Consider the following 54,690-nt stretch of genomic DNA (forward strand, 5'->3'; position numbering starts at 1 on the left):
GCCCGCGAGCGCGACGGCGACGCGGTGGTGCGCAACCTCACCGAACTGACCGAGGGCGCCCCGGTGGTCCACGAGGAGCACGGCGTCGGGCGCTACCTGGGGCTGCAGACGCTCGAGGTCGGCGGCAGCAGCACCGAGTTCCTCACCCTCGGCTATGCCAAGGGTGACAAGCTCTATGTCCCGGTCAGCTCGCTGCACCTGATCTCGCGCTATACCGGCGCCACCCCCGAGCAGGCACCGCTGCACCGACTCGGCGGCGAGCAATGGGAGCGGATCAAGCGCAAGGCGGCGCAGAAGGCCTGCGACGTCGCCGCCGAACTGCTCGACGTCTACGCCCGACGCGCCGCCCGTCAGGGCGTGGCCAGTCCCGCGCCCGATACCGACTATGGCGCCTTCGCCGCCGCCTTCCCCTTCGAGGAGACCCCGGACCAGCTGCGCGCGATCGACAGCGTGCTCGCCGACATGGCCGACACCAAGCCGATGGACCGGGTGGTGTGTGGCGACGTCGGTTTCGGCAAGACCGAGGTGGCGATGCGCGCGGCCTTCGTCGCCGCCAACGGCGGGCGACAGGTGGTGGTGCTGGTGCCCACCACCCTGCTCGCCCAGCAGCACTTCGAGAACTTCTCCGACCGCTTCGCCGACTGGCCGATCAAGGTCGAGAGCCTGTCGCGCTTTCGCACCGCGCGCGAGCAGAAGCAGGTATTCGCCGGGCTGGCCGATGGCACCATCGACATCGTCGTCGGTACCCACAAGCTGCTCCAACCGGGCATCGACTTCCACGACCTGGGGCTGGTGATCGTCGACGAGGAGCATCGCTTCGGGGTGCGTCACAAGGAGCGGCTCAAACAGCTGCGTAGCGAGGTCGACATCCTCACCCTCACCGCCACGCCGATCCCGCGCACCCTCAACATGGCGATGTCGGGACTGCGCGATCTGTCGATCATCGCCACCGCGCCGGTCGAGCGCCACCCGATCAAGACCTTCGTCAGCCCGTGGAACGACGGTCTGGTGCAGGAGGCGGTACAGCGCGAGCTCAAGCGCGGCGGTCAGGTCTACTTCCTCCACAACGAGGTCGAGACCATCGAGAACCAGGCACAGAAGCTCGAGGCGCTGATCCCGAGCGCGCGCGTCCAGGTCGCCCACGGTCAGATGCGCGAGCGCGAGCTCGAACGGATCATGCGCGACTTCTACCACCAGCGCTTCAACCTGCTGGTGTGCACCACCATCGTCGAGAGCGGCATCGACGTGCCCAGCGCCAATACCATCATCATCAATCGCGCCGACAAGCTCGGCCTGGCCCAGCTCCATCAGCTGCGTGGCCGGGTCGGGCGCTCGCACCACCGCGCCTATGCCTATCTGATCACCCCGCCGACCAAGGCGATGACCCCGGACGCGATCAAGCGCCTCGAGGCGATCGAGTCGATGGAGGACCTCGGCGCGGGCTTCACCCTCGCGACCCACGACCTCGAGATCCGTGGCGCCGGCGAACTGCTCGGCGACGACCAGTCGGGACAGATCGCCGAGGTCGGCTTCTCGCTCTACATGGAGCTGCTCGAGCGCGCGGTCGAGGCGCTCAAGGCCGGGCGCACCCCGGAACTCGATCGACCGCTCAGCCACGGCGCCGAGATCGACCTCGGGGTCCCGGCGCTGCTGCCGAGCGACTACCTGCCCGACGTGCACGCCCGACTGGTGATGTACAAACGCATCGCCAGCGCCACCAGCAAGGAGGCATTGCGGGAACTACAGGTGGAGATGATCGACCGCTTCGGGCTGCTGCCCGAACCGGCCAAGCGTTTGCTGGAGATCACCGCGCTGAAGCTGCGGGTCCAGCCGTGGGGGATCGTCAAGATCGAGGTGGGGGCCGGCAGTGGCCGGATCTGCTTCGAGGACAACCCGCGGATCGATCCGGCCCGACTGATCGGGCTGATCCAGGAGCAACCCAAGGTCTATCGACTCGATGGCGGCGACACGCTCAGGTTCTATCGCGAGATGCCCGAACCCGAGCAGCGTCTGCGCCAGGTCGAACAGCTCGTCGAGCGGCTCACCGGCGAGGGCCGTTGAGCGGGCCTCAGTCCTGCGACTGACAGCCCGGGCAGACGCCGTAGATCACCAGCGAGTGGTCCTGGATACGGAAGCCCTTGTCCGCGGCGATCTGCGACTGACGCTCCTCGATCAGGGTATCGACGAACTCGACCACCTTGCCGCACTTGACGCACACCAGGTGGTCGTGATGGTCTCCGCTGTTGAGCTCGAACACCGACTGCCCGCCCTCGAAGTTGCGTCGGCACACCAGCCCGGCGCTCTCGAACTGGGTGAGCACCCGGTAGACGGTCGCCAGCCCGACCTCCTCGTCCTGGCTCAGCAACTGCTTGTAGACGTCCTCGGCACTGAGATGGCGCTTGCGGCTCTTCTCGAGGATGCCCAATATCTTGACCCGCGGGGCCGTGACCTTGAGGCCCGCACGTTTGATCTGTTGATTTTCCAAAACCGCTCTCCCCGTCTAGCCCGGGGGCGTCGGCGACCGCCCGGACTGCGTTGCTCACGCGCCGCCCGGTGATCGGGATCCGGCGCTGCTGTATCATGCCACGGTTATTCGCACAGTCATCGACGCAAAACAATGCGAAAGATTCTCACGTTTTCGATCCTCGGTTCTTTGTTGATTATCGTCGCGAGCGGTTGTTCGCGGGACAAGCGGCCCGACGAGTACCGATCCTCCATGCTGGAGAACCTGCCATTCGTCTACAAGATGACGGTGCAGCAAGGCAATATCATCACCGAGGAGATGATCGATCAGCTCCAGCCGGGCATGACCAGACGGCAGGTGCAGTACCTGCTCGGCACCCCGCTGCTGACCGATTTCTTCCATAACGATCGCTGGGATTACACCTATACCATCAAGCGTGGACACCAGCCGATGGAGATCCGCTATCTGACGCTGTACTTCGCGGAGGACAGCCTAGTGCGGATCGAAGGGGACATCAAACCCGACCCCGCCCGGGCCGAGTCACGCGAGCCCAGGGAGATCCTGGTCAAGGTGCCCGACCACGAGGGACGCAAGGGGCTGGTCGAACGCGGCCTCAAGGCCGTCGGACTGGATCCCGAGGAGTAGGCGCGACGGGCACTCAGCCCGCCCCCGCCGCGCGGCGCTTGCGCGCCGCCTTGGGGTCGGCGATCAGCGGTCGATAGATCTCGATCCGATCACCGTCCTCGAGCGCCTGATCGAGCTTGGCAAGCTTGCCGAAGACCCCCACCTTGTTGCGCGCCAGATCGATCTCGGGGAAACGCTCGAGCACCCCGGACTGATGCAGCGCCTCCTCGAGCCGGGTACCGCGTGCCACCTCGATGGCACGCAGCATCTGTCCCTGCTCGCCGACATAGGCCACCGAGACCTGCAGGTAATCAGTCACGATACACCTCGTCGGCACGCTTGCAGAAGGCGTCGACCAGGGTGTTCGCGATCTGGTTGAAGACGGTGCCGAAGGCCTTGTCGATCAACCGCCCGGAGAACTCGAAGTCCAGCTCCAGCTCGACCTTGGAGGCGTCCTCGCGCAATTCGGTGAAACGCCAACCACCGACGAGCTTGCGGAAGGGACCGTCGAGCAGGTTGATGCTCATGCGCGCGGGCCGCTCGTAGCGGTTGCAGGTACTGAAGGTCTGATGGATCCCCATCCGCGACACCTCGATCTGACCGCAGATCTGCTCGGCGCTCTCCGAGATCACCCGGGCGCTCTTGCACCAGGGCAGGAACTGCGGATAGGAGCCGACATCATAGACGAGATCGAACATCTGGGCCGCGGAGTACGGCACCAGGGCGCTTTTTCTGACTGTAGCCACAACTAATCAAGACCAATCAATTTGAGGATGCCCAGGGCATTGAGCATGACGAGCATCACCGCCGTCGGCGCGACATAACGGATCAGCATCCGCCACGCCCGATAGACAAGACCTTCGCCGAGGCGCAGCTCGTCGAGTGAGGAGGCGCGAGCCATCTTCCAGCCGGCGAAGATCGCGATGAGGATCCCGCCGAGCGGCAACAGGATGTTGGCCGTGAGGAAGTCGAAGAGGTCGAGGATCCCCTTACCGAAGACGGTGAAGCCGGACCACTCGTTGAGCGAGAGCAGACAGGCGATACCGAGCAGCCAGACGGTGAGCCCGGCGAGGATCGAGGCGCGCACCCGACTGAAGCTGAGGTTCTCCACCAGCCAGGCGACCAGCGGCTCGAGCAGCGAGATCGCCGAGGTCCAGGCCGCGAACACCAACAGCACGAAGAACAGCGCGCCGAACAGCTGCCCGCCCGGCATCTCGCCGAAGGCGATCGGCAGGGTCTGGAAGATCAGTCCCGGACCACTGTCGGGCGCCAGACCGTTGGCGAACACCACCGGGAAGATCGCCAGACCGGCGAGCAGGGCAACCAGGGTATCCATCGAGGCGACGATCACCGAGTTGCGGGCGATCGAGGCGTCGCGACCGAGATAGGAGCCGTAGATCATGATCGCGCCCATGCCGAGACTGAGACTGAAGAAGGCCTGGCCCATGGCGCTGAGGATGGCCTCGCCGGCATGCCCCTTGAACTTCTCGAAGTCGGGCGCGAACAGATAGTCGACCGCCCCGGCGAAGTCACCGGCGCTGGCGGCATAGATCACCATCACCACCAGCAGCACGAACAGCGCGGGCATCAGATAGCGCACCGCCTTCTCGAGTCCACTGGCGACCCCGCGCGAGACCACCAGCACCACCATCGCCATGAAGATGGTGTGCCAGGCGAGCAGACGCTCGGCATCGCCCACCAGCGACGCGAAGATCTCGCCGGCGGCGACGCCGTCGATGCCGTTGAAGGCACCGGCGGCGGCGCGGAAGACATAGGCCAGCGCCCAGCCGGCGATCACGCTGTAGAAGGACAGGATCAGGAAGGCGGTGACGATGCCCATCCAGCCGACCACCTGCCAGCTACCGGCGCGCCCCTCCTGCGCGGTCAGGGTGCGCATGGTGTTGATCGGGCTCTGGCGTCCGCGCCGACCGAGCATGATCTCGGCCATCATGATCGGGATGCCGATGGCGGCGACGCAGATCAGATAGACCAGGACGAATGCCCCGCCACCGTACTCGCCGGCGGCATAGGGGAAACGCCAGATGTTGCCCAGACCGACGGCCGAACCGCTGGCCGCAAGGATGAAGGCGAGACGTGTGGACCACATCCCATGGATGGAAGTGACGGCCATGTGTCGAAACTCCTAAACTGCGATCTGTTCGCGTACGACGTCCGCGAGCCGCTCGCACACACGGCGCACCTGCCCCTCGTCGGTTCCCTCGACCATCACTCGCACCAGCGGCTCGGTCCCCGACATCCGCAGCAGCACCCGGCCGCCGCCGTCGAGCTCGCGCTCGGCCTCGGCGACCGCTTCGCGCACCCGCGGCAGCTCACCGAGATCCCGACGTCGGTCGAGACGCACGTTGATCAGCACCTGCGGATAACGCTCGACCTCGGCACACAGCCCGTCGAGCGAGCAGTCGAGCCGGTTGAGCGCGGCCAGCACCTGCAGTGCCGAGACGATCCCATCGCCGGTGGTGGTGCGATCGCGGCAGATGATGTGGCCCGAGGGCTCGCCGCCGAGGATGCCATCGGCCTGCTTGAGCGCCTCCATGATGTAGCGATCGCCCACCTTGGTGCGGACGAACCCGGTACCGAGCCGCGCCAGCGCATGCTCCAGACCGAGGTTGCTCATCAGCGTACCGACCACCTCGCCGCGCATCGCACCGGCCGCGAGCCTGGACTTGGCAATGATGTAGAGCAGCTGGTCGCCGTCGACCAGCTCACCTCGCGAATCGACCATCAGCACCCGGTCGCCGTCACCGTCGAAGGCGATACCGAGGTCCGCACCCTCTCGCAGCACCGCCTCGCACAGCGCCTCGGGCCGGGTCGATCCAACGTCGCGATTGATATTGAACCCATTGGGCTCGACACCCAGACGTACCACGCTGGCGCCAAGCTCCTCGAAGACATGGGGGGCGGTATTATAGGTCGCCCCGTTGGCACAATCGACGACGATTTTCAGCCCGCGGAAATTGATCGACGACGGGATGGTGCCCTTGCAGAACTCGATGTAACGACCACCGGCATCCCCCACCCGCACCACCTTGCCCAGGGCGCTGGAGTCGACCGTGCGCAGCGGCTGCTCGAGTTCGGCCTCGATCGCCGCCTCCAGGGCGTCGGGGAGCTTGTCGCCCTCGGACGAGAAGAACTTGATGCCGTTGTCCTGATAGGGATTGTGCGAGGCGGTGATGACGATCCCGGCATCGGCGCGGAAGGTGCGGGTGAGATAGGCCACCGCCGGGGTGGTCATCGGCCCGAGCAGGCGGATGTCGACCCCGGCGGCCACCAGCCCGGCCTCGAGCGCCGACTCGAACATATAGCCCGAGATGCGGGTGTCCTTGCCGATCAGGATCTTGCCGCCACCGCCATTGCCGAGTACCCGCCCGGCCGCCCAGCCGAGCTTGAGCACGAAGTCGGGGGTGACGATGCCCTCGCCGACCCGCCCACGGATGCCGTCGGTTCCGAAGTATCTACGCATTCAGTGCTCACCCGCCGGTCCGCCGACGTGCCCCTCCTCGGCCTGATTCGCAGCATCCGGTCCGGTCGGACGCTGCGGCTGATCGTCCTCCCAGTCGCGCGGAGGACGCGGCGGGCGGCCGGACATGATGTCGTCGATCTGACCCGAATCGATGGTCTCGAACTTCATCAGCGCTGCGGTCATCGCCTCGAGCTTGTCGCGATGGGTCTCGAGGATCTCGCGGGCGCGCGCATAGTTGCGCTCGATGACGTCGCGGATCTCCTCGTCGATGAGATGGCTGGTCTCGTCGGAGACGTTCTTGTGCTGGGTGACCGAGTGACCGAGGAAGACCTCCTGCTCGTCCTCGCCGTAGGTCAGCGGCCCGAGACGATCGGACAGCCCCCACTTGGTGACCATGTTGCGAGCGATCTCGGTGGCGCGCTGGATGTCGTTCTGCGCGCCGGTGGTGACACTCTCGGTACCGAACACCAGCTCCTCGGCGACACGCCCGCCGAACAGGCTCGAGATACTGCTCTCGAGCCGCTGCCTGCTGTAGCTGAAGCGATCGTCCTCGGGCAGGAACAGGGTGACGCCGAGCGCGCGACCGCGCGGGATGATGCTGACCTTGTGCACCGGGTCGTGATCGGGCACCAGTCGGCCGACGATGGCATGCCCCGACTCGTGATAGGCGGTCAACCGCTTCTCGTCCTCGGTCATCACCATCGAGCGCCGCTCGGCACCCATCATGATCTTGTCCTTGGCCTGCTCCATGTCGTCCATGTCGACGAGCTTCTTGTTGCGCCGCGCGGCGAACAGCGCCGCCTCGTTGACCAGATTGGCCAGGTCGGCACCGGAGAAGCCGGGCGTGCCGCGCGCCAGCACCGAGGCCTGGACGTCCTCGGCGGCGGGGATCTTGCGCATGTGCACCTTGAGGATCTGCTCGCGCCCGCGCACATCGGGCAGCGGCACCACCACCTGACGGTCGAAGCGGCCCGGGCGCAACAACGCCGGGTCGAGCACGTCGGGACGGTTGGTGGCGGCGATCACGATCACCCCCTCGGTGCCCTCGAAGCCGTCCATCTCGACGAGCAGCTGGTTGAGGGTCTGCTCGCGCTCGTCGTGCCCGCCGCCAAGCCCGGCGCCACGATGGCGACCGACGGCGTCGATCTCGTCGATGAAGATGATGCAGGGGGCATGCTTCTTCGCCTGCTCGAACATGTCGCGCACCCGCGAGGCGCCGACACCGACGAACATCTCGACGAAGTCCGAGCCGGAGATGGTGAAGAAGGGCACCCGCGCCTCGCCGGCGATGGCACGCGCCAGCAGCGTCTTGCCGGTGCCCGGGGGGCCGACCATCAGCACGCCCTTGGGGATCTTGCCGCCGAGCTTCTGGAACTTGCCCGGATCGCGGAGGAAGTCGACCATCTCGACGACCTCTTCCTTGGCCTCCTCGGCGCCGGCGACATCCTGGAAGGTGACCTTGATCTGGTCCTCGGAGAGCATGCGCGCGCGGCTCTTGCCGAAGGACATCGCCCCACGACCACCGCCGCCGCCCTGCATCTGGCGCAGGAAGAAGATCCACAGCCCGACCAGGATCAACAGCGGGAACCAGTTGATCAGCACCTGCATCAGCACCGACTGCTGTTCGGGCGGCGCGGCCTTGATCACCACGTCATTGTTGAGCAGGTCGCCGACCAGACCGTCATCGCCCGGGCTGAAGGTGGTGAAGCGCTGCCCGGAGGCGGTCAGACCCTCGATCTGCCGACCCTGGATGGTCACCTCCTTGACGTCGCCCTGCTTGACCTGCTCGATGAAGGTCGAGTAGTCGAGCTTGCTCGAGGTCGATTGGGTGGTGGTGAAGTTGTTGAACACGGACATCAGCACGATGGCGATGACCACCCAAAGAAGTATATTTTTCGCCATGTCACTCACGGCCTGGTGCCCTTAGTCTGGTTGGTTGCCGGCGCGGCAATGTCGTCACTCAAGCCGATGAAACTAGCATCGACCGCTCAAGGATTAAAGCCTTTGGCCACCAGATAGACCTCGCGGCTCGCCGATCTGGAGGACTTCGGCTTGCGCGTGACCACCCGCGAGAAGGACTGACGCAGGGTACGCAGATAGTCGTCGAAGCCACTGCCCTGGAACACCTTGACCGCGAGCGCACCGCCGGGCTTGAGCCGGGCCCGGGCCAGTTCCAGGGCGAGTTCGACCAGATACATCACCCGCGCCTGGTCGACCACCGCGGTCCCGGTGATGTTCGGCGCCATATCCGAGAGCACCACGTCGAGCGGTGCGGCCTCGAGCGCCGCCTCGAGCTGCTCGAGCACCGCCTGCTCGCGGAAGTCGCCCTGGAGGATCTCGACGCCCGGCAACGGGTCGATCGGCAACAGGTCGAGCGCGACCACCCGCCCCTGCTTGCCGACCAGGCGCGCGGCCACCTGCGACCAGCTCCCGGGCGCGGCGCCGAGATCGACCACCCGCATCCCCGGGGCGAGCAGACGGTCGCGCTCCTGGAGTTCGAGCAGCTTGTAGGCGGCGCGCGAACGGTAACCGTCCTGCTGCGCCTGCTTGACGAAGGGGTCGCCGACGTGACGGTCGAGCCAGCGACGACTGGACTTGCTTCTTGCCATGGATCGAAAAACCGGTGGACTGGTGCGGCACGGGGGATCCGCGCGCATGGATGCGCTATTGAACCACAGCCCGGGGATGGCCGGCGCGCCCGGCCGAGCCGATCGAGGCGCGCTCAGAACTCGTGGACCCAGGGAAAACGGAAGAGTTCGAGCAGCATCCCCGCCAGCGCGCCGCCGAGTACGGCGCCCACCACCGCCTGGGCGAGATCCTGGTGCAGCGCCAGACTCGCCTGCATCCACCAACCCTGCTCGACGGCGATCAGCGGCCCGCTGATCAGCCAGACACTACCGGCCGCGACCCCGGCGAGCAGCGCCATCACCAGTGCCTCGATGAGCTGACAGGGGCGTGACTCGAGCAGCAACCGGCGCGACAGACAGACCCAGCCGCGCACCGTCGAGACATAGAGCACACCGTTGACGCTGACCAGAAACAGCAACACCGCGAACACCGCAAAACCACCAGGCTGCAGTGAATCGGCAAGGGCCACCGCGGTACCCACCAGCGCGCCGGTCATGAGACCGGCCAGGGTCTTGCCCGGCACATGGCGCGAACAGCGCGCGCGGAAGGGCACCAGCGCCCCGACCACCGCGGCCAGCACGGCGGCGAGCAGCGCCGACTCGATGAAGCCGAGCGTGCCGTTGAGCGCGATCAAGGCCCCGACCCCGACCACGCCGCCGATGGCCGTGGCCATCAGCGAGATCTCGCGCGCACCGTAGAGCACCGCGCCGATCGCGCCGGCCAGGGCCGCGGCCGGCACATAGGCCCAATGCGACCAGCCGTGCACGCGCAGCAACTCGACCAGCCCGATGAACAGCGGGGCATGGATCAGCCCGATCAGACACCAGACGATGGTGCGCAGAAACAGCAGTCGCCAGCGCACCCCATGACGACTCACCGCGGGCTCGAGGCGGTCGTGGACGCGAACATCGCAATAATGGGAGGAGAAGACTTGGGGGCGGGATAGAGACATGACCGGGTTACCGCTGTTGCTGCCTGGAGTGGATCGGGCAAGAGGCAGGAACCCGATCGCGAGCGTGCTTCCGTCAGAGAATACGGTCGCCGTCTCTAGATTAAAGCAGGGATGTCAGCGCGCCCACGTGAACCGGGACCCAGATGTCGCCGACGAGTGGCGGTCCTGAAACGACAAACGGGGCCATGCGGCCCCGTCAGTGCACCCCCGGAGGGGAACGTCAACCCGGATCAGCCTGCGCGCAGGGTCCAGGAAGCGCACCAGCCGTTGAGGTTGATCAGCTTGCCGGGGAACAGGCTGCAGCCGCGCCACTCGTCAGCACCCTGGTCGGGCAGCATGAACTGGCAGTTCTCGCAGTGCTGCTCCTCGGGCGGCAGACCCGGGCGAGCGGCGGCAACGCGCTCGGACTGAGCCGCATCACGGTGATACTTCAGCGCAACCGCGGTGGGATCGCTCTCGGTCACAGCGTTTGCAGGAACCTCGGCACGCGCGGTACCGAAGCCAACGAGGTTGATCACCGGGACTGCGGCAGCGGTACCCAGCATCACTTTGACGGCGTCACGACGGCTCTTGCAAATTGGCTTATCGGACATGGGATCAACTCCTTCAAAAAGGCACACTTGGTGATCTCGACACCCCCGGAAAACCCGGAGGCCGCCGATCATTGTGCAACATGAGTCCCTAAAAGGCGAGTGCAAGAGACCGCCGAGACGGACCGGCTCAGTCGAGATAGGTGCCGGCGCCGAGGTAGCGCGCCCGCCAATAGGGCGCGTCGAGCCGGGCCAGACGGACCTCGCGGCGCGAGGTCGAGGCGTGCACGAAGCGTTCGTCATCGACCATCAGGCCGACATGGTGCACCCCCGGCCCGGTGCGGAAGAACACCAGATCGCCGGCGCGAGCGCGCCCCTTGGCGAGCGGGCGGGCGCGGGCGAGCTGCGCCACCGAGACACGCGGGATGTCGATCCCCGCGACATGATGGGCGTAATAGGTCAGGCCGCTGCAGTCGACCCCGGTCCGCGGATCCTCGCCACCGTAACGATAAGGCGTCCCGAGCTGGGCGAGCCCGGCCTCGACCACCTGCTGGCGCGCCCCTCCCGTGGTCGCACAGCCAGCGAGCGACACGAACGCCACGAGGGCCCCGGCGAACACACCGGCAGAGATCGCTTTATTTCTCATAGTCGATTACAACAATCGCTTCTAAGATGCTGTATGACATACATCTAGAAAAGCCGGACATGCTTGTCAAGCTGGCCGGCGCGTAGCGCTCGACACGCCGCCCCGAAGGCACCGGGGCGCTCCTCGACAGCACCTCGCCGACAACCCGCGAGGCGCCGCGCAGCGCCCCCGATCACGCCCCCTGCCAGCACGCTGCTTTACGCGCCCCAAACCAGCCCTTACAGTCTACGGCGACTCATCACCGGCCTGGGGCCAGCCCCGGCCGCCACTGTTTTCGCGCCCGTTGTCGCACACCCCGCAGACACGGCGACCCATCCCCTTTGGAGTGACCATCGACATGAGCGACACCAAGCACTGCCGGCTGCTGATCCTGGGCTCCGGCCCCGCCGGCTATACCGCAGCGGTCTATGCCGCGCGCGCCAACCTCGACCCGGTGCTGGTCACCGGCCTCGAGCAGGGCGGCCAGCTGATGACCACCACCGAGGTCGACAACTGGGCCGGCGACCCGGACGGCGTCCAGGGCCCCGAGCTGATGGAGCGGATGCGCCGCCACGCCGAGCGCTTCGAGACCGAGATCATCTTCGACCACATCCACTCCGCCGACCTCGGCAACCGCCCCTTCACCCTCGAGGGCGACTCGGCGACCTACACCTGCGATGCCCTGATCATCGCCACCGGCGCCAGCGCCATGTACCTCGGCCTGCCCTCCGAACAGACCTTCCGCGGGCGCGGGGTCTCGGCCTGCGCCACCTGCGACGGCTTCTTCTACCGCAACCAGGAGGTCGCGGTGATCGGCGGTGGCAACACCGCCGTCGAGGAGGCGCTGTATCTGTCCAACATCGCCGCCAAGGTCACCCTGATCCATCGCCGCGACAGCCTGCGCGCGGAGAAGATCCTCCAGCGCCAGCTGTTCGAGAAGGCCGAGCACGGCAACATCGAGATCCTCTGGGACCACACCCTCGACGAGGTGCTCGGCGACGCCAGCGGGGTGACCGGCATCCGCGTCAAGAGCACCAAGGACGCGCGCACCCGCGAACTCGCCCTCACCGGGGTGTTCGTCGCCATTGGTCACAAGCCCAACACCGAGCTGTTCACCGGGCAGCTGGAGATGGACAACGGCTATATCCGCGTCGCCAGCGGGCTGCAGGGCAACGCCACCGCCGCCTCGGTACCCGGGGTGTTCGCCGCCGGCGACGTCATGGACCAGATCTACCGTCAGGCGATCACCTCCGCCGGCACCGGCTGCATGGCCGCGCTCGACGCCGAGAAGTATCTCGACGCCCTGGCCCTGGAGCAGGCCCAGTCCTGACCCCGGGACGGTGACCGCGCAACCGGCTTGCGCCGTCACCACCCGCCCCAACCTGAGGGGACATGCACGATGCATCTCCCCCCTTGCTCAGACTCACCACCCACGGCGCGATCGACGAGATCCCCGCCACGGACTGGAATCGACTGGTTGGCGACGACGCCCCCTTCCTCGACCACCGCTTCCTCGCCGCCCTGGAGCGACACGGCTGCGTCGGCGAAACGTTCGGCTGGATCCCGCTGCACCTGGCGCTGCGCGACGCCGACGGCGTGCTGCGCGCCGCCGCGCCCTGCTACCTCAAGACCAACGGCTATGGCGAGTTCGTCTTCGACTGGGCCTGGGCCGAGGCGCACCACCGTCGCGGACTCCACTATTACCCCAAGCTGGTGATCGCCGCCCCCTACACCCCGGCGGTCGCACCGCGCATCCTCAGCGCCGACGACGCCGAGCGCCCACGCCACGCCCGAGCGCTGATCGAGGGCGCGCGACACCTCGCCGAACGGCTCGGGGTCTCATCGATGCACTGGCTGTTCCACACCGAGCAGGAGGGCGAGGCGCTCGCGAGCCAGGGGTTGCTGCCACGACTCGGCTGTCAGTTCCACTGGCGCCGTGGCGACGAGCGCGACTTCGACGGCCTGCTCGCACGGTTCACCTCGGCCAAGCGCAAGCAGGTGCGACGCGAGCGCCGACGCGTGGCCGAGGCCGGTCTGCGCATCGCACGACTGCGCGGCGACCAGCTCAACGCCGCCGAGTGGGCCAGTCTCCACCGGCTCTACTGCGACACCTTCGAACGGCGCGGCGGCGTCCCCACCCTGTCGCTGGCGTTCTTCACCGCGCTCGGCGAGACCATGGGTGAGTCGCTGCTGGTGGTATTCTGTTATCAGGGAGCGCGGATCGTCGCCGCAGCCTTCAACCTGGTCGGCGCCCGAACCCTCTACGGCCGCCACTGGGGATGCAGCGACGCCTTCCACAGTCTCCACTTCGAGGCCTGCTACTATCAGGGCCTGGAGCACTGCATCGCCACCGGGCTGGACCACTTCCAGCCCGGCGCCCAGGGCGAGCACAAGGTCAGCCGCGGCTTCCTGCCGACACCGACCTGGTCCTCGCACTGGATCGCCGACCCCGAGTTGCGCGCGGCGATCGCCCGTGCGCTCGAGCGCGAGACCCTGGGAATGCGCGAGTATCTGCGCCGGATGCAGGACCACAGCCCGTACCGCAGGCCGTCACCGTCACCCTCGGACTAGCCCGGACATGCTCACCCTGCTCGATCCGCAAGACCGCATCCACTTCCCCGACGTCTCGCAGGCGATGCGCGAGCCCAACGGATTGCTCGCCGTCGGCGGCGACCTCAGCACCACGCGGCTGCGCCAGGCCTATCGTCACGGCATCTTCCCCTGGTACAGCGAGGGCGATCCCATCCTGTGGTGGTCGCCCGACCCGCGCAGCGTGCTCATACCCGAGCAGGTGCACGTCTCGCGCAGCCTCGCCAAGCGGCTACGGCGCGCCGATCATCGGGTCACCTTCGATCGCGACTTCGCCGCGGTCATCCGCGCCTGCGCCGCGCCACGCGCCGACGAGGCCGGCACCTGGCTGGTCCCGGAGATGATCGATGCCTACGAGCGACTGCACGCCCAGGGCCTCGCCCACTCGGTCGAGGTGTGGCGCGACGATGAGCTGATCGGCGGGCTCTACGGGGTGGCGGTGGGCAAGGCGTTCTTCGGCGAGTCCATGTTCAGCCGCGCCAGCGACGGCTCCAAGATCGCCCTGGTACAGCTGTGCCGACGCCTCGCCGAGTGGGGCTTCGGGCTGATCGACTGCCAGATGCACACCCATCATCTCCAGCGGATGGGCGCGGAGGAGATCCCCCGGCGTGACTTCATCGCTCGGCTCGAGCGGTTCTGCGCCCTGCCCGGCCATGATCACAGCTGGGACGACGAGGCGCACAACCGATGAACCAGGACGACATCACCCGGCCGGGACGCCATCTGGCGCTCTATCTCACCGGCGAGCACGACTGCTCCTATCTCGAGGACACGCGCGCGCGCACCCTGTTCGTCGACCCCAACGCCCGGATCGATACCGCCACCTATCAGCTGCTGATCGACCTTGGCTTTCGCCGCAGCGGCAGCCACATCTATCGACCGGCCTGCCGTGGCTGTACCCGCTGCGTGCCGGTCCGCATCCCGGTCGCGGACTTTCTCCCCAACCGTTCGCAACGACGCAACTGGCAGCGTAACGCCCCACGCATCACACTGCGCGAGCGCCCCGCCAGTTTCGAGCCGGCGCACTATGCGCTCTATCGCGACTATCTGCTGGGACGTCATGGCGACGGACCCATGGCCGACGATGCCAGCGAGGAGAGTTATCGGCGCTTCCTCGTCGACCCCTGGGGCGGCCCCTGTCTGTTCATCGAGTTCTGGCTCGATGAGGAGAGACTGCTCGGGGTCGCGGTGACCGACCGCCTCGAGCAGGGACTCTCGGCGGTCTACACCTTCTACGATCCGGCGCTCGCCGTACTCGGCCCCGGCACCTTCGCGATCCTCGCCCAGATCGAGCTGGCACGGCGGCTCGGACTGCCCTATCTCTATCTCGGTTACTGGGTCGAGGGCTGCGAGAAGATGACCTACAAGGCGCGCTTTCGCCCGCTCGAGGCCTGGGATGGGCGCGCCTGGAGACAGCTCGCGCGCGGCGCCGTACTACGCCAACCATGAGGCCGGCCTCGCCTGTGCGCGGGAAGGTAACACAGGATCGATGCATCGACGGTGATCGACACAATGGATATGGTATAATCCGGCGGCTTTAAAAACGGAGCTGTCTTCAGTAATTCGACTATGGCAAAAGACGACGTCATTCAAATGGAAGGCACGGTCACCGAGACCCTGCCCAATACCGTGTTTCGGGTCGAGCTCGAGAACGGCCACACCGTGACCGCCCATATCTCCGGCAAGATGCGCAAGCACTACATCCGCATCCTCACCGGCGACAAGGTCACCGTCGAGCTGACCCCTTACGACCTCACCAAGGGCCGCATCGTCTACCGCGCCCGCTGATCACGCCTGCCCGTCGGGCATGCGCGCGCCGGCTCTCGCCGAGCGCCCGGACTCATCGCGCAACCGCGCGAACCGTCACACGCGACCTCGCCGCTCGCCATCGGGCCGAGTCGGCACGGCGGGGCTGCGCGTCGCGGTTGGTCATCGCCGAGACTGACGGCGCCGCCACGGCGAGGGACCTGCTCGCCGCCACGTCACCCCATCGACCAGCACCTATAGCTCACGCCACTCGCCGTTGATCTCGAAGGCGAGCGCGTCGTCGCGCACCCCCACCCGCACCTGACCGCCATTGGCAAGCGTGCCGAACAGCAGCTCGCTGGCGAGCGGCTTCTTGATGTGGTTCTGGATCACCCGCGCCATCGGGCGTGCACCCATCTGCGGATCGTAGCCCTTGGCACCGAGCCAGCCACGGGCGTCCTGATCCACACTGAGCGCCACCTTCTTCTCCTCGAGCTGCTGCTCGAGCTCGAAGATGAACTTGTCGACCACGTTGGCGACGGTCGATTCGGCCAGCGGCGAGAACTGCACCACGGCGTCGAGACGGTTGCGGAACTCCGGCGAGAAATAGCGCTTGAGCGCCTCCAGCCCGTCGCTCGAGTGATCCTGCTCGGTGAAGCCGATCGAGCGCCGCGCCGTCTCCTCGGCGCCGGCGTTGGTGGTCATCACCAGCACCACGTTACGGAAGTCGGCCTTGCGCCCGTTGTTGTCGGTGAGGCTGCCGTGGTCCATCACCTGCAACAGCAGGTTGAAGACATCGGGGTGGGCCTTCTCGATCTCGTCGAGCAACAGCACCGCGTGCGGATGCTTGTTGACCTCCTCGGTGAGCAGCCCGCCCTGATCGAAGCCGACATAGCCCGGCGGCGCGCCGATCAGCCGCGAGACGGTGTGACGCTCCATGTACTCGGACATATCGAAGCGGATCAGCTCCATGCCGAGGATGCGTGCGAGCTGACGGGTGACCTCGGTCTTGCCGACGCCGGTCGGACCGGTGAACAGGAAGGAGCCGATCGGGCGCTCGAGACTGCCGAGCCCGGAGCGGTTCATGCGGATCGAGGAGGTCAGCACCTCGATGGCCGGATCCTGGCCATAGACCACCATCTTGAGATCGCGATCGAGGTTCTTCAGCGCCTCGGCGTCGGAGGCCGAGACCCGCTTCGGCGGGATGCGCGCGATCTTGGCGACGATCGCCTCGACATCGGCGACGTCGATGCGCTTGCGCCGCTTGGCGCCACTCTTGAGCTGGACGTTGGCCCCGGCCTCGTCGATGACGTCGATCGCCTTGTCGGGCAGATGACGATCGTTGATATGACGGTTGGCCAGTTCGGCCGCGGCGCGCAGCGCGGTACTGGTGTAGGTCACCTGGTGGTGCTGCTCGAAGCGCGACTTCAGCCCCTTGAGGATCTCCACCGTCTCCTCGACACTCGGCTCGGGCACGTCGATCTTCTGGAAGCGGCGCGCCAGCGCGCGGTCCTTCTCGAAGATGCCACGATACTCCTGATAGGTAGTCGAGCCGATGCAGCGCAGATCGCCCGAGGCGAGCACCGGCTTGATCAGGTTGGAGGCGTCCATCACCCCGCCCGAGGCCGAGCCGGCGCCGATGATGGTGTGGATCTCGTCGATGAAGAGGATCGCGTGCGGCTGACGCTTGAGCTGGGCGAGCACCGACTTGAGTCGCTTCTCGAAGTCGCCGCGATACTTGGTGCCGGCCACCAGGCCGCCGAGATCGAGGGAGTAGATCACCGCCGACTCCAGCACCTCGGGCACGTCACCATCGACGATCTTCTTCGCCAGCCCCTCGGCGATGGCGGTCTTGCCGACGCCGGCCTCGCCGACGAACAGCGGGTTGTTCTTGCGCCGCCGGCAAAGGATCTGCACCGTGCGCTCGACCTCGGCGGCGCGACCGATCAGCGGATCGATCCGCCCCTGACGCGCCAGCTCGTTGAGGTTGGTCGCAAAGCTCTCGAGCGGGCTGGCGTTCTCCTTGTCCTCGGCGCGCGACTCGTCGACCTCGCCCGGCACCTCGTCCTCCTGGGTCTCGCCGGGGACCTTGGAGATACCGTGGGAGATGAAGTTGACGACATCGAGGCGGGTGATGTCCTGCTGGTTGAGCAGATAGACCGCCTGCGAGTCCTGCTCGCTGAACAGCGCCACCAGCACGTTGGCCCCGGTGACCTCCTTCTTGCCCGCCGACTGGACGTGGAACACCGCGCGCTGCAACACCCGCTGGAAGCCGAGCGTCGGCTGGGTGTCGCGATCCTCGTGCTCGGGGATCAGCGGCGTGGTCTCGTCGATGAACGACGAGATCTCGCGACGCAACCGCTCGGCATCCGCGCCACAGGCCCTGAGCACGCGCGCGGCGGTGGGATTGTCGAGCAACGACAGCAGCATGTGCTCGACGGTCATGTATTCATGATGCTTCTCGCGCGCCTCCTTGAAGGCCCGGTTCAGCGAAAATTCGAGTTCTTTGCTCAGCATCGACCTGTTCCAAGCAGGGGGTTGAGAAAACCGTGGTGGTTGAGTGCCGCCATGCGCGCGCGCGGCGCCGATTTCAAGCCTCTTCCATGGTGCACATCAGCGGATGCTGGTTGGTACGGGCGTAGTCATTGACCTGGGCGACCTTGGTCTCGGCGATATCCTTGGTGTAGACGCCGCAGACCCCGACCCCACGCGTATGCACCTGGAGCATAACTTGGGTCGCCTTCTCGCGATTCATACCGAAGAAGCCCTCGAGCACCTCGACCACGAAGTCCATCGGGGTGTAGTCGTCGTTGAGCAGCAGGACCTTGAACTGTGGGGGGCGGCGCAACTGCGGGCGGGCCTCCTGCAACGTCAGCCCGGACTCGCCGTCCTCGCTCGGAATATCGTCACTCATGATTGCGGATTCTAGACAAAGGATTGAGGGGGCGTCAGGCCGGCCAACGCACTGCACATGCGCGCCCCGAGGGGACCGATCAACGGCGGCGCGGAACCGCGCGACGCCCTGTTTGACCAACGAAAACAGTTCACTATACTAGCGAACTAGGGTGCCAGGGAGCCGATTCAAGGCAATGGCGCCTGACAACAAAAAGCGATGATCGACCACCAAGGCAAGACCCGCAAACCCTGGAGGACTGCGCCAATGATCACCGGAGTCGTTAAATGGTTCAATAACGCAAAGGGCTACGGGTTCGTGCAACCCGATGGGCGAGACGAAGACGTCTTTGTCCACTTCTCGGCGATCGACATGGAGGGCTACAAGACGCTCAGGGAGGGACAGAAGGTGCAATTCGAGTTGAACCAGGGGCCGAAGGGCCTGCACGCGGCCAAGGTGCATCGTCTCAGCTGACACCTGATCACGGTCCGGAGCCGCCGTGCCCCGGACCATCATGCCGAGGGGCGCGATCCGTCAGGGTCGCGCCCCTCGCACGTTTCACGCCTTACATGCGCTCGATCACGGCCCGGCCAAAGCCCGAGCAGCTGAGCTTGGTGGCGCCTTCCATCAGTCGGTCCAGGTCATAGGTGACCTGCTTGGCCTCGATCGCGCCCTCGACACCCTTGATGATCAGGTCGGCGGCCTCGGTCCAGCCGAGGTGGCGCAGCATCATCTCGGCCGAGAGGATCAGCGAGCTGGGGTTGACCTGGTCCTTGCCGGCGTACTTCGGCGCGGTACCGTGGGTCGCCTCGAACATCGCCACCGAGTCCGAGAGGTTGGCACCCGGCGCCATGCCGATACCACCGACCTGCGCGGCCAGCGCATCGGAGATGTAGTCGCCGTTGAGGTTGAGGGTGGCGATCACCGAGTACTCCTTCGGACGCAGCAGGATCTGCTGCAGGAAGGCGTCGGCGATGACGTCCTTGATCACGATCTCGCGACCGGTCTTGGGGTTCTTGAAGCTGCACCAGGGACCGCCGTCGAGCTCGGTGGCACCGAACTCGGCCTTGGCCAGGGCATAGCCCCAGTCCTTGAAGGCACCCTCGGTGAACTTCATGATGTTGCCCTTGTGCACCAGGGTCACCGACGGACGATCGTTGTCGATCGCGTACTGGATGGCCTGACGCACCAGACGCTCGGTGCCCTCCTTCGAGACCGGCTTGATGCCGATGCCGGAGGTCTCGGGGAAGCGGATCTTGGTCACCCCCATCTGCTCGCGCAGGAAGCCGACCAGACGCTCGGCCTCGGCGCTGCCCTGCTGCCACTCGATGCCGGCATAGATGTCCTCCGAGTTCTCGCGGAAGATCACCATATCGGTGTCCTCGGGCTTCTTCAGCGGGCTCGGGGTGCCGTTGAAGTAGCGCACCGGGCGCAGGCAGACATAGAGATCGAGCTGCTGGCGCAGGGCGACGTTGAGCGAGCGGATACCGCCGCCGACCGGCGTGGTGAGCGGCCCCTTGATCGAGACCACGAACTCCTTGACCGCCGCCAGGGTCTCCTCCGGCAGCCACACGTCCTCGCCATAGGTGCGGGTCGACTTCTCGCCGGCGTAGATCTCCATCCACTCGATCTTGCGCGCGCCGCCGTAGGCCTTCTCGACGGCAGCGTCGACCACCGAGCGCATCACCGGGGTGACGTCGACACCGATGCCGTCACCCTCGATGAAGGGGATGATGGGACGGTCGGGCACATTGAGCGACAGATCGGCGTTGACCTGAATCTTCTCGCCGTTGGGGACAGAAATCTTGTCGTAGGCCATGAGCAGTTTTCTCTATCGGGTGATCAAAAAGGAATATGCTACCATCCTCGTTTACTCGTTGCGCAGACCCGATGCCACATCGGCAGCGCGTCCCGCCGTCGCCCAGGCCGACGAGACGTGTCCGACGCACGCCCCATCCGTCCTCTTACCCCTGATAGCGCCATGAACGTCCGCGCCGCCCGATCTCGCCCAGAACGCATCATCATCGGCCTCTCCGGCGGTGTCGACTCGGCCGTCGCCGCCCACCGTCTGCTCGAACAGGGCCATCAGGTCGAGGCGCTGTTCATGAAGAACTGGGAAGAGGACGACGACCCGCACGGCGGCTATTGCGCCGCCGCCGAGGACCTGGCCGATGCGCGCGCCGTCGCCGAACGGCTCGGCATCCGCCTGCACACCGTCAACTTCGCCACCGAGTACTGGGATCGGGTGTTCGAGCACTTCCTCGCCGAGTACCGCGCGCTGCGCACCCCCAATCCCGACATCCTGTGTAACCGCGAGATCAAGTTCGCCGCCTTCCTCGAACACGCCCTGGACCTCGGCGCCGAGGCCATCGCCACCGGCCACTATGCCCGGGTCGAGCACGGCGCGAGCGGCCATCGACTCTGTCTGTGCGCCGACGCCAACAAGGACCAGACCTACTTCCTCCATCTGCTCGACCAGCACCAACTCGCCCACACCCGCTTCCCGCTGCACGATCTCAGCAAGCCCGAGGTGCGCGCCATCGCCCGCCGGCTCGGCTTGGCCAACGCCGCGAAGAAGGACAGCACCGGGATCTGCTTCATCGGCGAGCGGCGCTTCGGCGAGTTCCTCGCGCGCTATGTCGATCGCACCCCGGGGCCGATCGAGACCCCCGAGGGGCAGGTGCTCGGCGAGCATCACGGACTGGCCTACTACACCATCGGCCAGCGTCAGGGGCTCGGCATCGGCGGCATCGCCGGGGGCGACGAGGCCCCCTGGTTCGTCGCCGCCAAGGACCCGGAGCACAACCGCCTGATCGTCGTCCAGGGCAAGCACCATCCGCTGCTGATGGCCGGATCGCTGCACGCCCAGCCACCACACTGGATCGCCGGGGAGCCCCCCGCCGCCGCCCCCTTCGACTGTCTGGCGCGACTGCGTCACCGTCAGCCGCTGCAGCGCTGCACCGTCGAGACCCTCGACCCCGAGGGCTGCCGGGTGCGCTTCGCCGAACCGCAGCGCGCGGTGACCCCGGGCCAGTCGATCGTCTTCTATCAGGGCGAGGCCTGTCTCGGCGGCGCCGTGGTCGAGCACGCCGCGCCCTGAGCCGCACCGGAGAATCCAGCCCCATGCCTTACGACAACCTCGACCGGCTCATCGCCTTCGCCGGACTCCACCAGGCCGCCGCCTGCGTCACCCGCATCGCCCACCGCGGCAGCGCCGATGTGGAGATGATGGAGCCGTGCATCTACAGCCTGCTCCAGGTCGATGCCGAGAGCACCGCCGCGGTCTTCGGCGCGCCCGGCGCGCTCGCGCCCGGCGCGCGCCAGGTGATCGCCCAGCTCACCGGACAACCCGAGCGCAACCTCGAGCTGACCCGCTACGTGGTGACCCTGATCCGACTCGAGCGTGCGCTCGCGCGCGAACCCGGACGACTCGCCCGACTCGGCGAGGGCATCGAGGCGGCGCGCGACAAGCTCGAACACTTCCCGCTGCTGCACCCGGCGATCCTCGGTCACTTCGCCGACCTCTACAGCGAGACCATCAGCACCCTGACCCCGCGGGTCATGGTCCAGGGCAACGAGCTGCACCTCGGCAACCCCGACAACCAGAGCCGGGTACGCGCGCTGCTGCTCGCCGGCATCCGCGCCGCCATGCTGTGGCGCCAGGTCGGCGGCTCGCGCTGGCACCTGCTGCTGCGCAACCGCCAGATCCTCGACGACGCGCGCACCTATCTCGACCGTCACGAAGACTGAACCGCCTTCATCCGACGGGGCCTGAACACGCCCCGCCAACACCCGCCCGGAGGGATCCGCCGCGCCCCGTCAGCGCACGGTGTATGGCGCGCCGCCCTCCTGGACGCTAGAATTTCGCGTTTGCGCGAAATGACGATAGCCACATCCGGAGCCATTGCATGACCAACAGCTTCAACGCCAAGTCCACCCTGAGTGTTGCCGGCAAGGACTACGAGATCTACCGTCTCGACGCCGTCCCCGGCAGCGAGCGCCTGCCCTACTCGATCAAGATCCTGCTCGAGAACCTGCTGCGCAATGAGGATGGGGTCACCGTCAACCGCGAGGACATCGAGTTCTTCTCCAACTGGGACGCCAAGGCCGAGCCCTCCAAGGAGATCCAGTACCGTCCGGCGCGCGTGCTGATGCAGGACTTCACCGGTGTGCCCGCGGTGGTCGACCTGGCGGCGATGCGCGACGCCATGGCCAAGCTCGGCGGCGACCCGAGCAAGATCACCCCGCAGCAGCCCGCCGAGCTGGTCATCGATCACTCGGTGCAGGTCGATCACTTCGGCTCCGACGACGCCTTCGCGCTCAACGCCGAGCTCGAGTTCCAGCGCAACCGCGAGCGCTACCAGTTCCTCAAGTGGGGCCAGAACGCGCTCGACGGCTTCAAGGTGGTGCCGCCCGACACCGGCATCGTCCACCAGGTCAACGTCGAGTACCTCTCGCGCCTGATCTTCGCCAAGGATGCCGGCAGCGCCACCCAGGCCTACTTCGACACCTGTGTCGGCACCGACTCGCACACCACCATGGTCAACGGCATCGGCGTGCTCGGCTGGGGCGTCGGCGGCATCGAGGCCGAGGCCTCGATGCTCGGCCAGCCGATCTCGATGCTCGTGCCCAAGGTCGTCGGCTTCAAGCTCACCGGCAAGCTGCGCGAGGGCGTCACCGCCACCGATCTGGTGCTGACCATCGTCGAGCGGCTGCGCCAGCACGGCGTGGTCGGCAAGTTCGTCGAGTTCTACGGCCCGGCGATCAGCGTGCTGCCGATGGGCGAGCGCAACACCATCGCCAACATGGGACCCGAGTACGGCGCCACCTGCGGTCTCTTCCCGATCGACCAGATCACCCTCGACTACCTGCGCCTGACCGGTCGCAGCGAGGAGCAGATCGCCCTGGTCGAGGCCTACTGCAAGGCGCAGGGCGTGTGGCACACCGCCGAGGCCGCCGAGGCCGACTATTCCGAGACCCTCGAGCTGGATCTCGGCGACGTCGTGCCCTCGCTCGCCGGCCCCAAGCGCCCGCAGGACCGCGTCGCCCTCGACACCATCACCGAGCACTTCCCCAAGGCCCTCTCGGCCCTCAAGGAGGAGCGCGGCATCCCCACCAAGGGTCCGGCCAAGGTCGAGCTCGACGGCAAGCAGTTCGAACTCTCCGACGGCTCCATCGTGGTCGCCGCCATCACCTCCTGCACCAACACCTCGAACCCGAGCGTGCTGATCGCCGCCGGTCTGGTCGCCAAGAAGGCCGCCGCGCTCGGTCTCGAGCGCGCCCCCTGGGTCAAGACCGCCTTCGGTCCCGGCTCGATGGCGGTCACCCGCTATCTCGACCGCGCCGGGCTCACCGAGCCGCTCAAGGCGCTCGGCTTCCACAACGTCGGCTATGGCTGCACCGTCTGCATCGGCAACACCGGCCCGCTGCCGGCGCCGATCTCCAAGGCGATCGCCGACAACGACCTGTGCGCCGTCTCGATCCTCTCGGGCAACCGTAACTTCGAGGGCCGGGTACACGCCGAGGTGCGCATGAACTACCTCGCCAGCCCGCCGCTGGTGGTCGCCTACGCCATCGCCGGACGCATCGACATCGATCCGTTCAACGATCCGCTGACCACCGACGCCAAGGGCAACCCGGTCTATCTCAAGGACATCTGGCCGAGCGAGGCCGAGGTCAGCGGCGCGATCCGCGACTTCGTCACCGCCGAGGAGTTCACCGCCGCCTACGCCGACGTGTTCTCCGGCGACGCCCGCTGGCAGGGTCTCGAGGCGCCGCAGACCGACACCTACGACTGGCCCGAGTCGACCTACATCAAGAACCCGCCCTACTTCGCGGGCATGTCGCTCGACGTCGCCCCGGTCGGCGACATCACCGGCGCGCGCTGTCTGGCGCTGCTCGGCAACTCCATCACCACCGACCACATCTCCCCGGCCGGCGCCATCAAGCCCGACTCCCCGGCAGGCAAGTACCTGATCGAGAAGGGCGTCGATCCCAAGGACTTCAACAGCCTGGGCTCGCGACGCGGCAACCACGAGGTGATGATGCGCGGCACCTTCGCCAACATCCGCCTGCGCAACCTGATGGCCCCCGGCACCGAGGGCGGCGTCACCCTGCACCAGCCGAGCGGCGAGCAGATGTCGATCTTCGACGCCGCGATGCGCTATCAGGAGGAAGGCACCCCGGCGATCGTGGTCGCGGGCAAGGAGTACGGCTCGGGTTCCTCGCGTGACTGGGCGGCCAAGGGTCCCCGCCTGCTCGGGGTGCGCGCGGTGATCGCCGAGAGCTACGAGCGCATCCACCGCTCCAACCTCGTCGGCATGGGCATCCTGCCGCTGGAGTTCATCAACGGCGACAGCGCCGAGTCGCTCGGCCTCACCGGCACCGAGACCTTCGACATCCAGGGCCTCAACAACGGCGAGGCCAAACAGGTCGAGGTCACCGCCACCGCCGCCGACGGCAGCGTCAAGCGCTTCACCGCCAAGGTGCGGATCGACACCCCCAACGAGGTCGATTACTATCGCAACGGCGGCATCCTGCACTACGTGCTGCGCAAGCTGGCCGCAGGCTGAGGCCGACCCCACGGGCGCCGCGCGCGGCGCCCCGGCACGATCGCCCGAGTCCCCCGTCCGGGGCTCGGGCGATCTGCGTTGTGTGCAGGCGAAATTCGCCGCGCGCCCTGAGCGCTGCGCTGACGAGCGCGCCATAATGGACACAGCACCGCGCCACGACAAGGCGCCGCCAGCGCCGCGCGCGGGCCGCAACCCGTCAGCCGCGCATCACGGATGAGGACGTCGCCACTGACGACGTCGCCCCCACCCAACAACCCGTCCGTCGCTGCGCAGAGCCAGCCGGACACCGAACATCACCACCCGGAGTCACTCATGCCGATGGAGCTATCCTCACTCACCGCCATCTCCCCCGTCGACGGCCGCTATGGCAACAAGACCACCGCGCTGCGGGAGATCTTCAGCGAGTATGGGTTGATCCGCCATCGCGTGCAGGTCGAGGTGCGCTGGCTGCAGGCACTGGCCGCGCACCCCCAGATCCCCGAGATCCCCGCCTTCTCGGACGCGGCCAATCAGCACCTCGATGCCATCGTCGCCGATTTCGGCCTCGCCGAGGCCGAGCGCATCAAGACCATCGAGCGCACCACCAACCACGACGTCAAGGCCGTCGAGTACTTCCTCAAGGAGCGCACCGCCGAGCTGCCCGAGCTCGCCGCCGTGGGTGAGTTCATCCACTTCGCCTGCACCTCCGAGGACATCAACAACCTCTCCCACGGGCTGATGCTCGCGCGCGGGCGCGCGCAACTGCTCGACGAGATGGACCAGGTCATCGGCGCGATCCAGGAGCTCGCCCAGCGCTACGCCGAGCAGCCGATGCTCTCGCGCACCCACGGCCAGCCGGCCTCGCCCACCACCCTGGGCAAGGAGATGGCCAATGTCGCACGGCGACTGCAGGGGCAGCGTGCACGCTGCGCCGAGGTCGCCCTGCTCGGCAAGATCAATGGCGCCGTCGGCAACTACAACGCCCACCGTGTCGCCTACCCCGAGGTCGACTGGCCGGGCTTCGCCCAGGGCTTCGTCGAGTCGCTGGGCCTGACCTGGAACCCCTACACCATCCAGATCGAGCCGCACGACTACATGGCCGAGCTGTTCGACGCGGTGGTGCGCTTCGACAACGTGCTGATCGACTTCTGCCGTGACGTCTGGGGCTACATCTCGGTCGGCTACTTCAAGCAGCGCACCGTCGCCGGCGAGGTCGGCTCCTCGACCATGCCGCACAAGGTCAACCCGATCGACTTCGAGAACGCCGAGGGCAACCTCGGCATCGCCAATGCCATCCTCGAGCACCTCGCCGGCAAGCTGCCGATCTCGCGCTGGCAGCGTGACCTCACCGACTCGACCGTACTGCGCAACCTCGGCGTCGGCTTCGCCCACGTCACCATTGCGCTGCAGTCGGCGCTCAAGGGCATCGGCAAGCTCGAGGCCAACCCCGAGCGCATGGCCGCTGACCTCGACGACAACTGGGAGGTACTCGCCGAACCGATCCAGACGGTGATGCGTCGCTATGGCGTCGACAAGCCCTACGAGAAGCTCAAGGCGCTGACCCGCGGTCACCGCATCGGCCCCGAGGCGCTGGCCGAGTTCGTCGACGGGCTGGAGATCCCCGAGGCGGCCAAGGCCGAGCTCAAGGCGCTGACCCCGGCGAGCTATCTCGGCGACGCCGTCCGGCTGGCACGCGAGAGCTGAACCCGGGATCACCGTGGTCGCCTGGCGCGACCACGGTGGGCTCGGGCAGCGAAAAAAATAGGCCGGTCACGCGGGGAGCGTGACCGGCCTTCCATCAAGCCCCTGTCGGGGGGGAGTGGGGCTCAACTGGACCCTTGCGTCGCCCGGCAAGACCGGACGAACGACTGAAAACGGTGGAGTTCGGAGTGCGCGGCGGGTCGCCACACACGCCGACCGACCGTGAGGCCGTATCGGCGTGTCGGCTTGGAGCGGCGGGCGCCGATCCCTGGCGCGCGGTGAGGGCGCTGAATCAGCCCTCGACCTCGGAGCGAATGGTCACGCGACGCTGCTTGACCGAGTAGACGTCGAACTCGGGCAGCATATCGCGCTCGCCACGGCTCTCGACGGAAACGATATCGCTCGCCGGGATGCCCTTGGAGACCATGTAGTCACGCACCGCATTGGCGCGGTTCAGCCCCAGGGTATCGTTGTAGGCTTCCGAACCCTTGGCGTCGGTGTGACCGACCAGGGTGAGCTGCTCGCGCGACTGGGTGGCGTTGACGTCGGCGATGTAGTCGTCGAGACGCGCCAGCTCGGTATCGTTGACCACGTTCTCGATACGGTACTTGTCGAACTCGAAGTTCAGACGCACCACGAACTCGGCCGGCACCGGCTTGACGCAGGGCTCGAGGTCGTTCGGACCCTGGGTGCTCTGCCAGCACTCGCCGTAACCGGTGACCCAGGCGGTCCCGGTCGGCTTGGCCGACCAGAAGTGGTCCATCATGTCGGCGGCATTGGCCGCCAGCGGGGCGCCCAAGACCAAGGCCAGGGAGGCAGCGGCGGCCGCGGCGCGGGAGGACTGTTTGAATTTGCGCATCTTCACGGTTTCCTGTTTCAGGTGGGTGAGTGGTCCGATCGGCGACAGGTTAACAAGCTGTAGCACATGTCAGCAAAAAGCAACAACGTGGTGCGTTGATCTCACCAGATGCTGAATGTCTGGCCCCCGACGCGGGTTTTCAATCCGATCCAGACCCCGTGAACCCCAGGGACCACACTCGGGACACAGACATTCTAGCCTACAGCCGCCGCAAAAGTGCAACTTTTTTCGCCGACCGCAACATATTTACAACGAAAGTCATCAGAAAACAACAGCTAGCTACTGACAGCGCCGGCGCCGCATCGCCACGACCTCCCCGGGGCCAGAAATGTCCGGAAACCAACACCCTGTCGTCCCTCGCCATGGAGCAGCGTTCATGACCAGCGCCAACACCGGGCCCTCCCCTCTCGAGACACGTGCATCGATCCGCGACGCCGCCATCGCGCTGGCGACCCAGGCGCGGCGCGAGCTGCTGATCTTCGGCCCCCACCTCGAGCCCGATCTCTACGACCAGCCAGCCTTGCTCGAAGCGATACGACGACTCGCGCTCGAACGCCCCGACCTCCCGGTGCGCATCCTGGTCAACGAGACCCGCGACGCGCTCCAGCAGGGGCATCGCCTGATCGAACTGGCACGTCGCCTCACCTCACGGATCGCCATCCGGCGCAGCGGGGATGACGACCGCACGCGTACCGACGCCTTTCTCGTCGTCGATGCCCGGGGCTATGTCCATCGGCACCGCGCCGACGGCCAGCGCGCGACCGCGGCCGCCGCCGACACCCCCGAGGCACGACGACTCCGCGAGAGCTTCATGCAGATGTGGGAGCGCAGCGACAGCGACCGCGAGATCGACCGGCTGTATCTATAGAGGTGGGATCAGGCCGTCGCACACACCGCCGCAGGCGGATCGAGCTCGTCGACGAAGCAGGGGCGCGCAATCCCGTAGCCCTGGACGTAGTCGACCCCGAGTTCGCGCAGCAGCGCCAGGATCTCCTGGTTCTCGACGTACTCGGCGATGGTCTCCTTGCCCATAAAGTGCGCGATCTCGTTGAACGACTTGACGATCGCCCGGTCGTGCGGGTTGCTGAGGATATCCTTGACGAAGGAGCCGTCGATCTTGACGAAGTCGACCGGCAACTGCTTGAGATAACCGTAGGAGGACATCCCCGAGCCGAAGTCGTCGAGCGAGATCGGACAGCCCATCGACTGGAGCGACTCGAGCAGCCGCACCGCCTGATCGAGATGGACGATGGCTGCGGTCTCGGTGACCTCGAAGCCGACCAGTCCCGGCGCCACCTGCCAACGCGCGAAGGCCCCACGGATGAAGGCGTCGAGCCCGGGATCGCTCAGCGACTGACCGGAGAGGTTGATCGCCACGCCGCCGTAGGCGCGCGCCAGCTCGGGGTTGTCGTGCAACCAGCGCAGCGTCTCCTCGATCACCTGACGGTCGACCTCGTGCATCAGGTTCATCGCCTCGGCCGCGGCGATAAAGGCCGCCAGCGGTAGCGGGGCATCGTCGGCGTCATAGACGCTGAGCAACACCTCGCCATGATGAAAGGCACCGTGCTCAGGCCCTTCCCCCACCGTCGCGATCGGTTGCAACCGCAACCGCTTGCGGCCCGACTTGATCGCCTCCTCGGCCTGGGCCCAGCCACGCATGCGCTCGAGCTGCGCGGCGACCTGGACATCGTCCTCGGCATAGCACACCACCCGACCACCGCCGCTGTGCTGGGCGGCGAGACAGGCGACATTGGCCGCGGAGAGCACCCCTTCCGGGCTCTCCGACGCAGCATCGACCAGAGCCACCCCGAGGCTCACCGAGACCTGCAGGACCCGTCCCAGCCAGGTGAGCGAGACCGCCTCGAGCGCCTCGCGTATCCGCTCGGCGCTGGCCTGCGCCGCCTCGACACCTTCGGCCGGCGCGATCAACGCGAAGCGGTTCCAGCCGAGATAGGCCAGACAGGGGGCATCGGGCAGCAGCGCCCGCAGCCGCTCGGCCATCAGCGCCAGCAGCCGCTCGCCGGCGGCATAGCCGTGGGCTGCGGTCAGCAGATCGAAGCGATCGAGTTCGAGAAAACCGAGCAGATGCGGACAGGGCGCGGCAGTGCGGCTCAGCAGCCCGGTGAGCACCCCGACCAGACAACGCTGGCCGGGCAGCCCGGTCAGCGAGTCCTCCACGGTCTGCGCGCGCACCTGCTCGCCGAGCTCGCTCAGGGTCGCCTCGGTGGCGCGCTGCATCAGCGGTTGGCGCGGCGGCGCCTCGACCCGCGCCCGCGACTCGGCCAGGGCGGCGGCCAGACGCTCGGGGGTGAAGGTGCGGACACGCCGACCCATCGGATCGCTCAGCGCCAGACGACGCCCGTCCTCGCTGCGCCAGATCAGCCGGTAGGCGCGCTCGCCACCCTGCTCGGTCAGCCACACCACGGAGCCCAGGGCAAGCTGCTCGATCCGCTCACGGGCCGCCTGCCAGTCGGCCTCGGACACCCCGCTCGGGGGCTCCTGAAGCGCCGCCTCGGCCTCTTCCGGCGGATCGATGGCGAACACCACCCAGTCCTCGCGATCGAGCGCCCCGCGCGCGGCCCGACGCAGCACCTGCTCGACCCGCTCGACCAGCGACTCGGCCCCGAACGGATCGTGACCGATATAGATCAACCCCTCGTACAGGGTCGCCACCAACGCCTGGATGTCCTCGACCTCGGTCTCGCCACGACTGGCGCGGTGCAGTGTCCACAGCGGCATCCAGTAATGACGCCAGCGCGCGCCGTCGATCCCGGCATAGTTGCAGACCGACTCGAGCAGCATCCGCCAGCCGGCATCGAGCAGGGTCGGCAACAGCGGATGCACCGGCTCACCGCCGAAGCTGGACTGCAGACGCTGGCGCACCCGCTCATGGGCGCGCCGCTCGCACTCGCGCGCCTCGTTGGCGCCGACCCAGCGCGAGACATTGGCGCGATAACGCGACCCGACACGCTCGCGCAGTGACTGCAGGCCGGAAGAGATGGCGCGCAGGGTGTCGAGATCACCGGCGTCGGTGATCACCAGACGATGGACGAACTCCTCGAGTTCGCCGCTCAAGGCACGGTCATCGGACTCGCCGTTGATCAGGAAGGAGGAGAGCTGCTCGAGCTGATCCATCAGCCCGACCAGCGGGTGGGTGTCATGCTCGCCCGGTCGGCCGGGGTCACTGACCGCCATCGCCAGGAAGTGGATCGACAACCGCCGGATCAACGCCTTGATGCCCTGGGGGGCGTGCGGGTCGTCGAGGATCTGCGAGAGCATCTGGTCGGTCACCTCGACCCGCTCGCGCACCCTCGGTGCACGCAGACGCCCCGGATCGCCGGTCCCAGTCGTGCGCGCGGCCAGCAATCGCGCCATGGCGTCGAGGTCGGCTCCGGCCTCGCCATCCACGCCCCCCGTCTGCAACCGGGTCAGCAACTCGCCGAGGCCGAGTCCCGCGGACCTGGCTCGCGCCGGCGCCCCGGTCGCATCCGCCTGCCCTTCTGGCCTCGGCAGCGGCGAGGCGACAGACGATGGCGCAGCCTCCCGCTCTCGAGGGGGTGACCGCAATGGCGTCGGCGCGCACGCCGGCAGCCCGTGCTCGCGCCACAGCTGCAACAGCTCGCGATAGAAGGCGCCGAGGTTCCCCACCAGCGGCGTGGCGGCGAGCCGCAGGGCGCGTCCGAGCAGCTCGTCCTCCAGCCCGCCACGACGCAGCGCGCCGGCCAGGGCCTCGACCAACGGCTCCGGCTCCAGCGCGACCTGGGCGTCGCCGAAGACCCCGACGAGATGCCCGCGCAATGATCGCAGCACCTCGGCAAGCTCCTGCTCGAGTCGGTTGACCAGCTCGGAGCGCGCCAGCCACAACTCGAACTCATGTGGTTCGACCAGCGACAGCGCGGCCTGCCCGGGCGCCTCATCGGTGGAGTCGGACAACCGCTGCGTCGGCGCGAAGATCAAGCCATCGAGCACCTCGTCGGTCAGACCCCGCGCCAGGCTCCCGGCCTGGATGGTACGACCGAGCTGGCCGAGCTCACCGACGAAACGGGCGCGCTGGGCATCGTTCGCGGCACGCTCCGCGTGCATCCACAGCGCATCGATCAGGGTCTCGAGCAAGGCATCGAACAACGGCGGCAACCGCGCGCGACCGACCTGCTCGAGCAGCCCTCGCGCCCGCGCCGCACCGTTCGCCTCGGCGCCACGTCGTGGCGACGCACTCAAGCCGGCGAGAAAACGCTCCAGATGCATCTGGCCATTGGCGGCGAAGTGGATGAAACGCGCGCCCAGCCCGTGCTCGGCCCGATGCACCAGCACCACCACCGCCTGCAGGGTGCGTTGCCGGCCATCGAGCGCCACCCTGAAGCGGACCTCGCAACGCTCGCCGGCGCCGACACGCAGCTCGGCCTCGTGCTCGCCCATGTCGAGCAACGCGCCTCCGCTGCAGAGATTACGGACCCGGCAGGCGAGCCGGGGCTGATGAGGGGCACGGAGCTCGGCGGGGAGATCGACCGGGGTGCGGCGCTGACGCCGACGCTCCGACACCTTTGCGCCCTCAACCCCGGACATCGGCCACCTCGCCGAGCGACGGCCCGGGACACCCGGGGGCGAGCCGCCCCGCATCGACCGAGACGTCCCCACCAACACTGATTTCAATCATGCAACACCACACAAGCAAAGACGCGAGACGCCCCCGACCGCGGCGGTCGCTGACCGCAACCTCCCTGACTCGGCGTTCCTCGTGACTCTCCTCGCGCATCATCCAGGCTATTCCCTGCGGGGTCAGAGCGGTGAACTCCATTGGTACCCGACCCGATGTGCGCTAGTTTGCGCCTTTGTGACGGTCGGTGCCAGCTCCCGCCCCACCGCGTGCGCGCGCCTCCCGAGGACTCAGCCGCCGGACCGCCACCAGTGCGCCACGCCCTGTTCGAGCACGGATCGCCCGCCCTCGATCAGCCGCTCGAGCGGGGCCTTGCGCTCGCGCCAGCGCAGCCCCAACAGGGTGTGGCTGTCGCGCGCGGCGAGCAGATAGTCGTCGCTGGTCTGGATGGCGTCGACCAGGCCCAGTTCGACGGCGCGCGCGCCGTGCCAGTACTCGCCGGTGGCGACCCGATCGAGGTCGAGCGCGGGGCGGTAGTCGGCGACGAAACGCTTGAACAGCGCATGGGTCTCCTCGAGCTGCTCGCGCAGCTTGCGCCGTCCCTCCTCGGTGTTCTCGCCGAACAGGGTCAGGGTGCGCTTGTGCTCGCCGGCGGTGTGCAGCTCGAAGTCGACCCCGTGGCGCTCGAGCAGACGGTGGAAGTTGGGGATTTCGGCGAGTACCCCGATCGAGCCGATCACCGCGAAGGGCGCGGCGATGATGCGATCGGCGACACAGGCCATCAGGTAACCGCCACTGGCCGCGACCTTGTCGACCGCCACCGTCAGGCGGATGCCGCGCTCGCGCAGCCGCGCCAGCTGCGAGGCGGCCAGGCCGTGCTCGGTGACCATGCCACCGGCATTGTCGAGGCGTACCAGCACCTCGTCCTCGGGCCGCGCCTCGAGCAGCAGAGCGCTGACCTGGGCGCGCAGCGCGGCGGCCGCGCTGGCGCGGATATCCCCCTTGAAGTCGATCACGAACAGTCGGGGGCGGGTCGCGACCTCCTGGGCACGCGCCTTGTCGCGCTTGCGCTCGGCCTTGCGGTACGCGCGCAGCGCCTTGCCCGCGAGGGTCGCCTCACGCAGCCGCGCGGCCTGCTCGCGCAGCCGCGCCCCGAGATCGACGACCTCGAGCCGCACCGGGGAGGACGCACCTCCGGCACCGCGGGCACGCGCCAGGATCAGCAGCAGCGCGGCAAACGCCAGCAGCAGCGTCAGGGTCTTGGCGAGAAACAATCCGTAGTCGAACAACAACTCCATCAATGGCGGCATCGCGGGGGATCCTCGGGCAACGGGCGACAGGACATCAGACCGCGATCGGCGCGCGGATCACCGGGTGCGGGTCATAGCCCTCGATGACCACGTCCTCATAGCGGTAGTCGAACAGGCTCGGCGCCCGCTGCAGCCGCAACCGCGGCAGCGCCCGGGGCTCGCGCGCGAGCTGGGCATGGACGATGTCGTCGGTGAGGTGATTGCGGTAGAGATGCAGGTCGCCGAAGGTGTGGATGAACTCGCCGGGCTCGAGATCGCATTGCTGGGCGATCATCGCCGTGAGCAGGGCGTAGCTGGCGATGTTGAAGGGCACGCCGAGGAAGAGATCGGCGCTGCGCTGGTAGAGCTGGCAGGACAGCCGTCCGCCGGCCACCTGGAACTGGAACAGACAGTGACAGGGGGCGAGCGCCATGCGCCCGGCGGCGACGTTGTCCTGCGGCCCGAGACCCTCGTCGGGAAGGTCGGCCGGGTTCCAGGCGCTGACCACCAACCGACGCGAGTGCGGACGCTCGCGGATCGCCTCGAGCAGCTCGGCGAGCTGATCGATGCGACGCCCGTCGGGCGCCGGCCAGCTGCGCCACTGGGCACCGTAGACCGGCCCCAGGTTGCCGTCAGGCGCGGCCCACTCGTCCCAGATACTGACCCCGTGGCGCTGCAGGTCGGCGGCATTGGTCGAGCCCGAGAGGAACCACAGCAGCTCGTGGACCACGCTCTTGAGGTGGACACGCTTGGTGGTGAGCAGTGGGAAGCCCGCGGCGAGATCGAAGCGCACCTGACGCCCGAACACCGAGCGGGTCCCGACCCCGGTACGGTCGTCGCGATCGTGACCGTTGTCGATCACGTCGCGCAGCAAATCAAGATAGACGCGCATCGCTCAGCCCACCGGACCGAGCAGCAGCGAGCGCCCGTCCATGCGCGGGTCGGGATCGAGTCCCATCAGCGCCAGCACCGTCGGCGCAAGATCCTTGAGTGCGCCACTGAGCGACAACCGCCAGGGCTGCTCGTCGATCACCAGGCAGGGCACCGGATAGGTGGTGTGCTGGGTGTGCGGCGCGCCGGTGACCGGGTCGACCATCTCGTCGCAGTTACCGTGATCGGCGGTGAGGATCACCGAGTAGCCGGCGGCGACGGCGGCGTCGAGCACCCGCCCGACCTCGCGGTCCAGGGTCTCGACGGCGCGGATCACCGACTCGCGCACCGCGGTATGGCCGACCATGTCGCCGTTGGCGAAGTTGGCGACGACGAAGGGAAAGGCGCGCCGCCCGAGCACCTCGACCAGGGTGTCGGCGACCTCGGGAGCGCTCATCTCCGGCTGCAGGTCGTAGGTGGCGACCTTGGGCGAGGGGATCAGCACCCGCTCCTCACCCGGCAGCGGCTCGTTCTCGCCGCCGTTGAAGAAGAAGGTGACATGGGCGTACTTCTCGGTCTCGGCACAGTGGAACTGCGCCAGCCCGGCCTCGGCGAGCACCCCGCCGAGGGTGGTGCGCGGCGCGTCGCTGGCAAAGGCCGCGGGCAGGCCGTACTTGGGGTCGTATTCCATCATCCCGGTGACCCGCACGCCGGTCACCCCGCGGCGGTCGAATGCGGCGAACGCGGGATCGGCAAAGGCGGCGACCAGCTGGCGCGGGCGGTCCTTGCGGAAGTTGAAGTGGATCACCTGATCACCGTCGCGGATCGGCTCGGCGCCCTCGAGCACCGTCGGCACGATGAACTCGTCGTCCTCGCCGGCCTCATAGGCCGCGGCGATCGCCGCGCGCGCGTCGGCCGCGCGCCGCCCCTCGCCGTCGACCATGGCGCGCCAGGCCTGCTCGGTGCGCTCCCAGCGGTTATCGCGATCCATCGCATAGAAGCGACCGCTGACCGTGGCGATCTGACCGCCGGCCTCGCGCAACGCCGGCTCGAAGGCATCGAGATAGCCGAGCACCGAGCGCGGCGGGGTATCGCGCCCATCGGCGAACAGATGCACCTGGGCGCGCGCGCCCTGACGGCGGCACAGTTCGATCAGCGCCGCGAGGTGGTTGACGTGACTGTGCACGCCGCCGTCGGAGACCAGTCCCATCAGCTGCACCGGCCGCTCGGCCGCGGCCGCGGCGCGCGCCGCGGCGATCAGCGTGGCGTTGTCGTAGAAGCTGCCGTCGGCGACGGCGTCGTCGATCAGCACCAGGTCCTGACGCACCACACAGCCCGAGCCGATCGACATGTGACCGACCTCGGAGTTGCCCATCTGCCCGTCGGGCAGCCCTACCGCCTGCCCCGAGGCCATCAGCGTGGTGTGCGGATGGCTGGAGAAGTAGCGATCGAGGTTGGGGGTGTCGGCGATCGCGACCGCGTTGTTGGCCTTGGCCGGGTTGACGCCGAAGCCGTCCAGGATGATCAGGATCACCGGACGACGGGGCAGTTGCTGCATGGGGTCGCTCATCGCTCTCTCCTCGGAACACGGTCGGGTTCGTGGGGACGCGGCACCGGGATGGGTCCACACGACTGGAAAACCGTCTAGTTTAACCGCTGACGGTCGTCGATCGCCCGTCGCGCCCCGATTCCGGACCTCCATGCCCCCTTTTGCACAGAGATGGACGCATCGATGACGATCATCAAGAAACCTTAAGGTGACAGGTTTATGATCGGCGCAAGAATCCGGCCCCGATCGGTCCGGCCGGGATGCAGCACCACCGCCACGACAACAGACCGCCCGGCACGGGCCCGGAGGAGAGCACACTATGAACACCGATCGCATCATCGCCTTCGTCATGGCCGGCGGCCAGGGCTCGCGCCTGCAGCCGCTCACCGCCGCCCGCTCCAAACCCTCGGTGCCCTTCGGCTCGCGCTATCGCATCGTCGACTTCGTGCTCAGCAACCTGGTCAACTCGCAGATCCAGACCATCTATCTGCTGGTGCAGTACAAGTCGCAGTCGCTCATCGAGCACGTGCGCAAGGCCTGGACCATCTCGCCGCTGCTGCAGAGCCAGTTCGTCACCGTGGTGCCGCCGCAGATGCTCTCCGGGCAGCACTGGTTCCAGGGCACCGCCGACGCGGTCAACCAGAACATCAACCTGATCGAGGAACACCGCCCCGACCGGGTCGCGGTATTCGGCGCCGATCACATCTATCGCATGGACGTGCGCCAGATGCTCGCCTTCCATCGCGAGCGCCAGGCCGACGTCACCATCGCCGCGCTGCCGGTGCCGCTGGCCGAGGCCGCGAGCTTCGGCGTCATCGCCGCCGATCCCGAGGGACGCATCCAGGGCTTCGAGGAGAAACCGGCCTCCCCCACCCCGATGCCCCACGACCCGGCGATGGCCTTCGCCTCGATGGGCAACTACATCTTCGACACCGAGGTGCTGCTCGAGGCGCTCAAGGCCTGTCGCGACGCCGGCGAGACCGATTTCGGCCAGCACGTGCTGCCGCGTCTGCTGCGTACCCACAGGCTCTACGCCTACGACTTCTCGACCAACCGCATCCCCGGCATCCAACCCTACGAGGACCAGGTCTACTGGCGCGACGTCGGCACCATCGACGCCTACTTCGACGCCCACAAGGACGTGCTCGGCGCCGATCCCGCCTTCGACATGTTCAACCCCGAGTGGCCGATCTTCTCCAGCAACTACCAGGGCCCGGTGGCCAAGCTGCTCGGCGGCGAGGTGCGCAACACCCTGCTCGGCGCGGCCACGGTGATCCACGAGGGGGCGCGGGTGCGCGACTCGATCATCCGTCGCGAGACGGTGATCGAGGAGGACGTCGAGCTCGACAACTGCGTGATCATGGACTACGTGCGCATCGGGCGCGGCGCCCGGCTGCGCAACGTCATCGTCGATCGTCACAACATGATCGAGCCGGGCGACAGCATCGGCTTCGACCGCGACCGCGACGCCGCACGCTTCCAGATCAGCCCCGGCGGGGTGACGGTGGTGCCGATGGGACAGCTGAGCTACTACGCCCGCGACGTGCGCGACGCCAACTCGCGCGGACGCTACTCGGAGTGATCAACGGCTGCGGATACGCGGATCGAGGGCGAGATAGAGCAGGTCGGTGAGGGTGTTGACGACGAGATAGGCGAGCGCGATCACCAGCACCGCGCCCTGCACCAGCGGGTAGTCGCGCGCCTGGATCGACTCCACCACCAGGCTGCCGAGCCCCGGCCAGGCGAACACCGTCTCGGTGATCACCGCACCGCCGAGCAGCGCGCCGAACTGCAGCCCGAGCAGGGTGAGCACCGGCAGCCAGGCGTTGCGCAGGGCGTGGCGCCACAACACCCGCACCGGTCCCGCGCCCTTGGCGCGGGCGGTACGCACATAGTCCTCGCCGAGCACCTCGAGCAGGCTCGACCGCACCATCCGCGCCAGCACCGCCGCCAGCCCGGTGCCCAGGGTCAGCGCCGGGAGCAGCAGCGACAGCGGCCCGTCGCGCCCGCTCACCGGCGTCCACCCGAGCCACAGCGAGCAGACCAGGATCAGCAGCGGCCCGAGCCAGAAGTTGGGGATCGCCGCGCCGAGCATGGAGAAGCCCATCGCGACGCGATCGATCCATCCCCCCTGATGCAGCGCCGCCAACACCCCGAGCGGCAGCGCCACCACCACCGCCAGGGCGAGCGCGGCCACGGCCAGCTCCAGGGTCGGCCCGGCGCGCTCGGCGAGCAGCGCCGTCACCGCCCGACCGCTGTGCAGCGAGGCCCCGAGATCGAGCCGCGCGAGCCCGCCGAGATAGTCCAGGTACTGCGTCCACAGCGGCCGATCGAGCCCCAGCGCGGCGCGCAGCTCGGCCTGGTCGACGGCGCGCGCGCCCTCCCCCAGCATCGCCGCCACCGGATCGCCCGGCACCAGATGGATGAGCAGGAACACCAGGGTGCAGACCCCGAGCAGGCTCGCCGCCGCCTCGCCGAGACGCCCGAGCAGCGCGCCCATCTCAGCCGCGGATCTCCACCGGGGTACCGACCGGGGTCTGATCGAAGAGCGCGATCAGCGCCGCGTCGTGCATGCGGATGCAGCCGTGCGAGCGCGGCTCGCCGAGCGGCTCGCTCGGCGGGGTGCCGTGGATGTAGATATAGCGGCGCAGGGTGTCGACCTCGCCGCCGCGGTTGCGCCCCGGCTCGCAGCCGGTGAGCCAGAGGATGCGGGTGGTGATCCAGTCGCGCCCGGGGTGGGCGGCGCGCAGCGCCGCGTCGCAGATCTCGCCGGTGGGTCGGCGGCCCCGGAACACCGTCCCCGGCGCGCAGCCATCGCCGATGCGTGCGCGCACCCGGTGCAGCCCGCGCGGGGTGCAACCGCTGCCGTTGCGCTCACCGACCCCGTTGCGCCCGGTCGAGACCGGGTAGCGGGCTAGCACGCGCGTGCCGGCCGACAGGGTCAGGGTCTGGGTAGGGACATCGATCAGGATACGGCGCTCGCTCATCACTCCTCCTCTGCTGCGACCGGGACGCGCACGACCTGCGCCAGCCCATCATAGTTGCCGTCGCCGGCCGGTCGATAGCCGCGAATGGTCGCGCGCTGCGCCGCCACCTGATCCTCGTACCACAACGGCACCAACGCCAGCTCGGCATGGACGATCGCCTGCAGCGCGGCATAGGGCGCGCGCGCGGCGGCAAGCGAGGGCGCGCGCGCCGCGGTCGCAATCAGCCGGTCGACCGAGGCGTTGCGATAGCGCCCCCGATTGGCGCCCCCCGGCGGCAGCGATTCGGAGTGCAGCGCGTAGCGGAAGATGTCGGGGCTCTGCACCCCCACCCAGGTCAGCGCATAGAGGCTGAAGCGCCCGGCCTTGACGTCGCCGAAGAAGGTCCCCCAGTCGTGCCCCTGCACCGCCAGCGCGATCCCGGCCGCGGCGAGCTGCGCCTGCAGCGCCCCGGCCAGGCGCAGCCGGAAGGGATCGCTCGAGGTCTTCAGGGTCAGGCGCAACGGGTTCCCGGGGCCGAACCCGGCGCCCGCGAGCAACGCTCGGGCGCGCTCGGGGTCATGAGGCCAGGGCGCGAGATCGCCCCGCCCCGCCCAGTGCTCGGGCGGCAGGATCGACTCGGCGAGTCGCGCGCGACCACCGAGCAGGGTGTCGATCAGCAGGGGGCGGTCGATCGCCTGGGCGATGGCGCGACGCACCGCCAGGGAGCCGGTGCGCGGGTCTTCGAGATTGAAGCCGAGATAGGAGAGGTTGGCGCCGGGCACGGCGCGCACCGCGATGCCCGGCGCGCGCGCCAGATGATCGACCAGCTCGGGCGGCAGGTCGCCCTGCAACAGATCGACCTCGCCGCGCAACAGCTTCATCACCCGCACGCTGGGGTCGCGTACCGTCACCAGCGCGATCCGCTGACCGTCGGCGCGTCGTTCGAGCAGCAGCGCGTCGGGGCCGGGTCGCTCGACCAGACGCAGCGGTCCGCTGCCGATCGGCGCGGTGACGAAGGGGTGGTCGCGGGCGATCGCCGCCGCCGGCAGCACCGCGAGCACCAGCCGACTCGGCAGCGCCGTGTCGGGCGCGTGCAGCGCCAGCTCCAGGGTGTCGTCGTCGCGCGCGCGCAGCGCCGCGATCCCGGCGAGCGCGGCGCGGTGCGGCGAGCGCGAGCCCGGCGCGCGGATCGAGGCCAGGGTGGCGACGACATCGTGCGCGGTGAGCCGGCTGCCGTCGCTGAACAGACGCCCCTGCTCGCCGAGCCGAAAGCGGTAACGGGTCGCCCCCAGCTGCTCCCAGCGCGCCAGCCCGGGCACCGGCCGGGCGGCCGCGTCGAGCCGTACCAGGGTGCGATATAGCAGCCGGTTGACCCGCTCGGAGGTGGCGTCGGTGGCCAGACGGGGATCGAGGTTGCGCGGCGGGCGCGCCACCGCGAAGCGGATCACCGCGTCCTCGCGCGCCCCCCGGGCGCAGCCGCCGAGCACGGCGGCGGCGCCGAGCGCGAGCGACCGCGCGCCGCTCACCAGTCGCGGTAGGGGTGACGGGCGAGGCGCGCGTTGAAGTAGCGCGGGTCGTCGCTGACCTCCTCGCCGAGCCAGTCGGGGCGGACGAAGACGGCCCGTTCGTCCTCGAGTTCGAGCTCGGCGAGCACCAGTCCGGCGTTGGCCCCGGCGAACTCGTCGACCTCCCACACCCGGCCCGCGACCGTCACCAGATGACGCACCTTCTCGACCAGCGCGGTGCAGGCCAGATCGCGCAGCATCGCCTCGGCGTCGGCCACCGGGACGGGGTACTCGTACTCGGCGCGGGCGATGCCGCGGCTCGCCCCCTTGAGGGTGAGGAAGGCCTGCTCGCCGGCGATCCGCACCCGCAGCGTCAACCCCGGCTCGGCCACCAGATAGCCCTGCACCATGCGGGTGCTGCGGCTGACCGCCTCGCGCCAGCCGGCGTCGCGCACCAGGAACTTGCGTTCGATCTCGATTGCCATGACTGACCTCCAGGATGCACGGCGGGCAATGCCCGCCGCGTCCGTTCAGGCGCGCTCGAACAGCGCCATCGACTCCACGTGCCCGGTGTGCGGGAACATGTCCATCACCCCGGCGGCACGCAGCCGATAGCCGAGCCCGTTGACCAGGCGATCGGCGTCGCGCGCCAGGGTCGAGGGGTAGCAGGAGACATAGACGATACGCTCGGCACCGAGCCGCGGCAGCCAGTCGAGCACCTGCAGCGCACCGCTGCGCGGCGGGTCGAGCAGCACCTTGCCGAAGCGCTCGCGCATCCACGGCTCGAGTTCCAGCTCGCCGTAGAGGTCGGCGGTGTGGAAGCGGGTGTTGTCGATGCCGTTGCGCGCGGCATTGCGCTCGGCGCGCGCCACCAGCCCGGCGTCACCCTCGACCCCGACCACGCTGGCGGCCTGGCGCGCCAGCGGCAGGGTGAAGTTGCCGAGCCCGCAGAACAGGTCGAGCACGGTCTCGTCGGGCTGGACGTCGAGCAGACCGAGCGCCTGGTCGATCATCGCGCGGTTGAGTTCGAGGTTGACCTGGGTGAAGTCGTTGGGCAGGAACTCCAGGGTCAGGCCGTGACGCGGCAGGCTGTAGGACAGGTCGATCTCGTGCCCGGGCAGCGGGCGCACCGTCTCCGGGCCGCCCTCCTGGAGATAGATGTGGTAGCCCTCGCGCTCGCCGAGCGCGCGCAGCACCTCCAGGTCGGCGTCGGTCGGGGTCTGCAGCACGCGGAACACCAGCACGCACGACCTGTCGCCGACGGCGACCTCGATCTGCGGCACCTGGTCGCGGATGCTCAGCGCGTCGATCGCCGCGCCGATCTCCACCAGCCGCTCGCCGACGGCCGGATGCAGCACCGGACAGCGTTCGAGATCGGCGAGGAAGGCGTTGCCGCGCTCGCGGAAGCCGACCAGGGTGCGTCCCTTCTTCTCCACCCGGCGCACCCCGAGCCGGGCCTTGCGCCGGTAGCCCCAATGATCGGCCACCAGGGGATCGAGCCAACGCTCGGGCTCGACCTTGCCGATGCGGGTGAAGACGTCGGCGAGACTGGCCTGCTTGGCGCGGATCTGCGCCGCCGTGTCCTGGTGCTGCAGCGAGCAGCCGCCGCACACCCCGAAGTGCGCGCAGCGCGGCTCGACCCGCTCGGGCGAGGCGTGCAGCACCTCGACCACCCGGCCCTCGTCGTAGCGACGCTGCACCCGGGTGTACTGGAAGCGGACGCGCTCGCCGGGCAGGGCGCCGTCGACGAACACGGCCTTGCCGTCGAGGTGGGCGAGGCCCCGACCCTCGTGGGTCAGGCTCTCGATCTCGACCTCGACCGGGTCCTGGGGGAGCGGCTTGCGTTTTCTTCTCGACACGGACTTGGATACTCGTTCGTTTATGGATGATTTGGGTTCAGGCCGGGAACACCCCGGTCGACAGATAGCGGTCGCCGCGGTCGCAGATGATCGCCACGATCACCGCGTCCTCGACCTCGGCGGAGAGACGCAGCGCCGCGGCCACCGCACCGCCCGAGGAGACGCCGGCGAAGATGCCCTCGCGCGCGGCCAGCGCGCGCATCGTCTCCTCGGCCTCTTGCTGGGTGACGTCGATGATGCGATCGACCCCGGCCGGATCGTAGACCTTGGGCAGATAGGCTGCGGGCCAGCGGCGGATGCCGGGGATGCTCGCCCCCTCGGCCGGCTGCACGCCGACGACCTGCACCGCCGGGTTCTGCGCCTTGAGATAGCGCCCGGTGCCCATGATGGTGCCGGTGGTGCCCATCGAGCTGACGAAGTGGGTCACCCGCCCCTCGGTGTCGCGCCAGATCTCGGGGCCGGTGCCGAGGGTGTGCGCCTCGGGGTTGTCGGGGTTGGAGAACTGGTCGAGACGCACGCCCTCGCCGCGCGCCTCCATCTCCAGGGCGAGATCGATGGCCGCTTCCATGCCACCGGTGGCGGGGGTGAGGATGATCTCGGCGCCATAGCTGCGCATCGCCCCGCGGCGCTCGGCGCTCATGTTCTCGGGCATGATCAGCACCATGCGATAGCCGCGGATGGCCGCCGCCAGCGCCAGCGCGATGCCGGTGTTGCCGCTGGTGGCCTCGATCAGGGTGTCGCCGGGGCGGATGGTGCCGCGCTCCTCGGCGCGACGGATCATGTTGAGCGCGGGACGGTCCTTGACCGAGCCGGCGGGGTTGTTGCCCTCGAGCTTGGCGAGGATCAGGTTGGAGGTCTCGCCGGGCAGACGCTGCAGACGCACCAGCGGCGTGTTGCCGACGAAGTCTTCGATGGTCGGATAGGACATGTTCTCGTTACCGTGACCGATGGGCGGGATGGGTTCGAACCGGCGCAGGCCCGACGCGCAGGCGGCGCATTGTGCCAGATCGCGGGCGCCCGGACAGGTGCCCGGCGCCGCGGAGCGGACCCCCTGGTTCGAGTTCAACTTACGCCAACCCGGAGTCGCGCACCACCGAGCACGGCTCAGCGCCCCTTCGCCGGACTCGACTGGACGTAATAGCTCAGCTTGTCGGAGAGGTTGAGATACTCGATGATGTCCTCGGTGAGCTCGGACTGGTGCAGACTCTCGCGGATCGCGCCCTCCTCCTCCGAGAGATCGAGGATCAGCGCCTGATCGCTGGGGATCTCGGGTGAGTAGACCAGCACGTTGGGCCTGAGCAGGTCGTCGGGGTTGATCGAGATCACCACCGCGACGCGCTCGTCCTCGAGCCGCACCACGGTGCCCGGGGGATAGACCCCGAGATTGGTGATCAGGGTGGTCAGCACCCGCGGGTCGTAACGCGCGCGGTCCTTGGTGTACATGCTCGAGACGGCCTGGTGCGGCGACAGTCCGCGTCCGCTATAGGTACCGTTGCAGAGGTTGTCGTAGCGATTGACCACGCTGACGATGCGGGTCAGCGCGCCGAGCGCCTTGCCGCTCAGCCCGTCCGGGTAGCCGCTGCCGTCGAGGTGCTCGTGGTGCTGGCCGATGACCTCGATCACCGCATCGGGCAGGGTGCCGATGGCCTGGGCGATCTCCACCCCGTAGCGCGGGTGCTGCTCGTAGAGGGCGCGTTCCGGCTTGTTCCAGTCGCCCTTTTTGTGCAGGATCTGTGAAGGGATGCGCTGCAGCCCGAGGTCGTGGAAGAGCGCGCCGAGCCCGAGCAGGCGCAGGTTCTCGCGATCGAGCTTGAGCTTGCGCCCGAGCACCAGCGCCAGCGCCATGACGTTGATGGCGTGATGATAGGTGTTCTCGTCCTGGCTCTTGAGGTTGACCAGCTGCACCGTGGCCTCGTGATCGGCGGTCAGGTCCTCGACCATCTGCGAGACCAGCGTGTCGGCCTCCTCGGCCGCCTGCGCCGGGGCCGAGCGCAGGTGCGACATCAGCTTGCGCGCCAGCACCACCGACTGGCGGTAGCGCTTGGCGCAGAGGTTGAGCCGCTTGCGCCGCTCCTTGAGCACGCGGATGCGCGCGTTCTTCTCCTCCCACAGGGAGGCCTCGAGATCGGCGCGCAGTTGATCGCGTACCTCGGCGTCACCGTCGCCCTCGGGCTCGTCGTCCGCCGGCAGGTCCTCCGGCTCCGGGTCGCTGCGCGCCAGATCGACCCGCACCCGCCCGAGATCGAGCTGCATCAGCGTCTCGAGCTGCTTGCGGGTGCGGATCTTGAAACTGCTGGTGAAGAAGGGGTGCGCCATCCAGGGCAGATCGAGATGCACGAACATCCCGATCCGCAGCCTGGGTTTGTGTTGTGTGTTATCGCTCACGGCGCAACCTGCATTGACCGACACTGGACCCGACACTCGAACCGGCCCGCTCGCGTCACGCCGACTCACCGACGATCTCGTGTCGCGCACGGCACCGACACCACACAGCGCGCCACACCTGCGCCGGTCTCCGGCGTGGCCGTAAGCTAGCGACCGGGACCCGGGCGGTCAACACAGGGCCCAGGCGCGCCACCGACGGTTGACGCCCCCGCTTGATTATCATCGGGGCGACTTGTAGCTTGCCCCGAACGCGCGCCCCGGGACGGCGCGCCCCACTCTTTCCGACCCGCTGAGATCGACGTGACAGACTATAAACAGACGCTCAATCTTCCCAAGACCGGCTTCGCGATGAAGGCCAACCTGGCGCAGCGCGAGCCCGAGATGCTCAAACGCTGGGAATCGATGGATCTCTACGCGCGTATCCGCGAGGCCCGCGCCGGCGCCGAGCGCTTCGTGCTGCACGACGGCCCGCCCTACGCCAACGGCGACATCCATATCGGCCACGCGGTCAACAAGGTGCTCAAGGACATCATCGTCAAGTCGCGCACCCTGACCGGATTCGACGCCCCCTACGTGCCGGGCTGGGACTGTCACGGTCTGCCGATCGAGCTCCAGGTCGAGAAGAAGAAGGGCAAGCCGGGTCAGAAGATCAGCGCCGCCGAGTTCCGTCGCGCCTGTCGCGACTACGCCGCCCGTCAGGTCGACGGTCAGCGCACCGACTTCAAGCGTCTCGGCGTGCTCGGCGACTGGGACAACCCCTATCTCACCATGGACTACGGCTTCGAGGCCGACATCATCCGCGCGCTCGGCCGCATCATCGACAATGGGCACGTCCACAAGGGGTTCAAGCCGGTGCACTGGTGCGTCGACTGCGGCTCGGCGCTGGCCGAGGCCGAGGTCGAGTACGCCGACAAGCAGTCGATCGCCATCGACGTGCGCTTCCAGCTGGTCGACCCCGACGCCCTCGACGGTCGCTGTCACACCGCCCCCGACGGTGCCGGCGCCGGCCCGGCGGCGGTGGTGATCTGGACCACCACGCCCTGGACCCTGCCGGCCAACCAGGCCGTTGCGCTCAACGCCGAGCTCGAGTACGTGGTGGTCGAGGCCGAGCACGATGACGCCCCGGGCGGGCGCGAGCGGCTGATCGTCGCCGAGGGCCTGCTCAAGGACACCATGGATCGCTGGGGCATCGAGCGCTACCGGGTGCTCGGCTATGCCCGCGGCATCGACCTCGAGGGGCTGCGCCTGCGCCACCCCTTCTACGATCGCGAGGTGCCGGTGATCGTCGGCGAGCACGTCAGCCTCGACGCCGGTACCGGCGCGGTACACACCGCCCCCGGCCACGGTCTCGACGACTATCTCGTCGGTCAGCGCTACGGCCTGCCGGTCGACAACCCGGTCGGCGGCGACGGGCGCTTCCTGCCCGACACCGCGCTGTTCGCCGGCGAGCACGTGTTCAAGGCCAACGAGCACGTGCTCGAGGTGCTCAAGGCGCGCGGCGCACTGCTGCTCGAGACCCGCATCACCCACAGCTACCCGCACTGCTGGCGCCACAAGACGCCGATCATCTTCCGCGCCACCCCGCAGTGGTTCGTCAGCATGGAGCAGGCCGGACTGCGCGCCGCGGCACTCGGCGAGATCGCCAAGGTCGAGTGGCTGCCGGAGTGGGGTCGCAACCGCATCGAGGCGATGGTCCAGGGCCGTCCCGACTGGTGCATCTCGCGCCAGCGTACCTGGGGCGTGCCGATCCCGCTGTTCGTCCACAAGGAGACGGCGGCGCTGCACCCGCGCACCGCCGAACTGATCGAGCAGGTCGCCGAGCGCGTCGAGCGCGAGGGCATCGAGGCCTGGTTCGCGCTCGATCCGGCCGAACTCCTCGGCGCCGAGGAGGCCGCGCACTACGACAAGGTGCACGACACCCTCGACGTCTGGTTCGACTCCGGGGTGACCCACGCCTGCGTGCTCGACCGCCGCGCCGAACTCGGTCGCCCGGCCGATCTCTATCTCGAGGGTTCGGACCAGCACCGCGGCTGGTTCCAGTCCTCGCTGATGACCTCCACCGCGATCCACGGTCACGCGCCCTATCGCCAGGTGCTCACCCACGGCTTCACCGTCGACGCCAAGGGCGAGAAGATGTCGAAGTCCAAGGGCAACGTGGTCAGCCCGCAGACGGTGGTCAAGAACCTCGGTGCCGACATCATCCGGCTGTGGGTCGCGGGCACCGACTATCGCGGCGAGATGAGCGTCAGCGACGAGATCCTCAAGCGCACCGCCGACAGCTACCGGCGCATCCGCAACACCGCGCGCTTCCTGCTCGCCAACCTCAACGGTTTCGACCCGGCCGGCGACCTGATCGACCCGGCCGAGATGCTCGCCCTCGACCGCTGGGCGGTCGATCGCGCCGCGCGTCTCCAGCAGGAGATCGTCGCCGCCTACGACGACTACCAGTTCCACCTGATCTGCCAGAAGCTGCAGCAGTTCTGCGTGGTCGATCTCGGCGGCTTCTATCTCGACGTCATCAAGGACCGTCAGTACACCACCCAGGCCGACAGCCTGGCGCGACGCTCCTGTCAGAGCGCGATGTATCACATCATCGAGGCGATGGCGCGGTGGATGGCACCGATCCTGAGCTTCACCGCCGACGAGATCTGGCGCCACATCCCCGGCGAGCGCGGCGAGACCCCGTTCATCGAGCAGTGGTATGCGGGGCTGTTCACCCTCGCCGAGGACGAGCCGCTGGGCCGCGCCTTCTGGGATCAGGTGATCGCGGTACGCGCCGCCACCGGCCCGGCGCTGGAGGCCGCGCGCAAGGACGGCGCAATCGGCGCCGCCCTCGACGCCGAACTCACCCTCTACTGCGCGCCCGAGCTGCTGGCCACCCTGGAGCGGCTGGAGGATGAGCTACGCTTCGTACTGATCACCTCGGCGGTGCGGCTCGAGCCGCTCGAGCGGGCGCCCGCGGAGGCCCAGGACACCGAGCTCGAGGGGCTGCGGGTGATGGTCGCGCCGAGCAGCCACCCCAAGTGCGTGCGCTGCTGGCACCGCCGCGCCGACGTCGGCGCCGATGCCGAGCACCCGGAGCTGTGCGGACGCTGCGTCGAGAACGTCGCCGGCGCCGGCGAGACCCGCCGCTATGGCTGAGTCCGGCGCCCGTTCCTGGCTGTGGCTGTCGCTGCTGGTGCTGGTCCTCGACCAGGCCAGCAAGTGGCTGGTCTACGGTCTGCTCGATCCCTTCCAGGTGATCGCGCTGACCGAGACCCTGCACCTCACCCTGGTGTTCAACGAGGGCGCGGCCTTCAGCCTGCTCGCCGGGGCCGGCGGCTGGCAGCGCTGGCTGTTCGCGCTGATCGCCGTGGCCGTCAGCGTCGCGCTGGTGATCTGGCTGGGGCGGCTGCGCCGCGACCAGCGTTGGAGCGCCGCGGCACTGGCGCTGCTGCTCGGCGGTGCGCTCGGCAACCTGATCGACCGGGTGGTGCTCGGTCATGTGATCGACTTCGTCCAGGTCTATCTGCCCTTCCTGCCGATGGACCTGTTCAACCCCTGGCCGGCCTTCAACGTCGCCGACAGCGCGATCAGCATCGGGGTCGTCATCCTGCTGATCGTCACCCTGTTCGAGCAGCCCGAACCGCGCCACCTGGACTGACGCCGGCGTGTCCGGCAACGACCAGGGAGGGTCGTCCACCCGGGGAACAACGCCCCGGTCCTTTTTCTTCATCAGGGACCAGTGAATGCGATGAAGATTGCAATCCTGTCACGCAACCCCTCGCTCTACTCCACCCGCAGACTGGTGGAGGCGGCGCGCGCGCGCGGCCACGAGACCAAGGTGCTCGATGTGCTGCGCTGCTACATGAACATCACCTCGCACGCCCCCTCGATCCACTACAAGGGCGAGGAGCTGACCGGCTTCGACGCGGTGATCCCGCGCATCGGCGCCTCGGTGACCTTCTACGGCACCGCGGTGCTGCGCCAGTTCGAGATGATGGGCGTCTACCCGCTCAACGAGTCGGTGGCGATCACCCGCGCGCGCGACAAGCTGCGCTCGCTGCAGCTGCTCTCGCGCAAGGGCATCGGGCTGCCGATCACCGGCTTCGCCCACGCCCCGGACGACATCGCCGATCTCATCAAGATGGTCGGCGGCGCGCCGCTGGTGATCAAGCTCCTCGAGGGCACCCAGGGCATCGGCGTGGTGCTCGCCGAGACCCAGCAGGCCGCCGAGAGCGTGATCGAGGCCTTCATGGGACTCAAGGCCAACATCCTGGTGCAGGAGTACATCCGCGAGGCCAAGGGCGCCGACATCCGTTGCTTCGTCATCGGCGACAAGGTGGTGGCGGCGATGAAGCGTCAGGCCAAGGCCGGCGAGTTCCGCTCCAACCTCCATCGCGGCGGCAGCGCCTCGCTGATCCGCATCACCCCCGAGGAACGCTCCACCGCCACCCGCGCGGCGCGGATCATGGGGCTCAACGTCGCCGGCGTCGACATCCTCCGCTCCAACCACGGCCCGGTGGTGATGGAGGTCAACTCCTCGCCCGGGCTGGAAGGCATCGAGGCGGCCACCGGCAAGGACGTCGCCGACCAGGTGATCGCCTTCATCGAGAAGAACGCCGCCGCCGGCAAGACCCGCACCCGTGGGCAGGGCTGAGCAGCGCTCATGACCGAGCCAGTGCGTATCGCCGGGCACGAGATCTCGCCGGGCGAGCGCACCCGCATCGACCTCACCCTGCCCAACCTCTACACCCAGACCCCGGTGGCGATGCCGGTGCACGTGCTGCGCGGGCGGCGCGACGGCCCGCGGCTGTTCATCACCGCGGCGATCCACGGCGACGAGATCAACGGCGTCGAGATCATCCGCCGGTTGCTCGCCCATCCGGCGCTGCGTCACCTGCGCGGTACCCTGCTGGCGGTGCCGGTGGTCAACGTCTACGGCTATGTCCGCCAGTCGCGCTACCTCCCCGACCGACGCGATCTCAACCGCAGCTTCCCCGGCTCGGACACCGGCTCGCTGGCCGCGCGCCTGGCCGCCACCCTGATCAATGAGGTGGTCACCAAGGCGACCCACGGCATCGACCTGCACACCGGCGCGCTGCATCGCGAGAACCTGCCCCAGATCCGCGCCACCCTCGACGCCAGCCCCGAGACCTCGGAGCTGGCGCGCGCCTTCGCCGCGCCGGTGATCCTCGACGCCGACCCACGCCCGGGCTCCTTGCGCGCGGTGGCCGCCGAGCACGACATCCCGCTGTTGCTGTTCGAGGCCGGCGAGGCGCTGCGCTTCGACGAGTTCTCGATCCGCGCCGGGGTGCGCGGCATCCTCGGGGTGATGCGACGGTTGGGGATGATCCGCGCCTCGGGCGGGCGCCGCGCCCGGGTGCGCGCCCCGGTGGTGGCACGCTCGAGCCTGTGGGTGCGCGCCCCGCAGAGCGGCGTGCTGCTCTCGCTCACCGCGCTCGGCGCCCAGGTCGAGCGCGGCGACACCCTGGGGGTGCTCACCGACCCCTTCCGCCCCGCCGACGAGCCGGTGCGCGCGCCCTGCAGCGGCATCGTCATCGGTCGCACCAACCTGCCGCTGGTCACCGAGGGCGAGGCGCTCTATCACATCGCCCGCTTCGGCGCCCTGGAGAGCGCGGTCGAGGCCGTCGAGCAGTATCGCGTCGCGCTCGATCCCGAGGACGAGACCGAGGCGGGACCGAGCATCCTCTGAGACCACTCAGTCGCCCGGCGCGGGATCGAGCACCAGACGCGCGCCGTCGCGATCGAGCCGAGCGCCGAGCCGACCGAGCAGATCCTCGCCGAGCAATGCGTTGCCGCCGAGCGCGCGCCCCTCGACACAGCCCACCTCGACCTCGACCAGACGCCTGGGACCGGCGCGCACCGCGGCCAGCCGCCCCGGCAGCGCCTGCACCTCGGCGTCGCCGAGCGCGATCGCGACCGGCGCCACCCCTTCCAGATCGAGCCCGAGTTCGACGCACAGCGGCGCCGGCAGCAGGGTGCGCGCGGCCCCCGAATCGACCAGCAACGGCTGCGGCCTCGGCCGCCCCTCGGCGGACTCGAGCGTCAGCACCATCACCAGTGCCGCGCCCTTGCGGCGCAGCGCCAGCACCGCCGGCGGTCGCGGCGCCGGCGCAAATGCCACCGAGGCCGTCGCGACCGCCCCCCGACCGCCGGGCAGGATGACCCGCTGCACGCGGCCATCGGCGGTGCGCAGGATGACATGATCGATCCCGGCGAGCAGATGGCGCAGGCGTCGCTCCAGCGCGCCCTCGCGCAGCCGCCCGTGGCGTCCGCGCGCCTGCTCGATCCCGCTCACCGTGAAGTCGTGCCGCGCGGCCAGCCGGGTGAGCGCACTCGCCACCTCGACCTCGGGCGCGGCGCGCGCGCCTCCCCCCGCCGCGCTCGCCAGCACGGCCATCACCACCAGCATCAGGGCATGTCGCTTCATCGCGGCAAGGCTAACAGGCCGACGAAAAAAGCGAAAAATATAAGCAAACGTTAATGTATGATCGATCGCCGGTTCACACCCATCGCCCGCGCCGAGAGGAGGACCCCCGATGACCGACGCCATCCGCGCCCTGCCCAGGGAGCACCTGGCCGCCGCACTCTTCACCCTGCTCGCCATCTATCTCGCCGGGATCGTCCCCTCGGTCGAGATCGCCTGGGTCAGCGCCGTGTTGCTGCTCACCGTCTTCCTCTTCGCCTTCGAGGTGGTGAGCGTCGATGTCGCCGCGATCAGCGTGATGGTACTGCTCGGTCTGAGCAGCCTGGTCGCACCCTGGATCGGACTCGAACAGGGACTGGTCGCACCCGAGCGCCTGTTCGACGGCTTCGCCAGCAACGCGGTGATCTCGATCATCGCGGTGATGATCGTCGGCGCCGGACTCGATCGCACCGGCATCATGTCATGGGTGGCGGGGCTGATCATGCGTCTCGGCGGCGCCACCGAGACGCGCATCATCCCGCTGGTCTCGGGCACCGTCGGGGTGATCTCGAGCTTCATGCAGAACGTCGGCGCCGCGGCGCTGTTCATCCCGGTGGTCGGGCGCATCGCCGCGCGCACCCGCTTACCGATCTCGCGACTGCTGATGCCGATGGGCTTCTGCGCCATCCTCGGCGGCACCATCACCATGGTCGGCTCGAGCCCGCTGATCCTGCTCAACGACCTCATCCTCCAGGCCAACGACGCCCTCCCCGCCGACAGCGCGCCGCTGCGCACCTTCGCGCTGTTCGACGTCGCCCCGATCGGCATCGCCCTGCTGATCACCGGCATCCTCTATTTCGTCATCGCCGGACGCCTGGTGCTGCCGCGCGGCGGGAGCGGCGAGACCGAGCTGCACGAGGCCGCGACCACCCGCGCCTATCTCGCCGAGACCTATCAACTCGACGGCTGCGCGGTCCACGAGCTGCGGGTACCGGCAGACAGCCCGCTGGTCGGTACCAGCGTCGACGACATGGAGCGCACCTGGACGGTGCGGGTGGTCGCGCTCGACAAGGGCGACGGGCTCAGGGTCGGCGCCGACGGGGTCAACCGCGCCCTCGGCATCGCCGCCGACACCCGCCTGGCGCTGATCGGCACCGCACCGGCGATGGACGCCTTCGTCGCCGCCAACCGGCTCGAACGCAGTGCCGAACTCGACCACTTCGCCGAGGTCGTCTCGGAGTCCAGGGCGGGGATCGCCGAGCTGGTGGTGCCGCCGGGCTCGGCGCTGGTCGGCAAGAGCGCGCGCGATCTGTGGCTGCGCAAGACCTACGGGCTGTCGCTGCTGGCGATCCATCGCGGCGGCAGCATCATCAACTACACCACCGGCGGGGTGCGCAACACCCCCTTCGCCGCCGGCGACGCGCTGGTGGTGCACACCACCTGGGCCGATCTGGCGCGGCTCGAGCGCGACCGCAACTTCGTCGTCGTCACCACCGAGTACCCGCACGAGGCGCTGCGCCCGCACAAGGTCCCGGTGGCGCTGGCGCTGTTCGTGCTCACCCTCGGGCTGATCCTGTTCACCGACCTGCGCCTGTCGGTCGCACTGCTCACCGGCGCCGTGGGCATGGTGCTCACCGGGGTGCTGTCGATCGAGGAGGCCTACGCGGCGGTGAGCTGGAAGACGGTGTTCCTGCTCGCCTCGCTGATCCCGCTGGGGCTGGCGGTGGAGCAGAGCGGCACCGCCGCCTGGATCGCCGATCAGGCGCTCGGGGCGCTCGGCGCGGTGCCGGTGTGGGTGGTGCAGGCGGTGCTCGCGATCCTCGCCACCGCCTTCACCCTGGTGATGTCGAACGTCGGCGCCACCGTGCTGCTGGTGCCGCTGGCGGTCAACATGGCGCTCGGGGTCGGCGCCGATCCGGCGCTGTTCGCGCTGACCGTGGCCATCGCCACCTCCAACTCCTTCCTCATCCCCACCCATCAGGTCAACGCCCTGGTGATGGGGCCGGGCGGTTATCGGGTGGCCGACTTCCTGCGCGCCGGCGGTATCATGACGGTGCTGTTCCTGGTGGTCTCGCTGACCATGCTGAACCTGGTGTTCACCCACCATCCCTGATCCACGGCCCACAGTCGCGCCGGCCACACCAGGCCGGCGCCCAGACCCGCGACCATGTCACTGATCAACCGAACCCCACGCTGCCCGACCCACGACTGCCCGCTCGAACTCGTCCTCCAGGGCGAGAAGCGCCTCCCCGGCCACCCGCTGATCGAGGCCGTGGGCGTGCCCATGTACGACTGCCCGCGCTGTCGCGAGCAGGGCGAGCCCTACACCATCGAGGCCGAACCGGCGGCCACCAACGCGCTGATCAAGCGGCTCGGGCGCACCCTCGCGCGCAGCCGCTTCCCCGGCGCACTGCTGCGCCCCAAGGTCCGCATCGACTTCAACCCCTGGCAGGCCACCCTCGCGCGCCGCGCCCACGCCAACCCCGAGGGTGCGCCGATCGACCCCGAGATCGCCCGCGCCGCCGGGCTCGCGCCCGAGCCCGAGGCCCTCGCCGAATCGAGCGCGACCGAACCGGCCGCGCCCGAGGCGGCAAGCGCCGCCCCCACGGTCACGCCACGGCTCGACTGGATCACCCCGGAGCGCCCCCGTCACCGCCTCGACCAACTCATCCTCGACCCCGAGACCCTCACCCGCATCCGCGAGGCGACCAACGTACTGCTCGCCCAGGGGCTGATCTACGACACCTGGAACCTGGCCGCGGTGGCACGCACCGGGCGACGCCTGGCGCTCAACTTCTACGGCCCGCCGGGTACCGGCAAGACCCTCGCCGCCGATGCCATCGCCGATCTGCTCGACCGACCGATCCTGCGGGTGAGCTATGCCGAGCTGGAGTCGATGTATGTCGGCGAGACGCCGAAGAACATCCAGGCGGCCTTCGCCCGCGCGCGCGAGAGCGGCGCGCTGCTGTTCTTCGACGAGGCCGACTCGATCCTCGGGCGACGGCTGCGCGACATCTCGCAATCGGCCGACAACAGCATCAATGTCGCGCGCAGCACCACCCTGATCGAACTCGACAACTTCGAGGGCGCGGTGATCTTCGCCTCCAACCTGGTCGGCAACTACGACACCGCCTTCCTGCGACGGATGCTCGCCCATGTCGAGTTCCGGCTCCCCGGCCCCGACGAGCGCGCGCGTCTCTGGGCCGCACACATCCCCGCCGAGCTGCCGCTGGCCGCGGACGTCGACCATCAGGATCTGGCCGCGCACTCCGAGGGCGCCGCCGGTGGCGACATCCAGAACGCGGTACTGCTCGCCGCCTCCTACGCGGCGATGCGTCCCGAGTCCGAGCAGCGCGTCGCCCAGGCCGACCTGCAACGGGCGATCGACTTCTTGCTGGAAGGCAAGCGGCGCATCCTCGAGGACGCGCCGCCGGCGCACCCCGACAGCTGCGAGATCGGGTTCGAGCGGGGATAGACGGACGCCCCCCAGCGTGGTGCGGCCGCGCTCAGCCGGCCAGCACCAGCGGCGGGCGTGTCGGCGCCGGGCGCCGCGCCGCCACCGGCACCGGGCACGGCGGCGGCGCATGATCGAGCCAGGGCGCCACCCCCGGGTGCAGGGCG

General features: G+C 68.5%; 46 protein-coding genes. 20 read left to right on the forward strand and 26 right to left on the reverse strand.

What is annotated here, in order from left to right; all coding sequences use genetic code 11:
• Positions 1 to 2,061: transcription-repair coupling factor (mfd, locus tag EBL84_RS13325; protein WP_123141265.1), on the forward strand; the 2,061-nt coding region annotated here is incomplete at its 5' end.
• 7 nt (positions 2,062 to 2,068) lie between these two features.
• On the opposite strand, the gene fur is transcribed toward mfd, so the two are convergent.
• Positions 2,069 to 2,485, reverse strand: coding sequence for a ferric iron uptake transcriptional regulator (gene fur / locus EBL84_RS13330; RefSeq protein WP_062273570.1), 417 nt, complete (start codon positions 2,483 to 2,485; stop codon positions 2,069 to 2,071).
• A gap of 132 nt (positions 2,486 to 2,617) precedes the next feature.
• On the opposite strand from fur, the gene EBL84_RS13335 reads away from it, so the two are divergent.
• Entirely contained in the window at positions 2,618 to 3,109 is a 492-nt protein-coding gene (locus EBL84_RS13335) for an outer membrane protein assembly factor BamE (RefSeq protein WP_062273567.1), read from the forward strand.
• A gap of 13 nt (positions 3,110 to 3,122) precedes the next feature.
• Here EBL84_RS13335 and EBL84_RS13340 read toward each other — a convergent pair whose 3' ends face one another.
• The 9 genes from EBL84_RS13340 to EBL84_RS13380 all read right to left on the reverse strand — a co-directional run bounded on the left by EBL84_RS13340 (position 3,123) and on the right by EBL84_RS13380 (position 11,271).
• Positions 3,123 to 3,407 carry an RnfH family protein gene (locus EBL84_RS13340; RefSeq protein ID WP_123141266.1) on the reverse strand — a complete coding sequence of 95 codons (285 nt, stop codon included), beginning with the start codon at positions 3,405 to 3,407 and terminating at the stop codon, positions 3,123 to 3,125.
• The gene (locus tag EBL84_RS13345) at positions 3,400 to 3,834 is read right to left on the reverse strand and encodes a type II toxin-antitoxin system RatA family toxin (RefSeq protein ID WP_123141267.1); all 435 of its coding nucleotides are present in this window, start codon (positions 3,832 to 3,834) and stop codon (positions 3,400 to 3,402) included. Before EBL84_RS13345 ends, EBL84_RS13340 begins: the two co-directional genes overlap by 8 nt.
• A gap of 2 nt (positions 3,835 to 3,836) precedes the next feature.
• Entirely contained in the window at positions 3,837 to 5,219 is a 1,383-nt protein-coding gene (locus EBL84_RS13350; protein ID WP_123141268.1) for a sodium-dependent transporter, read from the reverse strand.
• 12 nt (positions 5,220 to 5,231) lie between these two features.
• Positions 5,232 to 6,569, reverse strand: coding sequence for a phosphoglucosamine mutase (gene glmM, locus EBL84_RS13355; RefSeq protein ID WP_123141269.1), 1,338 nt, complete (start codon positions 6,567 to 6,569; stop codon positions 5,232 to 5,234).
• The gene (ftsH, locus tag EBL84_RS13360; protein WP_190287972.1) at positions 6,570 to 8,471 is read right to left on the reverse strand and encodes an ATP-dependent zinc metalloprotease FtsH; all 1,902 of its coding nucleotides are present in this window, start codon (positions 8,469 to 8,471) and stop codon (positions 6,570 to 6,572) included.
• A gap of 86 nt (positions 8,472 to 8,557) precedes the next feature.
• Complete coding sequence (gene rlmE, locus EBL84_RS13365) at positions 8,558 to 9,178, reverse strand: 23S rRNA (uridine(2552)-2'-O)-methyltransferase RlmE (RefSeq protein ID WP_062273555.1); 621 nt, start codon at positions 9,176 to 9,178, stop codon at positions 8,558 to 8,560.
• Between the two features lie 113 nt (positions 9,179 to 9,291).
• Positions 9,292 to 10,074: a hypothetical protein gene (locus EBL84_RS13370; RefSeq protein WP_223806104.1), complete on the reverse strand. Its 783-nt coding sequence runs from the start codon at positions 10,072 to 10,074 to the stop codon at positions 9,292 to 9,294.
• Positions 10,075 to 10,379: 305 nt separating this feature from the next.
• Entirely contained in the window at positions 10,380 to 10,742 is a 363-nt protein-coding gene (locus EBL84_RS13375; protein ID WP_062273554.1) for a high-potential iron-sulfur protein, read from the reverse strand.
• A gap of 127 nt (positions 10,743 to 10,869) precedes the next feature.
• Entirely contained in the window at positions 10,870 to 11,271 is a 402-nt protein-coding gene (locus EBL84_RS13380; protein ID WP_338086184.1) for a C40 family peptidase, read from the reverse strand.
• A 391-nt stretch (positions 11,272 to 11,662) separates the two neighbouring features.
• Between EBL84_RS13380 and trxB the strand changes: the two genes are divergently transcribed.
• From trxB to infA, 5 genes are all read left to right on the forward strand, one after another.
• Positions 11,663 to 12,634 carry a thioredoxin-disulfide reductase gene (trxB, locus tag EBL84_RS13385; protein WP_123141301.1) on the forward strand — a complete coding sequence of 324 codons (972 nt, stop codon included), beginning with the start codon at positions 11,663 to 11,665 and terminating at the stop codon, positions 12,632 to 12,634.
• A gap of 62 nt (positions 12,635 to 12,696) precedes the next feature.
• Positions 12,697 to 13,875, forward strand: a complete 1,179-nt coding sequence (locus EBL84_RS13390; protein ID WP_123141273.1) for a GNAT family N-acetyltransferase — start codon at positions 12,697 to 12,699, stop codon at positions 13,873 to 13,875.
• 7 nt (positions 13,876 to 13,882) lie between these two features.
• Positions 13,883 to 14,584, forward strand: a complete 702-nt coding sequence (gene aat, locus EBL84_RS13395) for a leucyl/phenylalanyl-tRNA--protein transferase (protein WP_123141274.1) — start codon at positions 13,883 to 13,885, stop codon at positions 14,582 to 14,584.
• Positions 14,581 to 15,342, forward strand: a complete 762-nt coding sequence (locus tag EBL84_RS13400) for an arginyltransferase (RefSeq protein WP_123141275.1) — start codon at positions 14,581 to 14,583, stop codon at positions 15,340 to 15,342. Before aat ends, EBL84_RS13400 begins: the two co-directional genes overlap by 4 nt.
• Positions 15,343 to 15,462: 120 nt before the next feature.
• Complete coding sequence (gene infA / locus EBL84_RS13405; RefSeq protein WP_005223622.1) at positions 15,463 to 15,681, forward strand: translation initiation factor IF-1; 219 nt, start codon at positions 15,463 to 15,465, stop codon at positions 15,679 to 15,681.
• 213 nt (positions 15,682 to 15,894) lie between these two features.
• Here the strand turns inward: infA and clpA are convergent, their stop codons facing one another.
• Together clpA and clpS are read right to left on the reverse strand one after the other, a co-directional pair.
• A complete protein-coding gene (gene clpA / locus EBL84_RS13410) occupies positions 15,895 to 18,156 on the reverse strand; it encodes an ATP-dependent Clp protease ATP-binding subunit ClpA (protein ID WP_123141276.1) in 2,262 nt (753 codons plus the stop codon).
• Between the two features lie 73 nt (positions 18,157 to 18,229).
• Positions 18,230 to 18,553 (reverse strand): ATP-dependent Clp protease adapter ClpS, encoded by a 324-nt coding sequence (gene clpS / locus EBL84_RS13415; RefSeq protein WP_123141277.1) that lies wholly within the window; start codon positions 18,551 to 18,553, stop codon positions 18,230 to 18,232.
• 246 nt (positions 18,554 to 18,799) lie between these two features.
• On the opposite strand from clpS, the gene EBL84_RS13420 reads away from it, so the two are divergent.
• Complete coding sequence (locus tag EBL84_RS13420; protein ID WP_005223619.1) at positions 18,800 to 19,006, forward strand: cold-shock protein; 207 nt, start codon at positions 18,800 to 18,802, stop codon at positions 19,004 to 19,006.
• A 91-nt stretch (positions 19,007 to 19,097) separates the two neighbouring features.
• On the opposite strand, the gene icd is transcribed toward EBL84_RS13420, so the two are convergent.
• Complete coding sequence (icd, locus tag EBL84_RS13425; RefSeq protein ID WP_123141278.1) at positions 19,098 to 20,351, reverse strand: NADP-dependent isocitrate dehydrogenase; 1,254 nt, start codon at positions 20,349 to 20,351, stop codon at positions 19,098 to 19,100.
• 162 nt (positions 20,352 to 20,513) lie between these two features.
• On the opposite strand from icd, the gene mnmA reads away from it, so the two are divergent.
• The 4 genes from mnmA to purB all read left to right on the forward strand — a co-directional run bounded on the left by mnmA (position 20,514) and on the right by purB (position 26,787).
• Entirely contained in the window at positions 20,514 to 21,632 is a 1,119-nt protein-coding gene (gene mnmA, locus EBL84_RS13430; RefSeq protein ID WP_123141279.1) for a tRNA 2-thiouridine(34) synthase MnmA, read from the forward strand.
• A gap of 23 nt (positions 21,633 to 21,655) precedes the next feature.
• Entirely contained in the window at positions 21,656 to 22,282 is a 627-nt protein-coding gene (gene hflD, locus EBL84_RS13435) for a high frequency lysogenization protein HflD (protein WP_123141280.1), read from the forward strand.
• 158 nt (positions 22,283 to 22,440) lie between these two features.
• On the forward strand, positions 22,441 to 25,104 hold the full coding sequence (gene acnA / locus EBL84_RS13440) for an aconitate hydratase AcnA (RefSeq protein WP_123141281.1): 2,664 nt from the start codon (positions 22,441 to 22,443) through the stop codon (positions 25,102 to 25,104).
• Positions 25,105 to 25,422: 318 nt separating this feature from the next.
• Entirely contained in the window at positions 25,423 to 26,787 is a 1,365-nt protein-coding gene (gene purB / locus EBL84_RS13445; RefSeq protein ID WP_123141302.1) for an adenylosuccinate lyase, read from the forward strand.
• Between the two features lie 289 nt (positions 26,788 to 27,076).
• Here the strand turns inward: purB and EBL84_RS13450 are convergent, their stop codons facing one another.
• Positions 27,077 to 27,643 (reverse strand): OmpA family protein, encoded by a 567-nt coding sequence (locus tag EBL84_RS13450; RefSeq protein ID WP_123141282.1) that lies wholly within the window; start codon positions 27,641 to 27,643, stop codon positions 27,077 to 27,079.
• Between the two features lie 376 nt (positions 27,644 to 28,019).
• Here EBL84_RS13450 and EBL84_RS13455 point away from each other — a divergent pair, with 376 nt between their 5' ends.
• A complete protein-coding gene (locus EBL84_RS13455) occupies positions 28,020 to 28,511 on the forward strand; it encodes a hypothetical protein (protein WP_123141283.1) in 492 nt (163 codons plus the stop codon).
• An 8-nt stretch (positions 28,512 to 28,519) separates the two neighbouring features.
• Here the strand turns inward: EBL84_RS13455 and EBL84_RS13460 are convergent, their stop codons facing one another.
• From EBL84_RS13460 to gpmI, 4 genes are all read right to left on the reverse strand, one after another.
• Positions 28,520 to 32,206, reverse strand: coding sequence for a DUF1631 family protein (locus EBL84_RS13460; RefSeq protein ID WP_190287970.1), 3,687 nt, complete (start codon positions 32,204 to 32,206; stop codon positions 28,520 to 28,522).
• Between the two features lie 321 nt (positions 32,207 to 32,527).
• The gene (gene sohB, locus EBL84_RS13465) at positions 32,528 to 33,547 is read right to left on the reverse strand and encodes a protease SohB (protein ID WP_123141285.1); all 1,020 of its coding nucleotides are present in this window, start codon (positions 33,545 to 33,547) and stop codon (positions 32,528 to 32,530) included.
• A gap of 34 nt (positions 33,548 to 33,581) precedes the next feature.
• Positions 33,582 to 34,418, reverse strand: a complete 837-nt coding sequence (locus tag EBL84_RS13470) for a thymidylate synthase (RefSeq protein ID WP_123141286.1) — start codon at positions 34,416 to 34,418, stop codon at positions 33,582 to 33,584.
• 3 nt (positions 34,419 to 34,421) lie between these two features.
• On the reverse strand, positions 34,422 to 35,966 hold the full coding sequence (gene gpmI, locus EBL84_RS13475; RefSeq protein WP_123141287.1) for a 2,3-bisphosphoglycerate-independent phosphoglycerate mutase: 1,545 nt from the start codon (positions 35,964 to 35,966) through the stop codon (positions 34,422 to 34,424).
• A 298-nt stretch (positions 35,967 to 36,264) separates the two neighbouring features.
• On the opposite strand from gpmI, the gene EBL84_RS13480 reads away from it, so the two are divergent.
• Positions 36,265 to 37,527: a glucose-1-phosphate adenylyltransferase gene (locus tag EBL84_RS13480; RefSeq protein WP_123141288.1), complete on the forward strand. Its 1,263-nt coding sequence runs from the start codon at positions 36,265 to 36,267 to the stop codon at positions 37,525 to 37,527.
• Here EBL84_RS13480 and nikB read toward each other — a convergent pair whose 3' ends face one another.
• From nikB to EBL84_RS13515, 7 genes are all read right to left on the reverse strand, one after another.
• Positions 37,528 to 38,445 carry a nickel ABC transporter permease gene (gene nikB, locus EBL84_RS13485; protein ID WP_123141289.1) on the reverse strand — a complete coding sequence of 306 codons (918 nt, stop codon included), beginning with the start codon at positions 38,443 to 38,445 and terminating at the stop codon, positions 37,528 to 37,530.
• Position 38,446: 1 nt separating this feature from the next.
• Entirely contained in the window at positions 38,447 to 38,932 is a 486-nt protein-coding gene (locus EBL84_RS13490) for a L,D-transpeptidase (protein WP_123141290.1), read from the reverse strand.
• Positions 38,932 to 40,437 carry an ABC transporter substrate-binding protein gene (locus tag EBL84_RS13495; RefSeq protein WP_123141291.1) on the reverse strand — a complete coding sequence of 502 codons (1,506 nt, stop codon included), beginning with the start codon at positions 40,435 to 40,437 and terminating at the stop codon, positions 38,932 to 38,934. The genes EBL84_RS13490 and EBL84_RS13495 overlap by 1 nt, the downstream gene beginning before the upstream one ends.
• Complete coding sequence (locus tag EBL84_RS13500; protein ID WP_123141292.1) at positions 40,434 to 40,901, reverse strand: CYTH domain-containing protein; 468 nt, start codon at positions 40,899 to 40,901, stop codon at positions 40,434 to 40,436. The genes EBL84_RS13495 and EBL84_RS13500 overlap by 4 nt, the downstream gene beginning before the upstream one ends.
• 45 nt (positions 40,902 to 40,946) lie before the next feature.
• A complete protein-coding gene (rlmD, locus tag EBL84_RS13505; RefSeq protein WP_123141293.1) occupies positions 40,947 to 42,275 on the reverse strand; it encodes a 23S rRNA (uracil(1939)-C(5))-methyltransferase RlmD in 1,329 nt (442 codons plus the stop codon).
• Between the two features lie 37 nt (positions 42,276 to 42,312).
• Entirely contained in the window at positions 42,313 to 43,203 is an 891-nt protein-coding gene (cysM, locus tag EBL84_RS13510) for a cysteine synthase CysM (RefSeq protein WP_123141294.1), read from the reverse strand.
• Positions 43,204 to 43,379: 176 nt separating this feature from the next.
• On the reverse strand, positions 43,380 to 44,660 hold the full coding sequence (locus EBL84_RS13515; RefSeq protein ID WP_223807018.1) for an HD-GYP domain-containing protein: 1,281 nt from the start codon (positions 44,658 to 44,660) through the stop codon (positions 43,380 to 43,382).
• 300 nt (positions 44,661 to 44,960) lie between these two features.
• On the opposite strand from EBL84_RS13515, the gene ileS reads away from it, so the two are divergent.
• The 4 genes from ileS to EBL84_RS13535 all read left to right on the forward strand — a co-directional run bounded on the left by ileS (position 44,961) and on the right by EBL84_RS13535 (position 50,355).
• A complete protein-coding gene (ileS, locus tag EBL84_RS13520) occupies positions 44,961 to 47,801 on the forward strand; it encodes an isoleucine--tRNA ligase (protein WP_123141296.1) in 2,841 nt (946 codons plus the stop codon).
• Positions 47,794 to 48,303, forward strand: a complete 510-nt coding sequence (lspA, locus tag EBL84_RS13525; RefSeq protein ID WP_123141297.1) for a signal peptidase II — start codon at positions 47,794 to 47,796, stop codon at positions 48,301 to 48,303. The genes ileS and lspA overlap by 8 nt, the downstream gene beginning before the upstream one ends.
• A 90-nt stretch (positions 48,304 to 48,393) precedes the next feature.
• Positions 48,394 to 49,299, forward strand: coding sequence for a 30S ribosomal protein S6--L-glutamate ligase (rimK, locus tag EBL84_RS13530; protein WP_062273506.1), 906 nt, complete (start codon positions 48,394 to 48,396; stop codon positions 49,297 to 49,299).
• Positions 49,300 to 49,308: 9 nt separating this feature from the next.
• On the forward strand, positions 49,309 to 50,355 hold the full coding sequence (locus EBL84_RS13535; RefSeq protein WP_123141298.1) for a succinylglutamate desuccinylase/aspartoacylase family protein: 1,047 nt from the start codon (positions 49,309 to 49,311) through the stop codon (positions 50,353 to 50,355).
• Between the two features lie 6 nt (positions 50,356 to 50,361).
• Here the strand turns inward: EBL84_RS13535 and EBL84_RS13540 are convergent, their stop codons facing one another.
• Positions 50,362 to 51,093: a retroviral-like aspartic protease family protein gene (locus EBL84_RS13540; protein WP_190287971.1), complete on the reverse strand. Its 732-nt coding sequence runs from the start codon at positions 51,091 to 51,093 to the stop codon at positions 50,362 to 50,364.
• 109 nt (positions 51,094 to 51,202) lie between these two features.
• Here EBL84_RS13540 and EBL84_RS13545 point away from each other — a divergent pair, with 109 nt between their 5' ends.
• A complete protein-coding gene (locus tag EBL84_RS13545) occupies positions 51,203 to 53,182 on the forward strand; it encodes an SLC13 family permease (protein WP_123141299.1) in 1,980 nt (659 codons plus the stop codon).
• A gap of 54 nt (positions 53,183 to 53,236) precedes the next feature.
• The gene (locus tag EBL84_RS13550; RefSeq protein WP_123141300.1) at positions 53,237 to 54,544 is read left to right on the forward strand and encodes an ATP-binding protein; all 1,308 of its coding nucleotides are present in this window, start codon (positions 53,237 to 53,239) and stop codon (positions 54,542 to 54,544) included.
• Positions 54,545 to 54,690 lie beyond the last annotated feature (146 nt).

The sequence above is a fragment of the Marichromatium sp. AB31 genome, assembly GCF_003718685.1.
Taxonomy (GTDB): domain Bacteria; phylum Pseudomonadota; class Gammaproteobacteria; order Chromatiales; family Chromatiaceae; genus Marichromatium; species Marichromatium gracile.

Bases quoted from the DNA above. Each gene is read 5' to 3' on its own strand.
- EBL84_RS13335 (WP_062273567.1), top strand. From the start codon at position 2,618: ATGCGAAAGATTCTCACGTTTTCGATCCTCGGTTCTTTGTTGATTATC.
- EBL84_RS13350 (WP_123141268.1), bottom strand. From the start codon at position 5,219: ATGGCCGTCACTTCCATCCATGGGATGTGGTCCACACGTCTCGCCTTC.
- glmM (WP_123141269.1), bottom strand. From the start codon at position 6,569: ATGCGTAGATACTTCGGAACCGACGGCATCCGTGGGCGGGTCGGCGAG.
- ftsH (WP_190287972.1), bottom strand. From the start codon at position 8,471: ATGGCGAAAAATATACTTCTTTGGGTGGTCATCGCCATCGTGCTGATG.
- rlmE (WP_062273555.1), bottom strand. From the start codon at position 9,178: ATGGCAAGAAGCAAGTCCAGTCGTCGCTGGCTCGACCGTCACGTCGGC.
- EBL84_RS13375 (WP_062273554.1), bottom strand. From the start codon at position 10,742: ATGTCCGATAAGCCAATTTGCAAGAGCCGTCGTGACGCCGTCAAAGTG.
- trxB (WP_123141301.1), top strand. From the start codon at position 11,663: ATGAGCGACACCAAGCACTGCCGGCTGCTGATCCTGGGCTCCGGCCCC.
- EBL84_RS13390 (WP_123141273.1), top strand. From the start codon at position 12,697: ATGCACGATGCATCTCCCCCCTTGCTCAGACTCACCACCCACGGCGCG.
- aat (WP_123141274.1), top strand. From the start codon at position 13,883: ATGCTCACCCTGCTCGATCCGCAAGACCGCATCCACTTCCCCGACGTC.
- EBL84_RS13400 (WP_123141275.1), top strand. From the start codon at position 14,581: ATGAACCAGGACGACATCACCCGGCCGGGACGCCATCTGGCGCTCTAT.
- infA (WP_005223622.1), top strand. From the start codon at position 15,463: ATGGCAAAAGACGACGTCATTCAAATGGAAGGCACGGTCACCGAGACC.
- clpA (WP_123141276.1), bottom strand. From the start codon at position 18,156: ATGCTGAGCAAAGAACTCGAATTTTCGCTGAACCGGGCCTTCAAGGAG.
- clpS (WP_123141277.1), bottom strand. From the start codon at position 18,553: ATGAGTGACGATATTCCGAGCGAGGACGGCGAGTCCGGGCTGACGTTG.
- EBL84_RS13420 (WP_005223619.1), top strand. From the start codon at position 18,800: ATGATCACCGGAGTCGTTAAATGGTTCAATAACGCAAAGGGCTACGGG.
- icd (WP_123141278.1), bottom strand. From the start codon at position 20,351: ATGGCCTACGACAAGATTTCTGTCCCCAACGGCGAGAAGATTCAGGTC.
- mnmA (WP_123141279.1), top strand. From the start codon at position 20,514: ATGAACGTCCGCGCCGCCCGATCTCGCCCAGAACGCATCATCATCGGC.
- hflD (WP_123141280.1), top strand. From the start codon at position 21,656: ATGCCTTACGACAACCTCGACCGGCTCATCGCCTTCGCCGGACTCCAC.
- acnA (WP_123141281.1), top strand. From the start codon at position 22,441: ATGACCAACAGCTTCAACGCCAAGTCCACCCTGAGTGTTGCCGGCAAG.
- purB (WP_123141302.1), top strand. From the start codon at position 25,423: ATGGAGCTATCCTCACTCACCGCCATCTCCCCCGTCGACGGCCGCTAT.
- EBL84_RS13450 (WP_123141282.1), bottom strand. From the start codon at position 27,643: ATGCGCAAATTCAAACAGTCCTCCCGCGCCGCGGCCGCCGCTGCCTCC.
- EBL84_RS13455 (WP_123141283.1), top strand. From the start codon at position 28,020: ATGACCAGCGCCAACACCGGGCCCTCCCCTCTCGAGACACGTGCATCG.
- EBL84_RS13460 (WP_190287970.1), bottom strand. From the start codon at position 32,206: ATGTCCGGGGTTGAGGGCGCAAAGGTGTCGGAGCGTCGGCGTCAGCGC.
- sohB (WP_123141285.1), bottom strand. From the start codon at position 33,547: ATGCCGCCATTGATGGAGTTGTTGTTCGACTACGGATTGTTTCTCGCC.
- EBL84_RS13470 (WP_123141286.1), bottom strand. From the start codon at position 34,418: ATGCGCGTCTATCTTGATTTGCTGCGCGACGTGATCGACAACGGTCAC.
- gpmI (WP_123141287.1), bottom strand. From the start codon at position 35,966: ATGAGCGACCCCATGCAGCAACTGCCCCGTCGTCCGGTGATCCTGATC.
- EBL84_RS13480 (WP_123141288.1), top strand. From the start codon at position 36,265: ATGAACACCGATCGCATCATCGCCTTCGTCATGGCCGGCGGCCAGGGC.
- nikB (WP_123141289.1), bottom strand. From the start codon at position 38,445: ATGGGCGCGCTGCTCGGGCGTCTCGGCGAGGCGGCGGCGAGCCTGCTC.
- EBL84_RS13490 (WP_123141290.1), bottom strand. From the start codon at position 38,932: ATGAGCGAGCGCCGTATCCTGATCGATGTCCCTACCCAGACCCTGACC.
- EBL84_RS13500 (WP_123141292.1), bottom strand. From the start codon at position 40,901: ATGGCAATCGAGATCGAACGCAAGTTCCTGGTGCGCGACGCCGGCTGG.
- cysM (WP_123141294.1), bottom strand. From the start codon at position 43,203: ATGTCCTATCCGACCATCGAAGACTTCGTCGGCAACACGCCGCTGGTG.
- lspA (WP_123141297.1), top strand. From the start codon at position 47,794: ATGGCTGAGTCCGGCGCCCGTTCCTGGCTGTGGCTGTCGCTGCTGGTG.
- rimK (WP_062273506.1), top strand. From the start codon at position 48,394: ATGAAGATTGCAATCCTGTCACGCAACCCCTCGCTCTACTCCACCCGC.
- EBL84_RS13535 (WP_123141298.1), top strand. From the start codon at position 49,309: ATGACCGAGCCAGTGCGTATCGCCGGGCACGAGATCTCGCCGGGCGAG.
- EBL84_RS13540 (WP_190287971.1), bottom strand. From the start codon at position 51,093: ATGAAGCGACATGCCCTGATGCTGGTGGTGATGGCCGTGCTGGCGAGC.
- EBL84_RS13545 (WP_123141299.1), top strand. From the start codon at position 51,203: ATGACCGACGCCATCCGCGCCCTGCCCAGGGAGCACCTGGCCGCCGCA.
- EBL84_RS13550 (WP_123141300.1), top strand. From the start codon at position 53,237: ATGTCACTGATCAACCGAACCCCACGCTGCCCGACCCACGACTGCCCG.